Origin of the sequence: uncultured Cyclobacterium sp. (assembly GCF_963977555.1) — a bacterium.
Taxonomy (GTDB): domain Bacteria; phylum Bacteroidota; class Bacteroidia; order Cytophagales; family Cyclobacteriaceae; genus Cyclobacterium.
The window spans coordinates 1-57,671 of sequence record NZ_CAXBPD010000024.1 but is presented as its reverse complement, the minus strand read 5'-3'; the positions used below and the strand labels follow the sequence as shown (position 1 = coordinate 57,671).

General features: G+C 39.1%; 37 protein-coding genes (1 of these 37 running past the window's edge). 21 read left to right on the top strand and 16 right to left on the bottom strand.

What is annotated here, in order from left to right:
• Positions 1 to 405: the 5' portion of a DNA repair protein RecO gene (gene recO, locus AAC073_RS22225; protein WP_339926022.1), read on the bottom strand. Its footprint begins 282 nt before the window's first position; the window shows 405 of its 687 coding nt (coding positions 1-405); the start codon lies at positions 403 to 405; its stop codon lies beyond the left edge, outside the window.
• A gap of 11 nt (positions 406 to 416) precedes the next feature.
• Positions 417 to 995 (bottom strand): thymidine kinase, encoded by a 579-nt coding sequence (locus tag AAC073_RS22220; RefSeq protein ID WP_339926021.1) that lies wholly within the window; start codon positions 993 to 995, stop codon positions 417 to 419.
• Between the two features lie 572 nt (positions 996 to 1,567).
• Here AAC073_RS22220 and AAC073_RS22215 point away from each other — a divergent pair.
• Both AAC073_RS22215 and AAC073_RS22210 read left to right on the top strand, forming a co-directional pair.
• The gene (locus tag AAC073_RS22215) at positions 1,568 to 2,665 is read left to right on the top strand and encodes a hypothetical protein (RefSeq protein ID WP_339926020.1); all 1,098 of its coding nucleotides are present in this window, start codon (positions 1,568 to 1,570) and stop codon (positions 2,663 to 2,665) included.
• A complete protein-coding gene (locus AAC073_RS22210; protein ID WP_339926019.1) occupies positions 2,665 to 3,354 on the top strand; it encodes a hypothetical protein in 690 nt (229 codons plus the stop codon). Before AAC073_RS22215 ends, AAC073_RS22210 begins: the two co-directional genes overlap by 1 nt.
• Positions 3,355 to 3,381: 27 nt before the next feature.
• On the opposite strand, the gene AAC073_RS22205 is transcribed toward AAC073_RS22210, so the two are convergent.
• Both AAC073_RS22205 and AAC073_RS22200 read right to left on the bottom strand, forming a co-directional pair.
• Positions 3,382 to 5,244 carry a hypothetical protein gene (locus AAC073_RS22205; RefSeq protein WP_339926018.1) on the bottom strand — a complete coding sequence of 621 codons (1,863 nt, stop codon included), beginning with the start codon at positions 5,242 to 5,244 and terminating at the stop codon, positions 3,382 to 3,384.
• Between the two features lie 4 nt (positions 5,245 to 5,248).
• Complete coding sequence (locus tag AAC073_RS22200; RefSeq protein WP_339926017.1) at positions 5,249 to 6,346, bottom strand: DUF5009 domain-containing protein; 1,098 nt, start codon at positions 6,344 to 6,346, stop codon at positions 5,249 to 5,251.
• Between the two features lie 75 nt (positions 6,347 to 6,421).
• Here AAC073_RS22200 and AAC073_RS22195 point away from each other — a divergent pair, with 75 nt between their 5' ends.
• From AAC073_RS22195 to AAC073_RS22145, 11 genes are all read left to right on the top strand, one after another.
• Positions 6,422 to 9,034: a family 20 glycosylhydrolase gene (locus AAC073_RS22195; protein WP_339926016.1), complete on the top strand. Its 2,613-nt coding sequence runs from the start codon at positions 6,422 to 6,424 to the stop codon at positions 9,032 to 9,034.
• A 455-nt stretch (positions 9,035 to 9,489) separates the two neighbouring features.
• Positions 9,490 to 10,017: a sigma-70 family RNA polymerase sigma factor gene (locus tag AAC073_RS22190; protein WP_146948178.1), complete on the top strand. Its 528-nt coding sequence runs from the start codon at positions 9,490 to 9,492 to the stop codon at positions 10,015 to 10,017.
• 639 nt (positions 10,018 to 10,656) lie between these two features.
• Positions 10,657 to 12,039, top strand: coding sequence for a hypothetical protein (locus AAC073_RS22185; protein WP_339926015.1), 1,383 nt, complete (start codon positions 10,657 to 10,659; stop codon positions 12,037 to 12,039).
• Between the two features lies 1 nt (position 12,040).
• Positions 12,041 to 13,498 carry a hypothetical protein gene (locus AAC073_RS22180; RefSeq protein WP_339926014.1) on the top strand — a complete coding sequence of 486 codons (1,458 nt, stop codon included), beginning with the start codon at positions 12,041 to 12,043 and terminating at the stop codon, positions 13,496 to 13,498.
• A 154-nt stretch (positions 13,499 to 13,652) separates the two neighbouring features.
• Positions 13,653 to 16,847 (top strand): TonB-dependent receptor, encoded by a 3,195-nt coding sequence (locus AAC073_RS22175; RefSeq protein ID WP_339926013.1) that lies wholly within the window; start codon positions 13,653 to 13,655, stop codon positions 16,845 to 16,847.
• Between the two features lie 17 nt (positions 16,848 to 16,864).
• Positions 16,865 to 18,343, top strand: a complete 1,479-nt coding sequence (locus AAC073_RS22170; protein ID WP_339926012.1) for a RagB/SusD family nutrient uptake outer membrane protein — start codon at positions 16,865 to 16,867, stop codon at positions 18,341 to 18,343.
• Positions 18,344 to 18,436: 93 nt separating this feature from the next.
• Complete coding sequence (locus AAC073_RS22165) at positions 18,437 to 18,850, top strand: sulfatase-like hydrolase/transferase (RefSeq protein WP_339926011.1); 414 nt, start codon at positions 18,437 to 18,439, stop codon at positions 18,848 to 18,850.
• Between the two features lie 124 nt (positions 18,851 to 18,974).
• Positions 18,975 to 20,108, top strand: a complete 1,134-nt coding sequence (locus tag AAC073_RS22160) for a sialidase family protein (RefSeq protein WP_339926010.1) — start codon at positions 18,975 to 18,977, stop codon at positions 20,106 to 20,108.
• A 125-nt stretch (positions 20,109 to 20,233) separates the two neighbouring features.
• Positions 20,234 to 20,494, top strand: a complete 261-nt coding sequence (locus AAC073_RS22155; RefSeq protein WP_339926009.1) for a hypothetical protein — start codon at positions 20,234 to 20,236, stop codon at positions 20,492 to 20,494.
• A gap of 22 nt (positions 20,495 to 20,516) precedes the next feature.
• A complete protein-coding gene (locus AAC073_RS22150; protein WP_339926008.1) occupies positions 20,517 to 21,527 on the top strand; it encodes a hypothetical protein in 1,011 nt (336 codons plus the stop codon).
• Positions 21,528 to 21,568: 41 nt separating this feature from the next.
• Positions 21,569 to 22,756 carry a sialidase family protein gene (locus AAC073_RS22145; protein WP_339926007.1) on the top strand — a complete coding sequence of 396 codons (1,188 nt, stop codon included), beginning with the start codon at positions 21,569 to 21,571 and terminating at the stop codon, positions 22,754 to 22,756.
• A gap of 188 nt (positions 22,757 to 22,944) precedes the next feature.
• Here AAC073_RS22145 and AAC073_RS22140 read toward each other — a convergent pair whose 3' ends face one another.
• Both AAC073_RS22140 and AAC073_RS22135 read right to left on the bottom strand, forming a co-directional pair.
• Positions 22,945 to 23,820 (bottom strand): AraC family transcriptional regulator, encoded by an 876-nt coding sequence (locus tag AAC073_RS22140; RefSeq protein WP_339926006.1) that lies wholly within the window; start codon positions 23,818 to 23,820, stop codon positions 22,945 to 22,947.
• A gap of 90 nt (positions 23,821 to 23,910) precedes the next feature.
• On the bottom strand, positions 23,911 to 24,351 hold the full coding sequence (locus tag AAC073_RS22135; protein ID WP_339926005.1) for a c-type cytochrome: 441 nt from the start codon (positions 24,349 to 24,351) through the stop codon (positions 23,911 to 23,913).
• Between the two features lie 99 nt (positions 24,352 to 24,450).
• Here AAC073_RS22135 and AAC073_RS22130 point away from each other — a divergent pair, with 99 nt between their 5' ends.
• Positions 24,451 to 25,767, top strand: a complete 1,317-nt coding sequence (locus tag AAC073_RS22130; RefSeq protein WP_339926004.1) for an amidohydrolase — start codon at positions 24,451 to 24,453, stop codon at positions 25,765 to 25,767.
• Positions 25,768 to 25,836: 69 nt separating this feature from the next.
• On the opposite strand, the gene AAC073_RS22125 is transcribed toward AAC073_RS22130, so the two are convergent.
• On the bottom strand, positions 25,837 to 27,144 hold the full coding sequence (locus AAC073_RS22125; RefSeq protein ID WP_339926003.1) for a glycoside hydrolase family 2 TIM barrel-domain containing protein: 1,308 nt from the start codon (positions 27,142 to 27,144) through the stop codon (positions 25,837 to 25,839).
• Positions 27,145 to 27,306: 162 nt separating this feature from the next.
• On the opposite strand from AAC073_RS22125, the gene AAC073_RS22120 reads away from it, so the two are divergent.
• The 5 genes from AAC073_RS22120 (at position 27,307) to AAC073_RS22100 (ending at position 38,047) form a co-directional block, all read left to right on the top strand.
• Positions 27,307 to 31,200: a glycosyltransferase gene (locus tag AAC073_RS22120; RefSeq protein ID WP_339926002.1), complete on the top strand. Its 3,894-nt coding sequence runs from the start codon at positions 27,307 to 27,309 to the stop codon at positions 31,198 to 31,200.
• Positions 31,201 to 31,948: 748 nt separating this feature from the next.
• The gene (locus tag AAC073_RS22115; protein WP_339926001.1) at positions 31,949 to 33,376 is read left to right on the top strand and encodes a hypothetical protein; all 1,428 of its coding nucleotides are present in this window, start codon (positions 31,949 to 31,951) and stop codon (positions 33,374 to 33,376) included.
• A gap of 72 nt (positions 33,377 to 33,448) precedes the next feature.
• On the top strand, positions 33,449 to 34,984 hold the full coding sequence (locus AAC073_RS22110; RefSeq protein WP_339926000.1) for a N,N-dimethylformamidase beta subunit family domain-containing protein: 1,536 nt from the start codon (positions 33,449 to 33,451) through the stop codon (positions 34,982 to 34,984).
• A gap of 68 nt (positions 34,985 to 35,052) precedes the next feature.
• Positions 35,053 to 36,537 carry a neutral/alkaline non-lysosomal ceramidase N-terminal domain-containing protein gene (locus AAC073_RS22105; RefSeq protein ID WP_339925999.1) on the top strand — a complete coding sequence of 495 codons (1,485 nt, stop codon included), beginning with the start codon at positions 35,053 to 35,055 and terminating at the stop codon, positions 36,535 to 36,537.
• Positions 36,538 to 36,577: 40 nt separating this feature from the next.
• Entirely contained in the window at positions 36,578 to 38,047 is a 1,470-nt protein-coding gene (locus tag AAC073_RS22100) for a neutral/alkaline non-lysosomal ceramidase N-terminal domain-containing protein (protein WP_339925998.1), read from the top strand.
• 289 nt (positions 38,048 to 38,336) lie between these two features.
• Here AAC073_RS22100 and AAC073_RS22095 read toward each other — a convergent pair whose 3' ends face one another.
• From AAC073_RS22095 to AAC073_RS22055, 9 genes are all read right to left on the bottom strand, one after another.
• Positions 38,337 to 39,578: a hypothetical protein gene (locus tag AAC073_RS22095; RefSeq protein ID WP_339925997.1), complete on the bottom strand. Its 1,242-nt coding sequence runs from the start codon at positions 39,576 to 39,578 to the stop codon at positions 38,337 to 38,339.
• A 349-nt stretch (positions 39,579 to 39,927) separates the two neighbouring features.
• Entirely contained in the window at positions 39,928 to 40,812 is an 885-nt protein-coding gene (locus tag AAC073_RS22090; protein WP_339925996.1) for a TIM barrel protein, read from the bottom strand.
• Between the two features lie 31 nt (positions 40,813 to 40,843).
• Positions 40,844 to 41,884: a PmoA family protein gene (locus AAC073_RS22085; RefSeq protein WP_339925995.1), complete on the bottom strand. Its 1,041-nt coding sequence runs from the start codon at positions 41,882 to 41,884 to the stop codon at positions 40,844 to 40,846.
• 165 nt (positions 41,885 to 42,049) lie between these two features.
• A complete protein-coding gene (locus AAC073_RS22080; RefSeq protein ID WP_339925994.1) occupies positions 42,050 to 43,393 on the bottom strand; it encodes a Gfo/Idh/MocA family oxidoreductase in 1,344 nt (447 codons plus the stop codon).
• Positions 43,394 to 43,502: 109 nt separating this feature from the next.
• Positions 43,503 to 45,524: a RagB/SusD family nutrient uptake outer membrane protein gene (locus AAC073_RS22075; protein ID WP_339925993.1), complete on the bottom strand. Its 2,022-nt coding sequence runs from the start codon at positions 45,522 to 45,524 to the stop codon at positions 43,503 to 43,505.
• 49 nt (positions 45,525 to 45,573) lie between these two features.
• Positions 45,574 to 48,840 carry a SusC/RagA family TonB-linked outer membrane protein gene (locus tag AAC073_RS22070; RefSeq protein ID WP_339925992.1) on the bottom strand — a complete coding sequence of 1,089 codons (3,267 nt, stop codon included), beginning with the start codon at positions 48,838 to 48,840 and terminating at the stop codon, positions 45,574 to 45,576.
• Positions 48,841 to 49,768: 928 nt separating this feature from the next.
• Positions 49,769 to 50,533, bottom strand: coding sequence for a hypothetical protein (locus tag AAC073_RS22065; protein WP_339925991.1), 765 nt, complete (start codon positions 50,531 to 50,533; stop codon positions 49,769 to 49,771).
• A gap of 19 nt (positions 50,534 to 50,552) precedes the next feature.
• Positions 50,553 to 51,221: a hypothetical protein gene (locus AAC073_RS22060; RefSeq protein ID WP_339925990.1), complete on the bottom strand. Its 669-nt coding sequence runs from the start codon at positions 51,219 to 51,221 to the stop codon at positions 50,553 to 50,555.
• Positions 51,218 to 51,748, bottom strand: a complete 531-nt coding sequence (locus AAC073_RS22055) for an RNA polymerase sigma factor (protein ID WP_339925989.1) — start codon at positions 51,746 to 51,748, stop codon at positions 51,218 to 51,220. Before AAC073_RS22055 ends, AAC073_RS22060 begins: the two co-directional genes overlap by 4 nt.
• 898 nt (positions 51,749 to 52,646) lie before the next feature.
• Between AAC073_RS22055 and AAC073_RS22050 the strand changes: the two genes are divergently transcribed.
• Positions 52,647 to 55,778, top strand: coding sequence for a TonB-dependent receptor (locus tag AAC073_RS22050; RefSeq protein WP_339925988.1), 3,132 nt, complete (start codon positions 52,647 to 52,649; stop codon positions 55,776 to 55,778).
• A 27-nt stretch (positions 55,779 to 55,805) separates the two neighbouring features.
• Positions 55,806 to 57,281: a RagB/SusD family nutrient uptake outer membrane protein gene (locus AAC073_RS22045; RefSeq protein WP_339925987.1), complete on the top strand. Its 1,476-nt coding sequence runs from the start codon at positions 55,806 to 55,808 to the stop codon at positions 57,279 to 57,281.
• Positions 57,282 to 57,671 lie beyond the last annotated feature (390 nt).

Here is a 57,671-nt window from a genome sequence, read left to right as displayed (position 1 = left end):
GAATAAAGCTGGTTGGTAATGTTCCCCATCTAAGGTTAGGATTTCCTTTCTGAGATGGTCAAAGAGCAATTCATTCTGATAGTTGTCATAAACTACCTTTCCCATTATTTCTGCCACAAACAGGCTTATTCCGGACCGAATAAAGTCAAAAGGAATCCGCTGAAAACTACTGTCTGATTTTATTTCAGCGATTCTATTGATGTTGGCATTTTCTTTATCGTATACGACAAGATCAACAAGTGTTAAAGGTTGGAAAAGGGCGACTTTAGAGGAAGATTTTGAGCTCCTCACACCGTTTACGACATAGGATTTGAGGCCTAGTTCCCGGGTGAATATTTTGGTGATTATTGATGTTTCCCTGTATTTCGTATATCCAATTACTATACCAGTCGTTTTTTTCAGCATTGGGCCATTACCTAAAGGTCATAAAAACATTTGCGGCATCGGGCCTCATAGCTTTCTTTCTCTCCCAGCAGCACTTTGTTTTTGTCCGCCGAAAGTCTGTAACTAAAAGAAGCAAGATCACCGCATTTCATACAGATAGCATGTACTTTAGTGACATATTCTGCAGTTGCCAATAGTTGAGGCATAGGCTCAAATGGTTTGCCTTCAAAATCCATGTCCAGTCCGGCAATGATTACCCTTGTACCCGCATTTGCTAGTTTTTCTACAACAGGAATAATCTGAGCATCAAAAAATTGAACTTCATCGATCCCTACCACATCACAATTTCCCGCAAGAAGCAAAATGTCTTCTGCGAATTGTACGGGGGTGGAGCGGATAATATTTTCATCATGTGAAACTACATTGTTTTGATCATACCTTTTGTCTATGGCCGGTTTGAAAATCTCGACTTTTTGTTTGGCTATTAAAGCCCTTTTTAAACGTCTGATCAATTCTTCCGTTTTGCCCGAAAACATTGAACCACATATTACCTCTAGTTGACCCTTTGGTCCTTTATTACCGGTTTTTCCTAAAGTTGGTTCAATAAACATAAATTATGGATATGGTAAAAAATCTTGCTAATCGATTTGATCCAATATGGCGTTTGGATCAATACCGATATAAATTTGAGTAATGTTTAAACAGCCAAAATTAATTGATTTATATTTATTAATAAAAATTATAGGAATATTAAGCATCAGAATATGAAATGGACAGCCCAAGTCCCCTTCAATAACGGACGAAATTGCAGGTAAATCGGCTAATCCAAACAGTACTAGAAGGTTTTAGGTTACAGCTGTTTCTGTTTTACATGTATTTTGTTTATTTGCAGCAAAGCTAAGAAGGCAAGATTTTATCAGCGAAATGCTACCATAGCTTAGTGCAAAGCCTTATACCAGATTCATTTTCATTTAAAATTAAGTTTTAAATGAACTCCAATAAGAGTGTACAAGAAAACCCCTAAGTGTTTGGTGCTGAATGGTTTTATAATTTAGTGTAGGTGTCCTTTATTCGTTTTAGAAAGCTGGAAGTGGATTTGGCGTTTACAATTCTTACAGCTTCTTTATTTAAAGAATAAATTACATAACTTTACCTCTGTATAATAGGGAGAAATTCAAGTAATATGACGAAACAAATGATTTTAGATCAGGATTATATTGACAGTTATTCCAGAGATTTTTCTCAAATAATCTGCGACAATCATTATACCCATAAAAAGTACATCAGGGGGCAAGAAATAATTGAGCTAACCCATTCTTATCAACTTAATTTAATGGTTATCAGAGAGCTTTTTGAGGACTGGCAAAAACAAACCGATTCATTCTCTAAAAACCCATATTTTGATTTCCAGGACGATGTGGTAAAAGAAGCCTTGTCCACTTTTATGAATGTGCTTTCCAGAGCCATTAAAATTGAAAAGATAGCCTTTGAGCCTTTATTGGCACGGGCAGTTGGAAAAACCATTCTTCTTGCTGTGGATCCTGTAAATTTCATGGAGTCAGTTTTAGAAAAGGAACATAAAGAAAATGCTTCCTATGTAAAAGAATTGAAAAAGTACATAAAATGGTACCCGGAGTCTTGGATACCTGCGGCAGAAGAATGGGCAGCAGATTCAGGTAGCCTTTTTTGGAAACAAAAATTGTATGAAGGGTTTGAAAAAGAATCAGATGATTCGCCTCAACCTTTAGCCCTGCTTTCGCCTTTGCAAGAAATATTAACCTTAAATTTTGATAGGCTATTCAAAGCCATACCTGAGGAAGCCAAATCTGAAGTTATGGCTGAAGAGGAAAAAGAGGTAGAAGAAGAGCCTAAACATTATATTGTTGAAAAAACTGAAGTAATTGCGGAACCGCAGGAAGTTGAATCCTCAATTCCTATTCAAGAAGAAGAACCCCCAACTGAAAAGCAAGTTGAAACGATAGACCCGTCAATTGTTTGGGCCAAGTTTGATGCTGAGGAAAACCCTTATATGAAAGGAAGTATTTCTCATTTGAAAGAAGGTATGGGGATCAATCAGCGCATAATGTTTACCAAAAGGCTGTTCCAGGGCAATCCCGATTTGATGGATCAAGCCATTTTCGAGTTAGATGCAACGGATAGCTTTTTTGAAGCCATTGATTTACTTAACCGGAGTTTCGTTTTGAGCCTGAACTGGGACATTCACTCTGAGGAAGTGACTGAATTACTTCAGTTGATTTTCAGAAAGTATGACGAAGTGTAATGGAACTAAGGAATCATTATGCCAAATTGCATGATTCAGCGCTGGTCACTATAAATAAACAGGGCTTTTCTAAAGATGCTGATTTAGATAATCCAATGGATCTAAGAAGGGGTTTGACGTTGCTTCTTAGGCCTAATAGACAGGTGAAAGAAGCATTCGAAGCGTTTATCCTAAAGGCTCAACAAGTTCTTCCTGAACAATATTTTTATCAGGCAACTGACCTGCATGTCACCGTTATGCCCATCATCTCATGTTACACGGGATTCTCTATGGAGAAACTTGACCTGGATAATTACGATAGCCTTATTCAAAATGCCTTGGAAGGAATAAGTAAAATCGAACTTAACTTTGAGGGAGTGTTTGCCTCACCGTCTTGTTTAATTATAAAAGGTTATCCCTTAAATGATGATTTAAATCGGTTTAGGCAAAATCTCAGGAATTGTTTTGCTAGCTCGAATGTGGAGCAGTCGTTGGACAAACGCTATAAATTGGTGACAGCACACAGTACCGTGGTAAGGTTTAGGAAGTCCGTAGAAAAAGCGGATACGGTTTTAGCTTTAGTGGAGGCTTTTAGCAATTATAAATTCGGACGACAGCTATTTGACCAAGTCGAATTTGTTTTCAATGATTGGTACCAGCGAAAATCAATCGTTAAGACATTGAACACCTATACACTTCCCTTTAGTTAAATTTAATAGCAGAAGTTATTCAAGCTATTATTTGGGTTGGACCGATACATTGTCCACAAAAAATCTCCCCAAGGGTTCTTTTGTATCCGTTCCAGGTAGTGGAGGTTCAATGTCTTCGTTTGGAGTTTTTCTATTGGGCAGGTCTCTGTATTCCCCAGTTCTAAAGGAAATCCGCTCAACAGATTTTACAGCTTCTGTAAGGGGTAGTGCTTTGCCCACAAGCTTTCCATTCCAATAAAAGTCAAATTGACCATAAATACTTGCATGTATGTCCAATTTCACACTGTTCCATTTATTAAGGGTGACCTCTCCTAAATTAACTTCCTCATTTCCTGATAAATAGGTAAGATTTCCCGATGGGGTCAATTTTAATCGGATAGGTCGGTTACCAAACTGGTCTGTAATGTCCATTTCCAATGTGCCTTTGTTGGCAGCTGGCACCATAAAATCCCAACTGATGGTTACATCTTGGCTGGTCTCAAATACCCTTATCGCTCTTGCATAATCGTAAGGATCTTCATCTGAGAGTTGCAATGCCATTCCATGTTCTCCTGTTAAATTTACCACATTGACAGGAGCCCATTTGGGGGAATATATGTTCCAATTCGGGATAGCTCCATTCTCAACAAGCTGGTTAAAGTCATCTGCAACAGGGCCATTGGCAGTGTAACGAATAGGGGTTGGCACTTTACTTACCCACATGTCTTCTTTATTCATGCTGTAGGTAAGCCACATGTCATCGCCAGGAGGGTTTCCATTGCCTTTTACGATGCCTCTGACATAACAGGGGCCAAAATCTTTCCATCTCCCATAAAATCTTCTGGGTGGGACTTCACCTTGAACCAAAACCATGTCATCAAAAATCACTCCGTCATCTGAACTGATTACAATTAGCGGGTAACGGTATTCGTCTATGTCTACAGGATTATAGATCAGGGCGTATCGATCGTCTTCAGTCTGCTGTCCCCAAACTTTTCCCCCGGCCATAGTAAGGGTTGGTGCCTTTACGAATTTAGAAAAGTGTTTGCCGCCGTCGTCTGATAAAGCAGTTACTGATCTTTTCCAAAAGCCGACTATTTTTCCATCTTTTCGGGAATAATAGGAAAAGGCTTCGCCTCCACGCTCCCCGGAATAAAACCCATCTAAACCATTGTCTTCATCCCGCCACTGCAAGGTGATTAGCGTGTCGGAAAGTAATTCCTCACAAGCAGCTACAAATGCTTTGTCACCAGCTGTTTTGTAAAAGGGAAAAGAGGTATTTGAAGCATTCCAATCAGTATGGCTATTGTACCTGATAAAATAAATGGGCCCATAACTGCCATCCTTTTTTACTTCTCTAACAACCCTTCCAATACCACCTTTTTCAAATGGATCTTCCGTATGTCCATAAAAAGCTATGGTCAGTAATTTGCCATTATTGCTTGTGAAAAACCCCATTCTTTGATGCATCATATAGCCATCGTATCCTTCTGGGATTTTGATCCCAGCAGGGGGTTGATAGGGAGGGAATATAACTTCTGGTTTCGACCAATTTCTACCATCGGTGGAGGTGGTCATTAAAGTCTGTCCAGGAGCAATGTGCTCATCTACCGGGTTACTTAGGTACTGCTGATAAAACTTCCCTTCCCAGTAGGCAAGGTTGGAGGCATGATTGTAGGTCCAACCAAAATCATCAGCCCATTCAGGGTTGGTTCGATTTACCCGTAACGTTTGCCTGCTATCTACACCTATTGCGTACCTCAGTCTGCCCTCATGTTTATCTGGGTCAATACTGTTGCCTCCTATATAACGTACTGGCTCATGGGGACTGCCAGTTTGTCCAATACCTGCGAAAGGTAGGCCAAACAGTAACAATACAAGGCAATAGAAACTAAGGTTACGGGAAAGCATTGGATTATAGTTTAATGAAGATCTTATTCTTAAACAGCAAGTATGCAGGAATGAAATTGAGCATTACAAACAAGATGGCATACAGCATACTTACAAGTTTGACGGGAAGTCCTATGCTAGTAAAAGCAGCTATAAAATACATGTTGAGGGATTGACCACCTATCTCAAGCGTGTAAAAAATTAATGACAACACATCTGCCAAAACATAAACGGTTATGGCATTGGCGCCAAAAATGATTCCAACCGAAGTGCCTTTCTTTTTACCTAGAATATCTACCACAAAATAACTTGCGCCTAGAGCAATAAATCCTGCTCCACCTGTGATCAAAGTAAAAGAACTTGTCCATAGGTGTTTGTTAATAGGGAAAACCTGTGCCCAGAGTAAACCAATTAAAACCAATACTAACCCTATGGACATCAGGTAATTTGATTTTAGATTTTCACCTTTTACAGATAACAAAATTTTACCGGCAAGAAGCCCCAGAATACCTGTAACAATTGCTGGGAGAGTAGTAAAGAAGCCTTCTGGATCCCATGTTACTTCCCACATTCTTCCTGGCAAGAACATTCTGTCAATCCAAGCCGCTAAGTTTCGCCCTGGCTCGAGCATAACCACTCCTTCATCTGGAGTAGGGATCAAGGTCATACATAACCAGTAAAATACAAGGATTCCTCCACCAAGGTAGGCTTGCTTTTTCCAGCCCACATTTAAAAACAAAAATGAACTTGCTAAAAAGACAATTGAAATTCGTTGTAAAACCCCAGCGATCCGCATGTTTGAAAAATCAAAGTCGGGAATAAGATTTAAAAATATTCCGAGGACAAAAAGCTTTAATGCCCTGGTAATAATTTTTTTGTACATTCCCCCCTTGGGTATGCCTTCATCCAGCCTTTTAGAATAGGCAAATGCTACTGAGACGCCTACCATGAAAATAAAAAATGGAAAAATGAAATCTGTCATGGTCATTCCATTCCATTCTGCATGCAGTAAAGGTGGATATACATGGCTCCATGATCCTGGGTAATTCACCAAAATCATGGCGGCAATTGTAAAACCCCGGAGTGCATCCAGAGATATTAATCTAGTAATTGTAGGCTTCATACAATATATTTTTTTATTTAATAGTCAATTTAATACCATGAGGTGTAATAATAAGGCTACTTAAACATGTTAATTATGAATAAAATCACTCGGATCGTTTCCTTATTACTTTTATTAAATTGCTTTTTCGCCTGTCAATCTGCACCAGATTGGAATGGGGCTGTTGATGATATTTATATTGATTGGGGAATAAAAAGTAACTTTACGGCCGAAGAGGGTCAATTTGAAGCTAGTTTTGGAATTGAAAACCGCAGCCAATTGACCCTCGGAGAAAATGGCTGGGCTTTGTTTTTTAGTATGTCCCCAAGGGGTATATTGTCCACTCAAAATGCCAACATTACCCACCTTAACGGAGACTGGTACAAACTGACTCCAGAAGAAGGATTCTCCTTGTCTCCAGGTGAGCGCATTGAGATTCCTTATTTGGGAATCGAGGGGGTCATTAAAGAGTCAGACGCTCCAATGGGTTTGTATTTTGTCTTTTACAGTGAGGATGGAGAATCTGAAGAAATTGTTGCTGTAAATAACCTTGAAGTTAAGCCTTTTATAGAAGACCAACAGCGCTTGAGAGGGACCATGGATGAAGAAGCTCCTTATTCAGCCGAAAGTCAATATGAAAGCAATGCCAATCTAGTGAAATTGAATAAGGAAGACTTATTCCCAATAATACCTACTCCTTATAAAGTGATAGAAGGGGATGGTGAATTTTCAATCGATGAAAAAACGACCATTGGCTTTGCAGATGGACTTTCAAATGAAGCAGAATACCTTGGTGAGAAGCTCAGCTCCCTTACTGGTGTTAAATTTTCAAGTCAAGCCGGTACTACCGACAATCAGGGAATAATATTAAAGCTGGCAAATATTGAGGTCAATGGGAAGAAAGAAGAAGCTTACCAAATGGATATCGACCAAAATGGGGTAACGATTTCAGGGACTGATCCTGCAGGTGTCTTTTATGGTGTGCAAAGTTTATTGGCTCTTTTAGGAAACGATGCCTATTTAAACCCACAATTACCGCTTAGCTTACCTTTCGTTGCTATAGCTGATTCTCCAAGATTTGGTTTCAGAAGTTTGCACATGGATGTAGTAAGAAATTTTCAAACCAAGGAGACCATTAAAAGGACCCTTGACATTATGGCGCATTACAAGCTCAATCATTTTTTATTTTATACGACAGAAGATGAAGGATGGAGATTGGAAATCCCGGGCTTACCTGAACTTACTGAGGTAGGTGGCCAAAGACAACACGCCAAAAGTATGTATGAACCTTCAGTGCATCCAGGATATGGATCTGGCCCTTTTTCTTATATGGAAGGCAAGCATGGAAGTGGGTTCTACACAAAAGAAGAATTCATTGATATACTTGAATACGCCAAAGACAGGCACATAACAGTGATTCCAGTATTGAATTTCCCCGGACATGCCAGGGCAGCCATTAAGTCTATGGAAAAAAGGTACCTGAGATTAATGGAAGAGGGTGATACCGAGGGAGCGGAAGCTTATCGTCTCATTGATCCAGAAGATCAATCTAAATACATGTCTGCCCAATCGTTTAAAGACAATGTAGTGAATGTGGCCAGTGCTTCCACCTACGACTTTTACCTCAAGGTAGTAGACGAACTAACGAAGATGTATGCAGAAGCTGGCTTGGAGCTTAAAAAGATGCATTCTGGTGGAGATGAAGTAGCCGAGGGCGCTTGGACTGCCTCACCTCAGGCCAAAAAACTTATGGAGAAGCTCCCTGAAATCAAAGATCCTAAAAACCTGCAAACTTATTTCTTCAGGACTTTACTGGAAAAATTGGCAGACAGGGACTTAGAAATGCATGTTTGGGAAGAAATGGTGCTGTTGAAAGATGAATCTGGTGTTTATTCACCAAATCCAGAATTCGTTGGGAAGAAAGTAGTTCCTTATATATGGAACAATATGTTTGATTATCCTGATTTGGGCTATCAATTAGCGAACATGGGCTATGATGTAGTACTGTGTAATGTATCCAACTTTTACTTTGACTTGGCGTATAGCAATGATCCAGAAGAACCAGGATTGTATTGGGCTGGATTTGTCAATACCAAGAATGCCTGGGCCTTTGCTCCGTATGATTGGTTCAAAACAACCTATAAGTCTAGTATGGGGCGGATAATAGATCGGGAGGAAGAATTTAAAGACATGGTAAGGATCAATCCAGATGCCAAAGATAACATCATCGGACTGGAAGCGCAGTTATGGACTGAAACTGTGAAAGGTAGGGATATGGCGGAATACTATATGTTTCCTAAAATGCTTGGCTTTGCAGAAAGTGCTTGGGCTGCGGAGCGTGAATGGGAAAAAGAAGCGGATTTGGTTAAAATGGATCAAAGCATTGCTAAGGGCTGGAACCAATTTGCCAATAGAGTGGGGCAGACAGCATTCCCAAGACTTAAATGGTGGAATGGTGGTTATAATTATCGAATTGCTCCTGCTGGTGCCAAAGTTTTGGATGGAAAGTTGTATGCCAATGTTAATTTCCCTGGCTTACAAATAAGGTATACCACTGATGGTACTGAGCCTACAATGACAGCTAAAGAATATACTGGGCCGGTAGAGATCAGCGGAGAAATTGTTCTCAAGGTATTTGATGACACAGGCAAGGGTAGCCGGGCCATAAAAGTTTCACCAAAGAATTGGGAGCTAAGAGAGAATAAGTAAAAGCTTAAAAAATCAGGTATAATTAATTAATGTAAGGTTTTTATAACCTGACTCATGCAATGTAGTAGACACAGGACAAAATTCTGTGTTTATTACATTTCCCAATAGTCTTAACCAAGCTAATAAAATGGAGCAACATATAATTAGTTCTGAGAAAAGGGGGGTATTTAAAATGAAAACTTGAAAGGTTAAATTTTAACACAATTTTAATTTTTTGGTAATATTTCAAGGGTTTTGATAAACTATTCATTAAATTTTCTTTAATTTTTCCATAAGACATTCATTTACAATTATTAGTGATTTAATTGTTTTCGCAAAATGAAGATTTAAATACGTGATTTGCGCAGAATTTTCCGATTTATTCCTTGATATTCATAAATAATTAGGCGGTCGTAAAGAATTATATATTCTATATGGTCACCAAATAATTTATCAAAACAATAAATAAATGGAATATGGAGCAACCTGACAAAAAAGTAATGGATGGTTTTCGAAATGGCGACAAAAAAGCTTTTGAAGAAATTTACCAATATTACAGAATCCCCGTGATTCGCTTTAGTGTTTCCATAATTAAGGATGAACAGGAAGCGGAAAATATTTATCATGAAGTATTCATGAAAATTCTCAAAAGGAGAAAAAACATCAAACCTGAATTGAATTTTAATTCTTATGTTTTCACTTCTGTAAAAAATGAGATTTTCGACTACTTAAAAGCCTTAAATAAAAATAAGACTTTGAAAGAACAGTTTTGGGAAAGAATTCATCAGCAGGAAGATGATTGTGGACAAGTGAAAGAGGAACAACTGACCAAAATGGAAAGTATTATTGGCAATCTTTCGCCGAAAAGGAGACAAATTCTTGAAATGAATTATTTTGAGAAAAAATCTTACAATGAAATTGCAGATTTATTGATGATTTCTAAGAATACTGTAAAAAATCAATTGGTTAAGGCAAAGTTCATCCTTCGTAGAGAGATGGAATAAAGGGCTGAAATATTTTTTTAAACTTTATTGGAAACCCTAAAGGCATTTTTATAAATTTATTTTTTATCCGTAAACGTGTTGAGCATAAGTCATTTAGAGTTCTTGAAATTTTCAGGCCTACTAGTTAATTAATGGACACTGACTAATTTTAACGAGAAAATCTTTCGTATTAAAGATTATTGTCTGTTCCGATTGGAATTAAAGGTGAGGTGATGCCCTATTGTGTAAAAAACAGCACTTTCCTCAAAACTTAGCGCATTATTTTTACCTCCTTTAATCTGTATTATTGGAAGATTTATACTTATAACATCTTCAGCATGAGAATTAATGGTAAACTTGCAATGAGTGTTGTGAATTACATTTTTAAGTAGTATCCCTGAAGCAGCACAGCCTTTTCATTCCCATAAATCAGTACTTTTTGGATGGTTTTCAACATGAATTTTGTCATCTAAAAGGGATCTTTTAAGTCATAAAAATAAAAATTGGCAATATTGTATCGGTATTGCATGTAAAAGTATATGGATTCGATTGTTTCAGGTAATATATTTAGTATTTGCATGTTTATTCAATATTTATGTCATTTAAAGTATGAGCCGTTTTAATAATATATTTCTCCTGTTTGGGTTGTTAATCTTCTTTATGACCGGATATGGATTTGATAGCCATTCACAAAGTGAATACATTGGTAACAACAGGGAGCTATTTGTAGATGATTTTTTGATTGATCGTTTGGATGGAGCCACGTTAGAGATGCATGCTCCAAAGGATGAAGGAATAGCATTTACCTTGGACAATCCCTGGGAAGGTAAGTTTTCACTGTATTCTACCATCATTAAAGACGATTCCATATACAGGGTCTACTATCGTGGATTGCCGGACGTAAAAGAAGGCAATGATAGGGAACTGACCTGTTATGCAGAATCCAAAGATGGAATAAACTGGTACAAACCGAGTCTCGGAATTCATGAAATCAATGGGTCGAAAGACAACAATGTGATTTTAATTGATAAAGATTTGACGCATAATTTTAGTCCTTTTTTGGACACCAATCCAAATGCAAAAGAGAAGTACAAAGCCTTGGCTGGAAAAAAGGCAACAGGATTATATGCCCTTACCTCAGAAGATGGCATACATTGGGTCAAAGCTAAAAATCAACCGGTTTTAAATGAAGGGAACCTGGATTCCCAAAATGTAAGCTTTTGGTCTGCTAGTGAAAACAAGTATTTGGTATATTTTCGAACATCAGATTCTGGTTTTAGATCAGTAAGCAGGGCTAGCTCCCTCGACTTTACTAATTGGGACGAAGGAGTAGAGATGAAATATGGGGCAGCTCCATTGGAACATTTGTATACCCAACAGACCAGTCCGTATTTCAGGGCTCCCCAAATATACCTAGCGATAGGAGGTAGGTTCATGCCGAACAAACAAGTGGTCACTGATGAGCAAGCTGCACAAATGGGTATTGACCCAAATTATTACAAGGCTTGTTCGGATGCTTTTTTAATGTCCTCTAGAGGAGGTGCTGTTTACAATCGCTATTTTATGGAATCCTTTATACGGCCTGCTATGGGTTTAAGCAATTGGGTTTCCCGTACCAATTACCCTGCATTGAATGTGGTGCAGACCAGTGAATATGAAATGTCTATCTATGTCAACCAGGATTACGCCCAATCTACGGCTCATATGAGAAGGTATTCCATGAGATTGGATGGTTTCTCTTCATTAACTGCTGGATATGGTGGTGGTGAAATGATTACTAAGCCATTTGTATTCGATGGCAAAGCATTGGAACTGAATTTTTCCACCTCTGCTGCAGGAGAGGTCTTCGTGGAGTTATTGGATGAAAAAGGAAACAAAATCCCGGGTTTTTCCAAAGAAGAATGCCAAACAATTATTGGAAATGAACTGGCAAGAAATGTTTACTGGAACAAAAATACTGATGTTTCCAAGCTTTCTGGAAAAGCTGTCAGGATGAAAATATACTTAAAAGATGCAAACATTTATTCATTTAGATTTCATTAAAATGCAAGGATTCAAAAAATACTCATTACTCTTTCTCATGATTTTAATTCAAGGAGTAGTATTTGCTCAGGCTCCAAATATTGGGAGCAATAGAGAACTTTTTGTAGATGAATACCTAATAGGAGATCTAGATGGTGCCATGCTCAAAATGCATGAGCCAGTAGATGAGGGAGCTGTTATTAAATTTGAAAAGCCCTGGGAAGGTGCATTTTCTGCTTATTTCACTGTCATCAAGGACGGTGACACCTACAGGGCATATTACAGGGGGGTTCCGGAGGCAGGAAGTGATGGCAATGATGGAGAAGTCACCTGTTATGCTGAGTCAAATGATGGGATTAATTGGACCAAACCAGACCTGAATCAGTATACCGTTAAAGGCTCCAAAAAGAACAATGTAATATTGGCAAATGCTGCACCGGTTACCCATAATTTTAGCCCCTTTTTGGACCGTAACCCGGAAGCAAAAAATAGGGAAAGGTACAAAGCGCTGGGAGGAACTAAAGACAGTGGATTGGTAGCTTATGTATCCAGTGATGGTAAAGTGTGGCAGAAATTACAAGAACAAGCAGTATTTACCAAAGGAGTGTTTGACTCCCAAAATGTGGTGTTTTGGTCCAAAAGTGAAGAGAAATATGTTTGTTATTTCAGAACCTGGACGGGTGATGGTTACAGCGGTTTTCGTTCCGTAGGAAGAACCACCTCCAAGGACTTTGTCAATTGGTCCGAACCTGTTCAAATGAGTTTTGGGAACAAACCATATGAACACCTGTATACCCAGCAAACAAGCCCATATTATCGTGCGCCTCAAATATATTTGGCCATAGGAGCGAGGTTTATGCCCAACAGGAAAGTGGTTAATGATGAAGAGGCTAAAAAGCTAGGAGTGAACCCAAAGTACTACAATGATTGCTCTGATGCCGTATTGATGTCTTCAAGGGGTGGAGGTGCTTACCAAAGGCAATTTATGGAGTCCTTTATTAAACCCGGAATAGGTTTGCAAAATTGGGTTTCTAGATCAAATTACCCCGCATTAAATATTGTGCAAACTGGAGACACAGAAATGTCTATCTATGTTAATCAGGATTACGCCCAGCCAACTGCACATTTGAGAAGGTATTCCATGAGATTGGATGGGTTTGCCTCTTTAAATGCAGGATATGATGGAGGCGAAATGACGACAAAACCGTTTGTGTTTGAAGGGGCTGTTCTTGAGTTGAATTATTCGACCTCTGCTGCGGGTGAGATTTTGGTTGAGTTACTAGATGAAGATGGGAATAAGTTGCCTGGTTATTCTTTGGAGGAGTGTCAGCCCATTATAGGCAATGAAATCTCTAGAACTGTTTATTGGAATAAATCCAACGATTTGTCCAAATTGGCTGGAAAGGCAGTTAAAATGAGGATATATTTGAAGGATGCTGATGTCTTTTCTTATAAGTTTAATCATAATTCTAATAACTAAAATCACCTTATTTTTAAAATTAAAACCAAACATAAAACCAGTAATAGACTTTGTAATATTGTATTAATAATGTAAAAGAAAGTATAAGTAAACGGTTAATTCATATAATATCTTTGGTATGTGCATGTTTGTGCAATATTTAAATCATTATTATATGAAAAAATCTATACAAGAATTACGGCTATTTGGGCTAATGATCCTTTTTGTGATCATGGCCGGATCGGAGGGTTATTCACAAGTGGTAAGAGAAGTATCTGGGACCATCACAGATGCATCAGGAGAGTCTCTGCCAGGTGTGAATATCTTGGTTAAAGGCACCTCTATAGGTACAGTTTCGGATATTGATGGTGCTTACCGAATATCTGTTCCACAAGAGCGAAATATACTGATGTTTTCATTTATTGGATTTACCAGTAAGGAGATGAGTATTGGAAACAACAGTACCATTAATGTACAACTTTCCTCTGCTCTGTCTGACATGGATGAAGTGGTAGTCATTGGTTTTGGAGAGCAGTCTCGAGAACTCTTAACCACCTCCGTATCCAAAATGGATGAGCGGGTTTTAGAAAACATACCTTACTCCAATGCTGCATCAGCCATGCAGGGAACATTGGCAGGAGTTAGGGTACAAACAACGTCTGGGCAACCAGGAGCAGCACCAAGAGTAATTGTAAGGGGAGGAACCTCGATTAATAATCCCAATGGAGCAGCCCCTTTATATGTAGTGGATGGAGTGATCAGACCTGATATCAACAATATCGCGCCAGGTGATATCGAAACTTTCCAAGTGCTAAAGGATGCCGCCTCTACCTCCATTTATGGAGCAAGAGGATCAAATGGTGTAGTGGTAATTACCACCAAGTCTGCTAAAGCTGGTTTTGTTTCAGCTACCTATTCAGGAAGTTATTCATTGTCTCAGCCAGGAAGCTTATATGACCTCGCTTCTGCACGTGATTATTTAACCTTTGCCAGGAGAGCAATGCTTGTTCAAGACATTTTCCCTGATGCTTCTTTCAGAAACACCAACCCGGTAGGATTTGGAACAGGAAATGACTTGACCAATAATACTGCTTATACTACCCAGTATTTAACCTCGGATAACGAATACAAGCTGAATGAAGGGTGGGAAAGCATGGCAGACCCCCTAGATCCTTCCAAAACGCTAATCTTTAAGGACACAGATTGGCAGGATGTATTGTTCAGGACAGCTGCAATCCAAAATCACCACGTATCGGTTTCTGGTGGTACAGAAAAAGCGAAAGTGACAGCGAGTCTTGGGTATTTGGACAACCAGGGAATAGCAATTACCACAGGGTATAAACGCTATACCATGAATGTGAATGGAGATTTTAAAGTAAGTGACAAATTCAGCTTTTATGGAATTGTCAACTATGCAAATTCAAAAGACAATCAGGTAAACAGTATCACCAATATTTTTGCCAGGGCAATCACTTTACCACCAACAACCAAATACAGATTTGAAGATGGTACTTTGGCGCCAGGACAGGCACTGAGCGAAGGAAATCCTGAATATGTACTGAGGAATAGGGTGGCAGAAAACAGGTCGGAAAACTTGACTTTTTCCGTTGGCTCCAGATGGCAAATAACGCCGGAGTTAAGCTTCGACCCCCAATTATCCATTTATAATACAACTGATGATTCGTATAACTTTCAACCTGCTGTTTTAAATGGACCCAATAATCTAGTGGACAACAGATCTGCGAGTGCTTCGATTTCTAAGTGGAGACAAACACAAGTGGATGCAGTTTTTCACTATTCTAAAACAATAGGTGACGCCCACAATGTGAATGCAACAGCGGGTTATGCCTACTTTGGAAGAAATATTTCCTCTCTTAGCGCTTCGGGACAAGGAGCTTCAACAGATCTTATTCCTACTTTAAATGCTTCTGCAGAGCCGACTAGCGTAAGCAGCTCCTTATCGGATCAGGTTATCCATGGTTATTTCGGTAGGGTAAATTACGATTTTAACTACAAGTATTTAGTTTCCATAAATGCAAGGTACGATGGCGCATCTAATTTAGGTGCAAATTATAAATGGGGATTCTTCCCAGGAGTAGCTTTGGGTTGGAACATGCACAATGAAGATTTCTGGGAAGCATTGCCGCAGGATGTTTTTAGTAAACTAAAAATTCGTACCAGTTACGGTATCAATGGTAATATTGGGAACCTTGGTGATTTTTCCGCTCAAGGAGCCTATGGAGTAGGAGCAAGGTATGGGGGTTACGCAGCCATTCAAAACACCTTGATACCCAATCCTGAGTTGAAGTGGGAACGGTCCAAAACTTTGAATTTTGGAGCAGATCTTACCCTGTTTGACCGATTAGGGATTGTTCTTGACGTATATAGAAGAGTTACAGACAACCTGATTACCAATTTGGCCCTGCCACCATCTACTGGTTTTGGAAGCACCTTGACCAACTTGGGTAGCTTGGAGAATAAAGGAGTAGAATTGGAAGTAAATTTCAATGTATTGCCATCTGCTTCCGATTTCCAATGGAACCTGGCAGCCAATTTTGCCACCCTGCAAAACAAAATATTAAAACTCCCTGAAAATGGAGCGGAAAGAAATCGTGTAGGTGGATATTATGTTTGGGATGCGGGACTGGGTGACTATTCCTGGCAAGGAGGCCTTCAGGAAGGCGGTAGTCTTGGAGAGTATTATTCTCACATAGAACTGGGTGTTTATCCAACTGATCAGGATGCAGAAGGTGCACCAAGTGATACTTATAAAAGATATCCGGATACCTCATTTGGTGGGGATTATATATGGGACGATTTAGATAACAATGGGGTAATAGACGAGAAGGATAAGAAATATGTAGGAACTGAATTTCCAACCTTAACGGGAGGATTCACCAATACTTTTTCTTATAAAAATTTAATGCTTTCCCTTCGTATGGATTATACTGTCGGGCATACCATTTACAACTATGCACGTGCATTTATGGAAGGCCAATGGAAGTTGAACATGAACCTTACCCAAAATTTGGTTGACAACGGCTGGCAGGAACAAGGCGATGTGGCTACATTACCGCGATATGATTGGGAAAGTACCAGGGCCCAAATAAACGTTCATCCAAATCGCACAGGTCAAGGGTATTATGAACCCGGCGACTACCTGGCCATAAGAGAACTAAGTTTAAGCTATAATTTACCAAAAAGCGTATTAACGCCCATTAATTTGGAAAATGTAAGGCTTAGCCTGACGGGTAATAACCTGTATTATTTCACAAAATACCAGGGGCTTAACCCAGAATTTGGTGGTCAGGATTACGGACGATATCCAATTCCTAGAAACTTTATTTTTGGTCTAAATATTACCTTTTAATTTTAAATAAAGGAATCATGAAAAACTTAAATATAGCTTTAATTATAAGCCTATTTCTATTTGGATCCTGTTCTGATCTGCTGGATGTTTCACCTACTAGTGTGATTACCACCGAGTCTTTCTGGAAGACAGAAGGGGATGCAGAAGGTGCCTTAATAGGAATGTATGTCAACCTCAGAAGCATTTCTACCTCTACCTTGTATTATCTTGGTGAAGCAAGAGCTGATGTTGTAGCCCTTGGAACTGTAGGCGATGGCGGATGGGCTAAGTATTATACAAACCGCTTGCAGCCAGATGATGCAGGGCCAAGTTGGCAGAGTTTGTATACCCTGGTAAATAGTGCCAACCTGATCCTTAAGTATGTGCCAGGAATTGATTTTGCATCTGAAGACAGGAAAAACACCATCTTGGCGGAGGCATATGCCATGAGAGCGTTTACCTATTTTGTAATGACGAGAACCTGGGGCGATGTACCCTTACGTATGGATCCAACGGAAAGTGAAAATCCTGAGTTGACCCAAATTGAAAGAACCGCACAAAGCGAAATATTCCAATTTATTAAAGGAGATATTGATAAAGCAATACAGCTGTTTCCTGACAACAGTTACGCAGAAAACAGAATGTTCTGGTCCAAACCAGCTACCAACGCGCTTAAAGGAGAGGTTTACCTTTGGACCGCCAAACAAATGGGAGGAGGTAACGCTGATCTTCAAACAGCATTGGACGCATTGGTGGGTATTCAAACCACCGATGTGGACTTATTGGATAATTTTGCTGATGTCTTTGATTATGAAAATAAGGGTAATAAAGAAGTACTTATGGCGGTAAGATTCGCCGAACTCGAGTCTGCAGGTAATAATTATTTCAACGCCATGTATCTCATCGGGAGTGCTATCCCAGCCAATATATCCGCGGAGGCAAGGGAAACAATAGGAGCCATAGGTGGCGGGAGCAATAATATAGCAGTTCCTACAGCATACGTTAAATCCTTATTTACCAATGAAGATCAAAGGAAGGAGGCTTCCTTTTATGAAATATACACTATCGGGGAGAATGAGGCTTTGACTTATTACACAACAATAGTAACAAAGGGAAGTGGTACAGTAATAGGGGGTAGTAGAAATTTTATTGACGACATTATTTTATACAGGTATGCTGATGTTTTATTGATGATAGCTGAAGCCAAGAATGCTTTGGGAGAAGATCCTTCATTGGAGATTAATCAAGTCAGAATGCGTGCCTACGGTGATCAATACAGTGATTATGCCTTTACAACTGGTACAGTAGAAGAAAATGATGAGATCATTCTTGAGGAAAGGCTAAGAGAATTGGCGTTTGAAGGAAAAAGATGGTGGGATTTAGTGCGCTTTGAAAAAGCCATCCAAATGCTTCCTACCTTAAGTGAGAGGGATAATCCAGAACAAAAAATCCTGTGGCCTATCTCTACAAGTATTTTGAGTTTAGAAAACAAAATCACTCAAAATCCTGGATATTAAAAATAGGGGGTAAAGAAGTTACCAATAGGCTTGCATTAATATAGCCTATTGGTAAATTCCTTATCTTAAGGAAGATATAAATTCAGAAAGAAAATGATTATTAACCACTTGAAAATAGGGTTGGTGTTGCTTGTGTTTGGAGCTACCTCTGGGTGCAATTCAAAAAAAACGGCAAGTTCAAGACCAAATATCCTATTGATCGTTTCTGAGGACAATAGTTCAGATTTGGGTTGTTATGGTAATTCTCTTGTTCACACCCCAATAATAGACAAGCTTTCTGAAAATGGCGTAAAATTCCTTAATGCCTATACCACTTATTCAGTCTGCAGTCCCTCAAGAAGTAGTATTTTCACAGGCTTATACCCACATCAAAACGGGCAGATCGGATGGGCTACCCACTATTATGCACTTTATTCCGGGATAAAAGTTTTACCCAACTACCTTAAAGGAACGGGTTATAAAACAGGAATCATGGGTAAAGTTCACGTTAATCCTATCAACAGCTAAGCTAAGGCAATACACCTTTGAAATGGATTCTATAAATACCCTTTATCCTGATCATAGTTACCGAAAGGTTGAGGGGTTTAAATGGGATTATTTGGATTACCTCAACAATTAACCGTTAGTTATTATGAAAACCTTATGGGCGAGTTCCTTTATTTTCCTTTTGCCGGTCTTTTGGCTGAGTTTCTTCCCTCAGAAATCCTCAGTTAAAGCGGTCAAAAATCTTAAGGTGGAGATACTTCATCGCTATATTGCCATTGATAATGTGTGCGCATGGCCTAATCTTACAAAGCTTGTGGACGGGAGTATTCATGCAAGTATCTTTAACCAGCCCAGTCATGCAAGGAGAGAAGGCAGTGTGGAGGTCTGGTCTACATTGGACGGAGGGAGATTTTGGAATAAAACAGGTGTAGCTGCACAAAATGAGGCAAGTACCAACCGCATGAATGTAGCCGCTGGTAGAAACCAGATAGGTGATTTGGTAGTAGTGGCTTCTGGGTGGGAATTAAAAGATTCAGGACCTACGGAAGGCAGCAAAGAGCTTGTTGGCGTGCTCCGTGCCTGGGTGTCGTTATCAGCGGACGGTGGGAAAACATGGGAAATTTATAAAAATGGTTTTCCGATTGCAGAAAACGGAATGACTCAATTTATTCCTTTTGGGGATGTTTTAGAAGCGGCTGATGGAAGCCTGAGGGTACTTGCCTATGCGCAATCACTAGATAAAAGCATCAATAAAGTATCCTTTTTTAGGAGTGATGATCAGGGGAAATCCTGGATTTGGCTGTCTCATTTAAGTGAAGGAAAAGGGAGTACATTATTCTCTGGGGGACACAATGAAACAGCATTTTTTCAAACGGGTCCCAAAAACTGGATAGCAGCTGCCAGAAGATGGAAAGCAGGAGCTGCCATGGATTTGTTTAGGAGTGAAGACGATGGAAAAACCTGGGTATTGAAGCGTCAATTGACAGATGAACAGCAGCATCCTGGTCATATAACAGCCTTAGCAAACGGAGACCTATTGCTCACTTATGGAAATAGGAAAGAAAGTCAATTTGGTGTGGCTGCTAAGTTTAGCAAGGATAAAGGTAATACATGGTCTGAGGAATATATACTAGTAGATGACCTTAATAGCAGGGATTGCGGTTATCCATCAAGTGTGCAGTTGGAAGATGGAAGCATTTTGACAGCCTTTTATGCTGACGGGACTGAATCGCATCAAAGGTATCATATGGGTACCATAATTTGGAAAAAACCTGATTAGCCATGAAACCCTTTTCTTGTTTCATCCCAGGTCATTTCATGGTTACTGGCATTACTCAAGGAGCGAAGGGGACTTACGCTAATATAGTCTGTATGCATCCTAAGGCTGTAATAAAGTGGTACCGAATGATGGATGAAGAATCTGAACGAGCTCAGCTCATTGAAAAGCAGCTTTTGGTGTTTTTTGAGAGAGAAATATTGCCGTTGATATTGGAAGAAGGATATTGTGATGTGGCCTTAGATAAATTTTTAGCTGGTATTGGGGATTGGTCAATGACTGGAACTCGATTAAGGTGGCCTTATTCAGGTATTGATCCTGAAAGAATAATAAATAAACGAAGAAAATTAAATAAATATGTTCCTGAATTTTTCAAGGAATTAGATTAAATAAAATAACCTACAAACCATTATGAAAGCTAGCTTTTTACTTTTAATAGTTATTTTCCTTCAGTTGACCCCTGGTTTTTCTAACGAATCCTTACAAGATTCTTTAGAGGTAGAGAAAATCTGGGACAGGGCACCACACAACGCCTTTCCGGATATGATCAGGTTTAAGGGTGAGTTTTACATTGCCCTTAGGGAAGGAAACAATCATATGCCTGACAAGAGCGGGGCCATCAGAATATTAAAGTCAAAAGATGGAGAAGATTGGCAAAGTGTAATATTATTGGAAGAAGATGACCGGGACGTTAGAGAGGCTCGATTGTCTATCACCCCTGAAGGCCGTATAATGGTTTTGACAGCTGTAGGTGTTTATGAAGGTGGGTATAAAATTTTGTATCCCATGGTTTCTTTTTCTGATACCAAAGGAGGGAATTTTTCTCCGCTACAAAAAGCCACCATGGACATGGAACCTTCCCTAGATTGGATATGGAGCCTGACCTGGCACAAAGGTGTAGGATACGGCGTAGTATATCAGAATAAAGTGGGAGGCTGGGAAGCACACTTGCTGAAAACAACAGATGGGATAAATTTCAAACATATTTCACAGCTACCGATAGATGGTAACCCCAATGAATCGACAATTAGGTTTGATAAGGAAGGGGAAATGTATGTTTTGGTTAGAAGGGAAGCAGGTGATAAAATGGGGGTATTGGCTAAAAGTAGGCCCCCATATAAAGACTGGAAAACAGAAAAATTAACCAAGCAGCTGGGAGGCCCTAATTTCTTTTTCCTGGATAATAGTACACTTGTGATGGGAACCAGAGATTACCGTAAAACTGGTGCCAAAACAGTCATTTATGTCACTGATCTCGAGGGGGATATTAATAATACTATTGAACTTCCAAGTGGAGGAGATACGAGTTACCCTGGGATGGTCATTTACAAAAAGAAGCTATGGTTTGTTTATTATTCCAGCCATGAAGAAAAAACCAGCATTTACCTGACAAAAATCCCGATCAAAGACCTTTACAAATAATACCTGAATAAAAAAAAAGAGTAAACAAATTAATAATACCTATGAAAAAACACTTATTTATAATTGCTGTCTTGATTTTAAATAGTTTTGCAGTCTATGCCAGCAACGCTTCAGACAGCACAAGAGCAGCCGAACCGGCCACTAAAGTCAAAGATTTTATCATTTACCAGGACAATAGCTATTATGCTACCTTCCCTTCTGTTGTTAAGAAAAGCAATGGAGAATACCTTGTAGCATTTAGAAGAGCACCTGATAGAATAGTTAACTTTAAAGAAAAGGGAAATAGCCATGTGGACCCAAATAGTTATTTGGTAAGTGTGTCTTCCAAGGATGGGGAAAATTGGACCAAAGAGCCTGAATTGATTTATTCGCATGCATTTGGAGGATCGCAGGATCCTTGCTTATTGCAACTAAAAGATGGAACCCTACTATGTGCCAGTTATGGCTGGGCATTCCTGGAGGATGATGGTTTAGAAAACATTAAAAAGCCTCATTTTGCCAATAGTAAAGGTACTGTATTTCTAGGAGGTTACCTGGTGAAATCACTCGATGGGGGAGATACTTGGAAAGGCCCAATTTACCCGCCATCTATTGCTCCGGAAGTAAACTTTACCCCTATGGGAAATAAGGTGCCTGCCTATAATAGAGGTGCCTTGTATGAGGGAAAAAGTGGAAGGATATTTTGGGTTGTTGCAGCAAGTGATACTGAGAAAAGGGGTAAAACCTCTAATTACCTTTTGGTTTCAGATGACAAAGGGAACACCTGGGAGCATCTAAGTACTGTTGCTGTAGATGATGAGGTGATCTTTAATGAAGCTTCAGCTTATGAAACACCGAAAGGGGACATCATTGCTTTTATACGTACAGCTAAATTTGATGATCAGGCAGTAATCGCAAGGTCCAAAGATGGAGGCAAAACATTTAACCAGTGGGAATCTATGGGATTTCAGGGGCATCCACTTCAGGCATTGAGATTACCTGATGATAGGGTGTTTTTGGTTTATGGATACCGCCACAAGCCTTATGGTATCAGAGCAAGGATTTTAAATCCTGAATGTACCGATTTTGCTACTGCTGAGGAGATTATTATCAGAGAAGATGGAGGAAGCACAGATATTGGCTATCCATGGGCTGTCAATATGGGAGATGATAAAGTATTGGTTACTTATTACTTCAATACAGACAATAAGAACAGACACATAGCAGGAACAATTCTTAAAATAAATTAAAGTAGAATTGGTAGCATTGAACTGACAGATTCAATTTAAATTCATATACGAACAAGTCATTCCTTAAAAAATAAAATCTGTAGTTCCGGCGGCTGAGCGGAGCCGAAGCCATAGGGTGACGTTACTCGTCATACCTACTACTTCGGCTCCGCTCAGGAACCGGTTACAGGTTTGACATTTCAAACCCTTTAAGCAACCTCCTGAATATTGACCGTTTTTCTAAAATCTGACGGGGTCATTTTTTTAAGCTTTTTAAATTGCCGGTTAAAATTGGCCAAATTGTTAAACCCACATGCAAAGGCCACCTCTACAATGTTAATATCCTCATTGGACAACAACTTGCAGGCATGCCCAATTCTGACTGTGTTTAGGTATTCTACAAAGGTGATTCGGTACTGCTCTTTGAAAAAATTGCAAAATGTAGTTACTCCCATATTTGCCATAGAAGCTATTTCCGAAAGTGTTATTTCCTGATCAAAATTGGTCAAAATATGGTTTTTAATTTTTGTAAGTCTATCAGATCCCTCAGGCTCGCAGTCGATATAGCCAGGGCTTGCTAACAATTGATACTCCTTGTTTCGTGAAAGGATGTCAAATATGGCGAGAAGACTTGAGAGACGCTGAATTCCATTCATATCGACCATTTCTGTCATTAATGCAGTTATTTTTTCCTTGGTTTTGCCAGTAAACGCCATTCCCCTACTAGCAAGGCCTAGGACATTTTTGATGTTTTCCATTTCTGGAATCTGTAAAAAATCAGCGCCTAAAAAATCTGCTTGAAACTGAATCACTATGGCCTCTGCTTCATGATCAGCTTCACCATTTGTATAAAGTGGATCGTTTACCCAAACATGTGGAAGATAAGGGCCCATGCAAACCAAATCTCCTGGTTCGAAGTACCCAATATGGTCCCCAACCATTCTTCTGCCAGTACTTTTTAAAACCAGAACCAATTCGTATTCTGGATGATAATGCCAGGGACATGGGAAATAGGCCCCTTTTTCCTTAAAGACTATAAACGATTTGTCAAATTCTTGCGGTAGCCTTACTTCTATGGTTTTCATAGCTATTTTGTTTAACCCTATTAATTTAAGAAAAATAGGGGTAAATGTAAACTGCAGTGTGGCCAAAGGTGAAATAAATGTATTAGGGGATCATGTGGGTGAGTCCAGGGAAAGGATATAATAAACCATGGTTTGTGCATCTTCCATGCTTATGTTCGGATGAGCAGCCATTACAGGATTTCCCCAAGACCCAAATCCTCCGGAAATAATTTTTCTAGCAAGCAAATCCCTATAAGCAGGTTGAATAGGATAGCGCTTGGCAATGTCAGTGAAGGCTGGTCCTTTCGACTTTTTATCTATCCGATGACAATCATAACAACCTGCATAGGCTATAAGTACCTCTCCTTTTGACAAAACAGCTTCAGGTACTTCCTCATCTTTTCCTGGAATCCTTCTAATATAATTTTGTTGGCGTAACTCTCCTTCAGACAGCAGGCCTTCCTCCTTCTCATTGGAACCACAGGAAACCATAAATAGGCTACCTATAAAAAGCCATAAATGCATCCATCTATAAAGGAAAACTTGAACCATCAACAAATTTAATATAAAAAGATAAACTTGTCCTTAAATTTTTTATCAAAAATTCACAAGCCATGGCAATCTACTGCCTGTTTATTTATAAATTTGGATATGAGGAGATTATTTAGGTTTACGTTTAGTTTGGCATGCTTTGCCAGTCTCGGACTTGCAGGTGCTGCACTTGCACAGAGCAAATTAGAAAAACAGGTCAATGAAAGTGCCAAGGAAATAGAGCGCCAAGTTATTGAGTGGAGAAGGGATTTTCATGAGCATCCTGAGTTGGGTAATGAAGAAACCAAAACGGCAGGAAAAGTGGCTGCTCACTTAAGGTCACTTGGGATTGAAGTGACGGAAGGAATTGCAGTAACAGGCGTTGTAGGTGTTTTGAAGGGGGGGGAACCCGGGCCTACAGTAGCTTTAAGAGCAGATATGGACGCATTACCTGTTACAGAGCGTACAGATGTACCTTTTAAATCTCAGGTAATGACCACCTACAATGGACAAGAAAGTGGTGTGATGCATGCCTGTGGGCATGATTCTCATATGGCCATTCTTATGGGAGTTGCAGAAGTGCTCGCTGGAATGCAAAAGGACTTAAAAGGGACAGTTAAATTTATTTTTCAACCTTCAGAGGAGGGCTTAGAAGACAAGTCCATTGATACCTGGGGTGCCAAGCAGATGGTGGAAGAAGGTGTAATGAATGATGTTGATGTGATTTTTGGTCTTCATATCAACTCTCAAACACCTGCGGGAGTTATCAAGTACAAGCCTGGGCCAGCTATGGCAGCAGTTGACGAACTTGAAATTACGGTTAAAGGAAAGCAAGCACATGGCGCATATCCATGGTCTTCCATTGATCCGATAGTCACCGCTTCTCAGATCGTTATGGGATTGCAAACGGTGGTGAGTAGAAATGTCAAGATCATTGAAATTCCTGCAATCGTTACCATAGGAGCTATTCATGGTGGCGTTAGACACAATATTATCCCAGAGCAGGTGGACATGATCGGTACGATTCGTACCTATAGCCAACCCCAGCAAGAATTGATTCACCGTAGAATCAGGGAGATTGGGGAGAATATCGCCAAAAGTGCAGGAGCAGAAGCAGATGTAAGCATAAAAAAAATGTATCCGGTGACCTATAATGATGAAGCCTTGACAGCCAAAATGCAACCTACCTTGGAAAAAGTGGCAGGTAAAGATAACCTGTGGGTGCACGATCCAGTAACAGGTGCAGAGGATTTTAGCTTTTTTCAGCTAGAAAAACCGGGGCTGTTCTTTTTCTTAGGAGCTATGCCTGTTGATGGAGATCCTGAAGAAGCCCCATCTCACCATACGCCAGATTTTTATCTGGATGAAAGTGGATTTGTGTTGGGCGTTCGGGCATTGTCTCAATTAACGATTGATTATATGGAGATGAAGAAGTAAATGAAGGAGGGTATATTTTAAGAAATAAAACCCAATATGAAATAAGAATTTTTAATGGGGAATAGATCATTATTCCCCATTTACTACATAGAAAGGGATATTGTGTGAAGTGAAATTTCCCTTGTCATCGGAAACATAAACAAAAATCCGATAGGGCCCTTCATTTTTTGGTGCCTTAAATGTGATTGATTCTGAATCATCCTTTATCATTAAGTAGTCCATATTGTGTTGGTAATCATCGATTTTATAAAATTTGGATTCTTCAGGCCTTATTTCCCATTTATATTTCAGATTTTCATTTTCTTTTCGTGCTACAAAAGTTTTCGCAGAATAAATAGAATCTGCTCTTAGGTAAGTATTTACTTCGGAAATTTTATTGCCAATAACCATTTGTGTAAGGTTGGGAGCGGGGTTATTAAAAGTTTCTCCTGACCAGGAGCTTTTTAAAAAGTTGACCGAACCTGCTTCTAGTCCTTTTTCAGAAAAATGACTGAACCAAGTTGGCGTTATTTCAAATTTATTACCCCAATAAAATGCGTAACTGCCTAAAAAGGCATTAGAGTCTTGGTTCATTAGTTCCCAATTCTTTTTTAAGTAAGAAAGTTTTTCATTAGCACTCAGCTCCAGTGGTGCTCCCCATTCTGTATCGTTCACCTCCCAATGACCAGGAGGCCCCCATTCGGTTAATAAATAAGCCTTTCCCCAACCCTTTTCTGTGTAATTTTTATCTTTTTTATAAAAGTCCTCAATCAAACCAAAACCATTATAACCCAAAACATCTATATGAGTCATTAAATATTTGATTCGGCCAATGGTTTGTATATTTATTGCTGTCATTACTGGATGATCTGGATCCTCTTCCTTGACCATTTTAGCAATCCTGTTAATAATATAATAAATCAGGTAGCGATTCCCTCCTTTTAAGGTGACTTCATTACCTACTCCCCACATCAAAAGAGCTGGATGTTCTTTAAATTCTTCGATGGAGGGTCTCAGTTCCTCAATTTTTTTATCCACTTCAATCAAATTCCAATAGTTAAAATCTTCCCCCCAATATGGCCTTCCTATTTCCAAACCTAATGTCACCGTTAACCCGTAGGTTTGGGCCTCATCCAGTAATTCTTTCGCATTGTGTAAACTCCATGTCCTTATTGAATTACCGCCATACAATGATACTTTTTCAAGATGTTCTGTGCCACTAGCGCCCTTAATATGATAAGGAAGGCCATTTCTATATAATTGAGCATGACCATTTTTATATTTAATCTCTACTTTTGGTACTTTAACTTTATTTTTTGATTTATCACAAGAATTAAAAAATAAAGAAAGTAAAATGAGGTAAAAGAGGCTTTTACTTATTAAGATTTTTCGTTTCATAATTTTTTCAATAAACAACAATACTTTCATAAGAATTTGTATTTACTTATTTATGAAAGTGGACACAAGCAAAGCTATGCAAAATAATTTACAAATATAAAAAATTGTTTTTTAAATTATTTATAATGTATTTTGTGAAATTACGACCTTGGATTTATAATCATGAAACACAATACATTTATTAAAAAGGCTCTAAATGGTTTTTCCATTTTGACGCTTTTCATATTCTTGGGAGGCTTTTATCTCTATGTAGGTGTCGGTCATCCAGTGTTGTATATTTTTCTTACAATCACGCTTTTATTTAAAATAGTCAAAATATTATTTGAATGGTACCATTTTTTCAGTCTATACCATAAAGAGAAAAAATTAAATAAACCAATTGCTGAAAATGCCTATACGGTAGACATGCTTACCACGGCTTGTCCTGGAGAACCTTTTGGAATGATTTCAGCAACACTAAATGCAATGGTGGCTGTAAAATATCCCCATGAAAATTATTTATGCGATGAAGGGAATGATCCAAAGCTAATTGAATTATGCAAAAAATTGGGAGTAAGACATGTCACAAGACAAACCCATGAAAATGCCAAGGCTGGAAATATAAATAATGCCTTGAAAATTGCAACAGGTGATATTTGCGTTATTATGGATCCCGATCATGAACCTTTTCCCGATTTCTTAGACCACGTGCTTGCTCCTTTCGATGATCCCAATGTAGGATATGTTCAAGTTGTACAAGCCTATAAAAATCAATCTGATTCCTTAATTGCTCAAGCTGCAGCTGAGCAGACTTATCTTTTTTATGGCCCCTACATGGAAGCAATGGGTAAGTATGGTACCGCACAGGCCATTGGTGCCAATTGCACCTTTAGAAGGAAGGCCTTAGACTCAATTGGGGGACATGCCCCAGGATTAACTGAAGACATGCATACTTCAATGCTTCTGCATGCAAAAGGATGGAAATCAGTTTATGTTCCCAAGATACTCTCTTTAGGTTTGGTGCCAAGTAGTCTGGCTGCCTATTACCAGCAACAATTAAAATGGAGCAGGGGAACTTTCGATTTGTTGGTGAATACTGTTCCTAATTTGTTCTCAAAGTTTACCTCTCGTCAAAAGCTTCACTATTTGTTACTCCCCGTTTATTTTCTTTTTGGTCTAATTGGAGTAATTGATATCGGGGTACCCATTTATTCCTTGATGACTGGTGAATATCCTTGGATTTTAAACCCGGTAATTTTCTTCGCTTTCTTCACTCCATTTTTATTGGCCACCTTATCCCAAAGATTTTATGCGCAAAAGTGGCTACATCGTCCAAATGAAAAAGGTATTCATCTATTGGGAGGTGTTTTAAGGGTAGGTACATGGTGGGTTTATACGATAGGATTTGTTTATACCTTGCTTAATATTAAAGTACCTTATATACCTACACCGAAGGAACATTCGTCTAAAGGTGATTTTATTCTTGGATTTCCCAATTTGATTATTTCTGCCCTGTCCATTGGATCTGCAATCTATGGACTTAATTCAGATTGGCAGCCCTATAGCTTTATGATGGCAGGTTTTGCCATTCTCAATGGGATAGTCTTTTTTTTAGCTTTCACAATGGGTCAGTCCATTCTGGTGGAAAACCTAAGGCGCAGTTGGTTTATATTAAAGAACCTTTTTTTTCTCAAAAAAGCTGAACTTACATATGTCAAATTAAGCAGATATGGAGTTCCAGTTGCTGTACTTTTTCCTATAATCCTATCAGTGTTTTTTATAATCAGTGCCTCAAATTTTAAAATCGATAATTTTTTTACTAAAAAGATCGAAACTTCTCTGGATAAAAATAGAGGGGGATTCTATTTTGGTATTTATTTGGACTCATTTTTATCAGAGGATGACACACCATTACTTGCCACTTCACAGAATCAGGCAGGTAAGGACTGGTCAATAATATCGACTTATTTGGCTTGGTCTGATAAGGAGCTTCCCGTAGATCATTGGAAATCAATAGTAAATATGGGGGCGATTCCTATGATCACTTGGGAGCCTTGGTCCAATTTATTTCCACAATACCATCAGATTAATGAATTAAAAAACAACAAAAAAATATTTAAATACATTATTGAAGGATATTTTGACGAATACATTGCTTCTACTGCCTTGGCAATTCGAGATTTGGATTCTCCAGTTTTTCTTCGTTTTGCTCACGAGGTCGATAACCCTATGTATTCATGGTCCAAATCAGGGAATAACACCGCAGAAGAGTTTAAAGAGGCATGGCGATACATTCATTATAAATTTGAAACCCATGGTGTGCAAAATGTTAGTTGGGTATTTACGCCATGGGATCCAGAATCAATCGCTGAATATTTCCCATATGGGCAAGACAGCTCGGTTACCGAATATGTGGATTGGATTGGTTTGACTACCTTAAATTATGGTGCTGCATCTGTTGATGGTAAACCATTGAAATTCCAAGATATATACCTACCCTATCAACAAAAAATAAAAACCTTGTCTCTGGACCTGCCCATAATGCTTGCTGAATTTGGTTCAACAAGCTATTCTGAAGATGGATCAAAGTGGGTAAATGAATCACTTCAGGTAATAAAATCACAATTCCCTGAAATTAATTCGGTAGTTATGTTTTTCAGTGATCAAGATAAAAATTGGATTACAGACTGGAGGCCCTTTGATAACGATAAATTTATAGACTGGAAGTATGATTTATCCACTGTATCTGCTGCTTTGGACTTATTTGACTTAGTAAAATTGCCCAAATCATTTTCAAAAGATTTGGTTCAAGAGCCTAGTAAAAGTAAAAATGTTGTAGGTAAACAAGGTGAATTTTCAATGCTGGTGGATGGAGCCCCTTTTTATATGAAGGGGATTTGTTATAACACTGGGCATGATTGGGAAGAAGGGTTCATTCCCCTGTCAAGAAGTCAGGTTGCCAGGGACTTTATAAAAATTAAAGCAGCAGGAGCAAATACCATTAGAAGATATGAGCCAAGTATTTACGACTGGAATATTTTTAAAGAGGCAGAAGATAAAGAGTTGAAAATTATGTATGGCTTTTGGTTTGATCCTAAAGTAGATTACTTAAATGATAAGAATAGACTTAATGCTTATGAAGACAAAGTCCTGAGAAATGTCAGAAGCAATAAAGATGAGAAAGCCATCATTGCTTGGAACATAGGCAATGAAACATGGGGGCTATTAAAAAAATATTACGGTCAGCCTTATTTAACCTTGGTAAGAAAGAATTATGTAAAGTTCCTGGAAAACCTTGCCCAAAAAATTCATGAAATTGATCCAAGTAGACCGGTTTTTTCTTCCGAAGAACATGATAATATTCGTTTATTAGGTGCATTACATGATTATAAACAATACGCTCCTTCCATAGATGTAATAGGCGTTAACTCTTATTATGAAACTAATATCAGCAGCCTGGATGAAATTTTTTCTAATGCAGATCCAAATAGGCCCTATGCCATAACAGAGTTTGGTCCAAAAGGATATTGGAACAAGGAATTGGGCGATTTCTGGAACGATAGTTTATTGATAGAATTGTCATCAATGACGAAAGCTAAACACTATAAAAAGCAATGGGAATCCTACATAGAACCCCATAAAGGGTCAAATGTAGGAGGTTTTGCCTTTAGCTGGCAGGATAGATTTGAAGGGACGGCCACTTGGTTTGGTATTACAGATTTCAAAGGTCAACCTAAGCCAGCTTATTATTTTCTGGCAAGCGCATGGAATGGAACCGCTATTTCAGATGATACCTTTCCTGATATTAATATTGTAGGTCATTGGCAAGGTGCAAAGCCCAAAGAAAAAGTATGGCTTACAGCTGCTAACTTGAATGATTACAAAGGCACCTTGAATTATAAATGGCAAATTTATGAAGTGGGAACATGGAAAAAATCAAATCCTGTTACAACCGAATTGGAAAATGGAAAATTCGTTGAAATTGAATTTCCTGAGAAAAAATCGAGAATTTATGTTCATGCCTATGATTCTTTGGGTAATGTTATCACTGCCTCCCGACCCTTAATTATTAAGTAGATTAGCTTAATATTATTAATTGTCCAGAATCAGCCCATAAGCCAAGTCCGAGTGTTTATGGGCTGGATAAACGGCTACTTTTTTTGAGGAAATTATCGATAATGTTGTTATAGCAATAATGTTAATGACAGGTGGCTACCAATTTTCTTCCATTTAAAATTCGCCCTCAGCCTTAAGTTTAACCCATTGTTGATTAAAACAAAAACGAGATCAGGGAAAATGGTTGAGTTTTTTTAAAACAGAATTAGGTAATAAAATGCGTAAAGCCTGTCCCCTGTTTATGGGAAGTTTTTTAATCGCAAGGAAAATAGGCTGTTTGGAGGTTTTAGCATAGCAGCGCTGTGGTGAAATTGAAAACAGTAATTTGGTGGCTGATTTTATTTAGAGCAGTGGATAAGCACGTAATAGACTGTCTATTGCGAATTTTGGCTTAGAATACTGACTATCCCCAAATCATCGCATTAAAATAATATTGAACCCAACAAAATAATAAGATTAACTTTTTTCTCAAATTTTGGCTATTATGTGTAATAAAGATGGAAGTGCCAATTCGATTCTTCAGGGTTATTTACTTCAACCATTGTTGGATTAGGCTGTAGCTTTTTTGGTATAAAGCTTTATAAAAAAATCAGGTATTTCATTAAGAAAAACACCAATAACGACCACATTAATTATGACTAAGAGAAGGGTTAGCACATTACATTTAAGACGAGAGCTTTTTGCTGGCCTACCAGTAATTTGTTTTTTTATGATCCTCCTATTTTTAGGTGCGGGGAAACTAATTGCCCAAGGAACAAATACAGATAAGGTGTTTAAAGCAGGAGCAGCCCTGAGTGTGATCACCCCAAAAATTGGCACCTCAATAAATGGTAATTTTCAGGAGGATTTTACGCAAAATATTCATGATGATACCCATGCCAGAGGCTTGGTTTTGGACGATGGAAACACCAAAATTGCCATTGTCACTTTGGACCTTTGCATGGTCTACAGGGAAACTTTAGACAAGGCCAAAAAGAGAGCTGCTGGATATACTGACATCCCTGAAGAAAACATGTTGATTTCAGCGATCCATACCCATTCTGGAGGTACAGCCTGTGCTGTGTTTGGCAGTACTCCTGACCCTGACTATTTGGTCTTTTTGGAAGAGCGCGCAGCTGATGCAATCATCAGGGCCAATAACAACCTCGAGCCGGCGAGAATTGGCTGGGGCGTAGGGCATGAACCGAGTGAAGTATTTAACCGTCGATGGAAAATGAAAGATGGCGTTACTTTTACCAATCCTTTTGGTGGTGAGGATAAAGTAAGAATGAACCCTGGGTTTGAAAACCCTGACCTCGTAGGGCCTGCAGGGCCAATTGATCCAGAAGTTCCTATTGTATCTGTTCAATCAATGAGTGGTGTGCCCATTGCTTTACTCGCTAATTATTCCTTGCATTATGTGGGTGGTACTAAAAGTGGAGAAATATCAGCGGATTACTTTGGAATGTTTGCCAATCGCATTGGGCAAATGATCGGGGCAGAGCAAAATAACCCTGGCTTTGTGGGAATCATGACTAATGGTACAAGTGGGGATATCAATAATATTAATTTTGGCGGAACTGCTCCTAAGAAAATGCAACCTTATGAAAAAATGGAAATGGTTGCCAATACTGTAGCCGCAGAAGCTTTCAAAGTTTATCAAGACATTACCTACCATGATTGGGTACCGTTGGCAAGTGTACAAACCGAAGTTTCACTTGGTGTTAGGAAACCTGATGCAGCTGATTTAAAACGAGCAAAAAAGATTTTAGCAGAGGTTGAAGGAGATAAATTACTTGATAGGGATGAGCTGTATGCAAGAGAAACCGTCTTTCTCAATGATTTCCCAGATAAAAAAGACCTTATCCTTCAAGCCTTTCAAATTGGTGATTTGGCGATTACAGCCGTTCCTTGTGAAATTTTTGTTGAAATAGGTCTGGAAATAAAAGCGAAAAGCCCTTTTGACCAAACATTTACTGTTTCTCTGGCCAATGGGTACAATGGTTATTTACCAACGCCACAGCACCACGAGTGGGGTGGTTATGAAACCTGGAGAGCAAGGTCCAGTTACCTGGAAGTTAACGCTTCAAATGTTGTTACCTCAAATTTATTAAGCCTCTTGGATCAATTAAAATCATCTTCTTTAACCACCAGATAAGGTATCGAGGAAATGACATCGGAAAAAATCGACCCTTTTAATATTGAGGAATATTACCATTAATCACTAACAATGGCTAAGAACAATAAACTCACCCGCAGAGATGCAATCAAGTTAAGTGCTGGAAGCGGAATCGCATTAGCTTTGGGTACCACTAAAGGTTTTTCTGGAACTGGTGTGAAACGGAAAAATTTAATACAAGAGGAAAACCAAAAGCAAGGAACTACTTCTTGGCAGTTGACCAGAGTAAGGCCTGACGAAAAACAATACCGGTCTGCCTTGATCGAGGGCTATTGTTCCAAGCAAAGTTTAAAGGCAGGGGAATCTTTGGATATCATGGTGTCTGTAGATCCTGAAGAGGATTACCAGATCGATTTTTACCGGACAGGTTATTACAATGGAACAGGAGGACGATGGATGAAGAAAACCGGGCCGTTAAAAGGAAAACGGCAGAGAACACCTGCACCCGGTGACATGAATATCCATGAATGTAAATGGGAGGTCTCTAACAGTTTAACCATTCCTGAAGATTGGTTGAGTGGGGTGTACTTGGGTAAATTGCGCACTTTGCCCAAAAGTCCGAGAGAACCTTATTGGGAAAGCTATATAATTTTTATCGTCAAGGATGAACGTGAGACAGACCTACTGTTTCAATGCTCGGACAATACCTGGCAGGCCTACAACAAATGGCCGAATAACTACTCCATTTATACCCATCCAAAAGGAACCCAAGGCCCATGGGCAAAGGTAAGCTTTGATAGACCCTATGCCCGACAGGGACAGTATGAAGCCATAGTAAACGATCCGCTATCTTTCGGTTCTGGAGAGTTTATTTCTTTTGAAATGCCTTTTTCTTTTTTTCTTGAAGAGCACGGATATGATGTAAGTTATTGTTCCAATGTTGATTTATTAACCCCCGATAGGGGATTAAAAGCCAAGGCATTCTTAAGCATTGGACATGATGAATATTGGGACATCCGACAATTTAGGAGTGTGGAGACACTAAAAGCTGAAGGAGTGAATTTGTTGTTTTTCTCTGGGAATTCCATTTGTTGGGTTACTCCCTTTACGGCAAGTGAAGCAGGGCAGCCTAACCGTAGGATATTTAGAGGAGGGCCTTATGGCGCCAACAATGACTATGCATTGTTGAGAGAAAAATTAAATGGACCCTTTCCTGAAAGAGGGCCAGATGAAGGTTTGCTAATGGGAGTGAGGAATACAGAGCCTATCAATGGTGGAGGTGACTGGACGGTTACAAAACCTAACCATTGGATTTTTAATGGAACAGGAATGAAAGAAGGAGATAGCATCCCAGGACTTATTGGTTGGGAGTACCATGCCAATGCCGCTGACATTGAAGGGCTGGAGGTAATTGCTGAAGGATTGGCATGGCAGGGTGGAGACAATCCTTGTCCTTATCAGTCGATTATTTATCCAGGACCAAAAGGGAATTTTATTTTCAATGCGGCTACCATCTTCTGGGGGATGGGACTGAGTAGCCCTCCTGGCCACACTTTGCCTTGGTCTCATTACAGTAGACCGCACGGACCTGATCCCAGAGTACAAAAGATGACCCATAATTTGTTGGAAGAAGCCATTAAGGTTTAACCTTTAACCGATTATTATTAGCTGGTGAATGAGCCTTAATCATTTGGATTAAATTTAGCCCTAAAATCATGAGATTAAATACAGTCATTTCTAGCAAAGGTCTTGCTCAAAGACCCCTATTCCTAGTTCTTGGAGTTGCACTATCAATATTAACAATCGGACGTGCAGTAAAGGCACAGCAATCTAGCCTTGAATCTGGAATGATGGAAATTGAAATCACACCATCTGAAGCGGGGTATCCTCATTATAGAGGGCCGAGTACTGGGGCACACGACCCCTTATTTGCTAAAGCAGTAATTTTTCAGCAGGGAGAAGAAAAAGTGGCATTGGTAGTAGGAGATCTTTTATGGATTGAAAGGGATCTGTCTGTGAAAGCCCGAAGGCGAATAGAAGCAATTACGGGCATACCCTTTCAAAATATCATTATTGCAGGTACACATTCTCATACCTCTCCTGCCTATCATCCAAATATTAGGGAGCTAACCGGAACTTTAAGGCCTCCCTTTGATACGCAACAAGATACAGGAAAAGCCGATGCTTATCCAAAGGAACTGGAGGATGGTATCGTTAATGCGGTGATTAAAGCGTATGAGCAAAGGGAAGAAGTAGTACTGGAAGTGTTTGGAGAAGAAGTAAATGACCTGGCATATAACAGACGGTTTATTATGAAAAATGGAAAGCTGATTACCAACCCCGGTAGACGCAATCCATCCATTAGGGAAGTGGAAGGTCCTACCGATCCAGAATTGGCTGTTGTGATGATACAAAGGAAGAAAGACAAACACCCAATTGGGACGGTTTCCAATTTTTCATTACATGCCGATACCTTTGGTGGAACGGCTTTCAGTGCCGATTACCCAGGGTTTTTAGCCAATAATTTACAAAAGCATTTTCACAAAGATTTTGTATCACTCTTTGCCACTGGAGCTTGTGGCAATATCAATCATGTAGATGTTTCGGGGACCAAAGAGGAAGGGAAAAGTTCTTCTGATATAGGCGAAATCCTTTCTTCTGCAATACTACAAATGCCCAGTAAATTTCAAAAAGTCATTCAGCCAGATCTAAAGGCAATAGCTAAAGTCATTTATGTTCCTATTCAACATTTCACTCCAGAGGAATTAGAATGGGCCATTAAGGAAACTGATGCTCCAGCCCTTTATGAAGAAACTGACTTCCTGGAAAGGAGGAGGCGATTAAAAATCAGGTCTCTTGAGAGAATTAGAAGAACAGAAGCAGTACCTCCAACAATAGGTGATCAACCGTGGAGAATCCCATTAGAGGTGCAGGTGTTTCAAGTAAGCGAAGACCTGGCCATCGTAGGGCTTCCGGGAGAAGTTTTTGTGGATTTAGGACTGGCGATAAAAGAAAATTCCCCCTATAAAAACACCATTGTAGTCGAACTAACGCATAGTCATATAGCATACGTTCCCACAAAAGAGGCATTTACTCGTGGAGGCTACGAAACTGTAAATTCAAGGCTAGCTCCTGGAGGGGGAGAAATGCTGGCAGATACTGCTATAGCATTGCTGCAAGAAATTCACCAGAAACAATAATAATTCAGTATGCTGAAAGTCTATATAACAAGTGTTCTCTATGAACGATAAAAAGAAAGTAACATTAAACAGGCGAAAGTTTATTGGTACGGTGGCTACAGGAACATTGGGTTTGCTGTCCGCTCCAGTTTTAGCAATAAATGAAGGGATTGAAGGAGGTTTGATTGATCCAAATGAGGGTAAATGTTTCTCCAAAGTTGGGGAGTACCAGTGGCAAATAGGAATTGCAAAGGCCTTGATCACACCTTTAAATGACGTTTGGCTGGCTGGCTATGGTAGAAAACGTGTGGCTTACGGCAAAATTCATGATTTATGGGCAAAAGTTATCGCCTTAAAAGATGTGGCTGGTAAAAGAGTAGTGATGGTGACTACCGATCACATGGGCATGTCAAAAACCATTTATGAACGCGTTTTCCAGAAGGTAGCGAAGCAATTTCAGTTGGACCGCTCCCAATTTATGTTGACTTTTTCTCACAACCATTGTGCACCTTGTTTAGAAGATGACCTGGTAGATTATTATCCCAGTGATGTTAAACAGAAAGAAGCGGTAAAAGAATATACTTTATGGATGGAGGATCAGTTGATAGCCGCCATTGATGAAGCGCTTAATAACTGGCAGGACTGTGAAATATTTGCTGGTGGAGGCAATTGTACTTTTGCTGTCAACAGGAGGGACAATAAAGAAGCAGAGGTACCGGATTTGATGGCCAAAGGCATTCCTTTAAAAGGAGCGGTGGATCATGAGGTGCCTGTTCTGGTTGCTAAAGGGCCCGGAGGGCATAATTTGGCCTTGCTTTTCGGATATGCCTGTCATCCCACCACATTGGATTTCAATACTTGGTGTGGAGATTATCCTGGATTTGCCCAGATAGCTTTAGAAAATAAATTTACAGGAACGGCGGCCATGTTTTTCAATGCTTGTGGCGGAGATCAAAATCCATTACCGAGAAGAGAATTGGCACTATGTGAGAAATACGGTGAAATGCTTTCGACTGCTGTGGAGGAAGCCCTAGATAATCCATTGGTTAAAGTTTCTTCCCGTTTAAGTACTGCTTTTAATTTTGTGGACCTGGCTTTTGAAGAAATGGTGACCTTGGAAAAATTACAACCCATAGCCAATGGACGAAGCCCACTTCAAGCCAGATGGGCAAGGCGGATGATTGGTAAAATTAAAAAAGGAGAAACCTTTGCTACCAGCTACCCTTACCCAACTCAAGCCTGGAAAATGGGAGATGAGCTTTTGCTTTTAGGAATAGGAGGGGAAGCAGTGGTAGATTATTCGTTGAGGTTTAAAAAGGAATTTGCTCAAAAAACCTGGATTTGCGGCTATGCCAATTATATGGCCGCTTATATTCCTTCCCGTCGTGTTTGGGAAGAAGGAGGCTATGAAGGTGGATCACATCTGGACGAATACGGTCATCCAGCCTGGAGATGGCGAGGAGATGTTGAAGACCGTATTGCTGAAAGTGTGCATAAGGTGGTGCAGCATACGAAGTCTATGGAATCGTAAAGAGGATATAATTTTTAATTTAGTCATATCAGCAATTTACCGGCGGCTGAGCGGAGCCGAAGCCATAGGGTAACGTATCCGAAATACCTACTCCTTCCTCCGCTCAGGATCCGGTTTTGATCTGGGTTTCAGGACTTGGGTAAAATTTAAATCGTTAAAGCAAGACCGTCACTGGGAACCCTTTTAGGTAGGACTGAGCGGGGGGAGGGTTTGGCAATCTCACGTTATAGCTGATTTCACAAGCTTTTTAAAATTAGATTTTGCTAAAGTGAAAGAATTTCCAGAAAATTCACTCCTCCTTCAAACGAATCACAAACATTTGCCTAGTTCCATTCTTGTCAATTCCAGGAACCAGGATAGCATCATTGGTTCGGTTCCAGCGTGGAGCAGGGTCTATGCGAATATCCCCACTGTATAGTCCTTTGTCTATTCCTTCACTTCGGGCAAAGGCACCATCACTTCGGCGGAATACAGCATAGTAATTTTTATTGTCTTTACTGTATCCATTGACGAATAGGTCTCCATTGGGAGAAAGGGAAATGTCACCCTCTGGTTTTAGAAACATTTCCGGAGTTCCCAACCTGTCTATAATTTCTTTGGTATCTACATTGTATCGAATTTGTTCGTCAGGGCTTCTCCCATCATTGTACTTGATGCCGATCAATACGTTGCCAAGATCCCATTCCGGATGGCCCCCTATATGGGTTTCATGTAGTTGAAGTCCGGTACCATCTGCATGAATGGAGGCAGGAACATTGATTCTTTCCTTGCCTTGGCCACTCCATCCGGCCCTGATAAAAAAATAAATGCGATTGGCATCGCGATTCCAGAGTGTATGATTGATAAACAAGCCACTGTGTTCAAGTCCAGGATTGCTTTCTTTTAATTTATCCTCCATTTGACGGTAGGACACCAACAGTTTTTTATTTCCGGTTTTTACATCCACGAGAAATATCCCATCATTCGCAGGAGCCAATTGATCTTTTGACCAATCCAAGGCTCCGGGGTAGCCCGTAACCAGTCTAAGTCTCGCCAAACGGCCATAGTTCAACCCAAGCCAGGCAGATCCATCTGCAGCGATGCCACCATTCCCGATAGGGCTGTCTTCATAACGGTATTCTTTAACTCGTTTTCTTTTATTGATATCATACAGCACTGTAAATACTTTTCCGGTAGTAAGGTCGCGGTCATTAAAGAAAAACTGAGTTTCGGGAGCTAAAGGGTTCCAATAAAACATAGTGCCCTGCTGAGGATTCCATGCGTGAGATTTGTCCAGCCGGATTAGCTTGTTTTTATTCTGGGTATCGATAAGAAAAACCGTTGCCGATTCTTCAGGTTTTGGCATTCGATCTATCGCATCTATCTCAAGTCCTAAAATATACCTTCCCGATTCATTCCAAGGGATGGTTTGGCATTGGCCTATGTAGCCAAAGAAGTGGTGCTTTTTACCAGAGGTTAATTGTTCAATGCTTAGATTGAAAGCGTCTGCCTGTGTAAAGCCTGTAATAAAAGTTGCCAGGTAGATAAACATAAAAAAAGAATATAAAAGGCCTTTTTTAGAAAAAAAACTTCCTTTTATATTCTTTAATCTTTGAGTAAAATAAGGCATGATCTAGATGGGTTTGTCATTAAAAGGCTATAAAATATACTTGATAAATATAAGCATTTATAGCAATTTTCTGCCCAGACCCAGACGCACTTTATTTATTTTAACCCGGATTATGTAATAGGATTCGTAAGTTGCAATGGCAAGAAAATCAGACTGTTTGGAGATTTTAGCATAGCACCGCTATGGTGAAATTGAAAACAGCAACGAAGTGGCTGATTTTAAAGCGATTTCAGTACGTAATAGAATGTCTATTGCATATTTCGGGTTTAATTTACTTTGCATTGGCCAACATGGTATTGAAGATATCAAGTTGCTCTCTCATGGCCGCAACCCTGTCAGCAGGTGTCGTACGTGCTTCCAATAGAATCCAACCTTTGTAATTGATATCTGTAAACAAGTTCAACAACTCTTGGTAAGGATAATCTCCAACATTTAATTCACGAATATGAACGGTATCTCCGAACCATTTTTTCACTGAATTGAAGTTGGCCTCCAATCCCGGAGCCATTAAATCCTGGTCATTACAATTCCAGCAAACCTTGACACTTTTTTCAGTTACCTGATCAAATATGGCTTTCATATTTGGCAATTGTTGTGTCAGTTTTCCATGCACTTCCACACGCACCAATTGTCCCAGATCACTGGCAAATTTACCCACCTCGTTAAAAGATTTTGCGATCTGTGCGATGGTTTGTTCCTTGGCTACCTCCGCAGGAAGTCCATTTGGCTTTACTTTAATTCCAGTGGCACCTATATCCTTGCAAAGTTGAAGGTATTTCTTGGTCCCTTCTATGTTGTCTCTAACCTGAGCTTGGTCAGTATAGTGATAAGCATAGTTGGAGCCATAGCCTAAGCAGGTAACTGGGCTGTCTTTGAAGCGTTTTTTTACTTCTTTTCTTTCGTTGGTAGAAAGACTTGCCTCTACACCATGTGCATGTTCAGTTCTTAATTCTATACCTAGTAAACCTGCTTTTTCACAGTTTGTCAAAAGGGTAGGGAGGTCCCAGTCTTTTCCCCATTGATAGGTTACTAAGCCAAGGTTCATTTTGGGTTTTTTAGCGAAAGCTGCCGCAGTAGCAGGGTCCAATAATGAAAGCCCTATTCCTGCAGCAATACTCTTTTGGAGAAAATTCCGCCTTGATTGATTGTTGTCCATTGAAATGCTTGTTTTTAAAGGAGTTAACCGGTTATTTTTTAGCGTATTCGTCGGCTAAGGCATTGATTTCATCTTCGCTAAGGTGCGCTGATGCGACCACTACTCTGTATTTGAAAGTAGCTGTTTCGCCTTTTTTCAAGCTGTAGTTCAATTCGTCTTTGCCACCAGAAAGCGCTTTTTGTCCTAATGTATTCGCAGCAAATAAACCGTAATCTCTCGCATGCCAATAAGTTGGATAGCCTGGGTTTTTTGGATGATCAATAATTATCAATGAAACTTTTTCGCCTTTAACTTCACTTGCCAACTCCATCCAACGGGCTCTGGTTCCCCATACATCCCCTCCTGTAATACCTTTTGCGCTTTTGTAATCTCCTTTTACGTAAGTATTGTCCATTTTATCCACTTTGGTTTCAACACCATGTGAATCCATTAATGTGGTCGGTTTCTCTGTAGGCAATTCCAGTTCACGGGCAACACGAATAGCAAACATGCCTTCTTTGTTGTCTGTGAATTTCACCTCGTCAATCAAAGCCGTTAATTCGGTTGTGCGGTCTATGATGCGAATGTCCTTTCCTGCTTTAAAAGTGAAAGAAGTTTTCTCTTCCAACATGCTTGTATTGTCTGGGGCTTTCCAGAGCGACTTCGTAACGAGTAAAGCTTTTCCTTTACCACTCTTTGTTTTTTCAACAGATTGGTGGAAAATTGAGCCAAACCCATCCTTTTTAGCAGCAGGGATTGCATCTGAATTGTTCCAAAAATCGAGTCCGTTGACATCACCATAATTCAACCAGATACCTACATGATGCGGGTGGTCAGTTCTGTCTCCTGCTTTATTGATCATTGGATAACTTCTGGTCAGCATGTTTCCATCTGGAGAGATTACCGGCCAAAGCACAGGTTTCATTACGTTGTCTGGATAGATATAGGAAGTGAAAAGTTCACCATCCACGATTACATCTATCTTTTTTTCGGAGTCTTTCACTTCGATTTTAATAGGTTCTTTGTCTTTCTGACCGAAGAGGAGAAAATTGCTGCTCATTGCCATTATTATTACTAATGCGATGTATTTCATTTGAACTCTTAGTTTATACCTGAAATAAAATTTTAATTCCCTTTACTAGAAAAACCTGTCAGGGAAATTTTTTCCTGGCAGGTTTTTCTAAAATGGTTCTCAACAAATAGATTGCTGATTGCTTAAACCTTGATTTTGCAATAGAATAGCTATTGCACATTATGTTTAAACCTGATCTGGAACTTCGAAACCTGGACGGTAATTACGTGTAAGCATTGCATCTGCTTCTGGGTCATTTACGAATTTCTCAGATTTCGGATTGAATGTCAGTACTCGTTCCAATTGATAGGCTATATTCCCCAAGTGAGCCAAACCTGAAGAAAGGTGTGCTGTTTCTACAGGGCCATTTAGAATAGAAGCATCGTGTTTACGAACTGCTTCGATGAAATTAGCGAAGTGGCCATCTGTTCCTCCAGCTCCACGATCCATTCCTGATCCTGATTCTCCACCGTCACTTCCTGACTTACCGGGTGTTCTATCTTGTCCTAAGAAAGAAGCATATTTGTCATAGCCGTCAACAACAATATAGCCTTTGTCTCCATAGAAAATATTCCCTACGCTAGCCCCACCTTCGGTGTTGGTACACCAGGGTCTTACTTCAAACTGAATGATTTTGTTTTCATCAGGATAGTTGTAAACAGAAGTCAATACTTCTGGTACAGTTTTGGCGTCATCCCAAAGGAATTTACCTCCCATGGAAGTGATTTTAGTAGGAAGTCCAACATCTAATCCCCACATACAAAGATCGGTTTCATGGATTCCTTGGTTTCCTACATCCCCGTTGCCATAATCAAAATTCCAGTGCCAGTTATAGTGCACAAGGTTTTCCGTAAAAGGGCTTTTAGGAGCCGGTCCTGTCCACAAATCATAATCTAAGCCCTCTGGTACAGGGGAGAATCCTTTGTCTCCAATACTTGGTCTCCATCTGAATACAATTCCTCTGGCCATGTAAACATTGCCAATATAACCATCACGAATAAGTTGGATAGCTTCCTGAACCGCCGGAGAACTTCGAAGCTGTACACCATGCTGAACAATGCGATCGTATTTTTTAGCTGCCTCTACCATTTTCCTACCTTCGGAAATATTATGGGAACCTGGCTTCTCAACATAGACATCTTTACCTGCTTGGCAAGCCCAGATAGTAGTCAAAGCATGCCAGTGATTTGGCGAAGCAATACTGATAACATCAATATCCTTATCGTCCATTACCCTACGTAAATCTTGTTCCAAGACTACATCTGCTTTGTATTTTTCTTTAAAGGTTTTTTGACGATCTTTAAGAATATTCATGTCAGGGTCACAAAATGTCTTAATTTGAACATTTTTTTGCGACATAAAGCCTTGGATATGGCTTTTACCTCTACCATTTAAACCTAAAACTGCTGCATTGATCCTGTCATTGGCTCCAAATACACTTGAAGGAACAATGGTAGGAATAATAAGGGCAGCCGAACCAGCTACTGCTGATTTCTTAATAAAGGATCTTCTTGATGATTCCTTATCCATATTCAAATTTGGTTTATTATTGAAGTTATAATTAATTCGACCCATTAAATTAAGAAATTCCCCTGACGAAGTAATGACATCAGGGGAATTAATTTATAAATGGTAAATATTATTCACTAAGGGCTTCCATAGGGTCCACATTAGGAACACCTGCAGGTTGTACCACATGAACTAAGGGTTCAATATTGTCTTCAGAACCGTTATAACCCGTAGTTTGATTTAATGTGGCTTCCACATTACCTACAAGGTAAGGTTGATAAACAGGCCAATAAACATGCATAGGATCCATGGTATACTTGGTGGTATTATAGGTAGCCCAAGGTACCTCGTCTCTAAAGAAATTGTTTTTCTCCATCATTCTGTCATAATAGAAACTACTCGCTGAAATAGATTTCTCTATATCATTGCCAGATATGGAATAAGTTTTTCCATTATAAGCCATTTTGCCTGTTTTAGCGAAAATTACAGAAATACGAACCAATTCATCATGACGGTATTCTTCGCCGAATAATTCTCTATTTCTTTCATCCAATACAGCACCAATACCATCTGTTTGGATATCGGCAATTGTATACAGGTCTATGGCATTGGCTCTTTGACGAATGGTGTTGATGTCTTCAGCAACACCGGCAAAGTTGTCTTGCCAGTAACGAGCTTCTGCTCTCACCAAATAGGCTTCAGCAATTCGCATGATGTACATGTCCATCTTACCACCATCTTGTCTGTCAGGTCTGGATTCCTGGTTAACGGAATAAAACTTGTACCTTGGGTAACCGAACCAACATCTAATGGTATCTTGGCAAGTTAAATTGCCATTGTCATCATACAGACGAAGAGGCTTTAAATAATATTCACTTCCATCTTCCAATAAGGAAGGGTTGTCATATAAAACATCCTCCATTTCAAACCAGTTAAGGTCCTTGTGACGGTAATCTTGTTCATCAAATTTACCTTTGAAATTCCATATTTCGTATTGTGAATAATTGGTAGGTCGGGCAAATCCCTGACCTCTACCCCATTTTTTCATCATCCTACCTCTTTCGTCGCTAGTAGACTGCTGTACATCAGTACCAGTTCTGGTAGTACCAGGCTCCCATACACCAAGGTTTGTACTTACAAAGTTTGGTCCCCAAGCCCTGATCCTTGCAGACCTACCCTGTGTACCCAAAACAAATGGCTCATTGACAACCAACCAAATCCCTTCCGGATTACTGGTTTTTTGTGCCCCCCTGTCCATGTGTAAGTAATTAACGGCATCAGCAGGCGCATATCCACTACGTCCGGGCAATGGATTTCCAGTATTAGGATTGTCCGTATTTGCTACTTCCACTTCTACTACGTCGTTTGGAATCATGTCGTCAGTGAAAAGTTGAGATTCTCCTCCGTTGATTACATCATCCATTAATTGTTCAGCATCAGCAAAACGAAGGTTTAGCATGTAATACTTCGCCAATAAAACACGTACAGCGTCTTTTGGTGCCTGACCTACTGCCAATTGGCTCTTTGGTTTTACATGTTGTTCTGCATATTCCAAATCCACAATCATCTGATCCCATATACCCTGCATATTAAAGGCTTTAAAATCTCTTCTTGCTTCAGCTACAACGTTAAGTGGAAAGGCTACATTACCGAAATCCATGGTCAATTGCATGTAGAAGAAAGCCCTAAGGAAATAAGCGGAACCCAATAAATGGTTTCTTTCTTCATTATTAGACCCATTTTCCCATTCAGGAATATCTATATAATCGATTACGGTATTCGCTTTCTTGATATGATCATAATTGTCAGCATAAAAAGACCTTGCCCGACCAGCATCATTGTTTCTACTATTGGTAGGGGTAGCATATACCCGCAAGTCAACAAATGCATCCGGTTTATCTGTAGCAGATACTACAGAGGCGTCACTCATATTGCTATTGAACATCAATTCCCGGGTATCCCCATTCCATTGACTAAAAACACCTCTATAGGCTGCATCTAAAGCGGTTTGTAACCCGGAAGCATCTACAAATGTGTTTTCAGGACTTAGGAAAGACAGTGGTTTTTCATCCAAGAAATCTTCGTTACAGGAGAACGAAAATATCAAGAATACGGGAAGTATTATCCCTTTAAATATATTTATCTTTTTCATTTCTTTCTTTTTTTAATTTGTGTTCCTAAAACTGTAATGGTATTTAGTTTTAGAAAGTTACATCCAAACTAAATGAATAAGTTCTTGGCATTTCTCTGGCAGATTCAGGATCGCCTAATTCCTTAATCCAAGGAGTAAATACTGCAACATTTTCAATGTTCACTGCTAGTCTTACCCTGTTTGCTTTGACCTTTTCTAAAATATTTTGAGGCAAACTATAACCCACTGAAATATTTTGAAGCCTAACATAAGACTGGCTTAACCAAGCATTGCCACCACCCAAATTGATTGAATTAATTCTGGCAAAATCATTTTGCCCGTTAAGGGGGGTCCAATATGGGATGTCATACCAGTTTTTGTTTTTGATATACTGCTGGGAATTGTTGAAAGGTTCAGAAGTACCGCCCTTGTACCCCAATCTGGCTAAGAATATTACACCTAAATCAAAGTTCTTGTATTCTACATCATTTCTTAATGTGATGTACCAAGGGTTATTGGTTAGTCCTAGGAAGACCTTGTCATCAATGTCGATGTCACCATCTCCATCCTGATCAACAAACCTGAAATCACCCGGAAATAGGCCATATTCCGCAGCTTCGGCTTCTTCTCCCAATTGGTATACGCCATCTAGCTCCCAATCCCAAATAATGTCCTTGTTTTCACCTATAAACCATCCATTTTGCAAATCATCCGGCTCTCTCATTTCTGTGTTACCTTCACTGTCAGTCATGGAAATCGGTTCATTACCTAATGTAGTGATTTTATTTACGCGATAAGTAACATTAAAAGCAGTGGTCCAAGCAACGTTAGCAGTAGAGACATTAATAGAATTTAAACCCAAATCAAAGCCTCGATTCTGTAAATTTCCCACGTTGGTTTTAACGGATTCAAATCCGGTAAGCTCAGGTAGCTTTTGATCCAATAGCAAGTCTCTTGTTTCTGACTGATACACATCCAAAGAACCGCTTAGCCTATCGCTGAAAAGACCAAAATCCAAACCTACATTAAAAGAACCGGTTCGTTCCCATGATAACATAGGGTTAGCTATTCTAGTGATTTCTGTATAAGGTGTAGGTATATACCCACCATCATAGTTCAAAAATACACCATTACTTAACTGGGCATAAGCATTGTAATCCTGCAATCCACTACTGTTTCCATTAACCCCATAACTCAATCTTAACTTTAAGTAATTAAGTGTTGATTTGTTTTGCATAAAGTCTTCATTGCTAATGGTCCAAGCTCCAGAAACGGAAGGGAAATTACCATAGATGTTTTGCAAACCAAATCTAGAGTAACCATCTCTTCTGATGGAAGCTGAGAAATTGTATTTGTCACTGTAGGCATAATTTACCCTACCCATTAAACCTGTTCTTGAATTTACTTCGTCATAGGAAGACATAGTAGGATTTAAGCCAAGTTGTAAGGCATGATACCCAAGTGCTGCAGTAGGAGAAAAGTTATTGGTCATTGCTCTGGTTTCCCATCTTTGATTCCTTTCCGCATTGTATAATCCAGTGAAGTTAATTCTATGCTCTCCAAATTCCTTGTTCCAGTTCAGGGTGGTGTTGGATTGCCAAGAAAAGTAATCATTGTATCTTCTTTCAGCAGCATCTACAGCCCTTTGAGGATTTCCTTTTTCATCCAAGTCAAATCTTTTGTAAACATCAAATCGTGGAGTGTAATCCGTTCTTAGCGTAAAGTTTCCCGGTAAGTTAACTGAAGCATATAAAGTAGGATTGATCATAAACCTGGAATAGCTTCTGGTGTTCCAAGATGGATCCTGATAGGGGTTAGATAGATTTGATCCTGCCGCCTGATCATTTAGATTTTCTCTGGTTCTTGGCATGCCATTCTTCCAAGGTTGGTCGTATGGGGAAAATACCCTGAAACTTCCATTGCTAACTGCTTCTTGTCCTTCATTTTGGTAAGTGAAGGAGGTATTTGCACCAATGGTGAAAAACTCCGCTAAATTCACATCCAAATTTAAACGAGAAGTGATGGTTTCAAATGACTCTCCAATTTGAACAGACTCCCTGTTACTGTATCCCAAAGAGTAATAATAGGATACCCTTTCATTTCTTCCTGATACACTAACGTCATAATCCTGTCTTACACCTGTATGAAATAAGAAATCCTGCCAGTCATAAGAAACGCCGTTTTGGTAATTCTCAATTTCATTTTCCCAAAAACCAAAGTTATTAATCCTAGCCAAATCGATTTTAGCAGGGTCAGTTTCACCTGGTATACCATTGGCAGCCAACCAATCGTCTTGGTATTGCGGATCTATGCTATTATAATCCCTGAATCTGGTCCATGGCTCAGTAATGGTGTTTGTAATGGTCTCATTCATGTCTGTCAACCAATTCAATACATCTTCACCACCTTGGTGAGTCTGTTGCCTCCTAGCACCTGTTATTAATCCAACTCTTGAACTGAAAGTGATTTGAGGTTTGCCATATTCACCTCTTTTGGTGGTAAATATTACTACACCATTGGTCGCTTGAGAACCATAAACGGCAGCAGCACTCGCATCCTTCAAAACATCCACACTTTCTATGGTGTTTGGGTTGATTTCTGCAAGGTCACCTCTAAATATTACACCATCTAGTACAATAAGTGGACGGTTGGCAGCCCTTTCTTCTTCTCTATCACCATCACCATCCAAATCAGCTTTGATAGAAGCATCGCCACGAACATTAAATTCAGGTACATTCTTAGCGCTCGTGGAGTAACCTACACTCAAACCTGGTACTGTTGTTCTTAAGATTTCAGAAACAGAGGTAGGTTTGTATTTCATTACCTCTTCAGCCTGCACATTGATTACAGCTCCTGTAAGGTCTTTCTTCTTTTGGGTACCATAACCAATTACAACGACTTCATCCAAAGCCTGTGTGCTCATGGTAAGTGCTACATCAATTGTAGATTGATTGCCCACTTCTATTGTTTGGCTCTCAAAGCCAATAAAAGAAATAACGACAGATGAATTGTCAGGAACGGTGAGCGTGTATTTACCATCCAGGTCGGTTGCCGTTCCTATTGAGGTTCCTGGTACAGATATTGTCGCACCTGGAATAGGCTGACCATTGTTATCAGTAACAGTTCCTGATATCGTAACATCAAACAAATCTGCAGTTACCGACTTCCTTACACTCTTATTGGAGGCAGTCGCTATTGAATTTTGTTCGATATTTTTTATGTTCTTGTCTAAACTTGTTTGTTGAGCCAATAGACTCCCTGAAAACAAGCACAAGACTAAAGTCGCTAGAGATGATATCGGTTTCATCACTAGTCGATTGAGTAATTTTCTTTTCATAATGGATTATTGTTAATTGTTTTTGATTTGAAAGGATTCCTTTCTTTAAATCTAGGTTTTGGGTTGTTAATTTTTAACGCATAGGCAATTATTTTAGTGATGAACGGTTATTAATTTATTTAAAGTTTCAATTTAATATTTTGTATAATTATGTTTTTAGTGTGATATAAGATATTTTATACTGTTTTTTGCTAATTTTATTAAATTAAGAAGGGTATTAGGGTGATTTTTGCTTCTTTTTGATTTTCTTTTCTATAATGCATATTAAAAATTTTTTCCTCCTAAAAAAAATATATACCTAATTTTTCTTAAAGTCTACAAAACCGTTAATTTAGTACTTATTTGATTAAAAAGGCGCTGCTTTAAAAGAGAATTATTCTCATTTTTTTATTTTTCATTTAGAATAGATGGGTTGATGTTATCGATATCACTTTTCGATACTATAATGGTTATTTTTCAAGAGAGGGGGCGTTATGATTTCAGGGTGTTCTGTATAGATGTAATTTTCGGCTCCAAAGGGCTGTCAAAAATAACTTTAGGTAGTAGAGTAGGTTGGCATTTTTTCTGGAATATTAGTAATAAATAATCTAAATATTGAAGACCATTAAACTTCCAACCATTTGCATGTACCCTGAGCTAGGGTGTTTTCACCCAAGAAGGGTTAAATTTAGGAGACAAGTTGTACTAACTTTTTTTTGTGGGTCTAAGTTGGGGGAAGGGTGTGGCAGTCCAATTTAGATTCCTTCGACTTCCTCTACCCAAAGCCCCAGCAAAGTCTATCGATAACGTTTTTATTTAAGTAATTGATGTTCAATAATTTGAAAATACACATCGTCATTTCAATTTCTGCATTTCGAAAATGTTTGGTTTCGAAATGACGGTTTTAGGAGTAAGTATTTATGCTTAAACTTTAGGGCCTTGGTTTTTCTTACCAAAATCGTACTCCTATTGTTGGGTAAAATGTATTCAGGTTATTTGTTCCAACTAGCCCTACCTGAATAGAAATGACCTGGCTGACTTGTCTCCGGTAAAAAGCTTTAACAGTTGTTTTGTCAAAAAGCTGACTTTTTTCATCATTCAAAAGGTAGCCAATGCCTATCATGTTTTTATTGTTGGATTTGGGATTGAAAAGTTCCCAGCTGAATTCAGCATTTAAAAACCAATTGTGATTGACCGATACCTTGTTTTCAATCTTTCCTGGAAAAAAAACAGAATTGGTAATCGAAGCCCCTATATCAAATTTTCTCCAAGAAATTTTACTCCTAAACCCTATCTCAGGTGTGAAATAGCCTCCCGTATAATCAAGCCCAACTGGAAAAGTCAATTCTAGCCGATCTACATAAGGGACATATTTTTTTTCAATGTTGAGAATGACTCTGTCCACACTTGTCTGTGGAAATGCTTCGGCTAGCCTGTAGGTAATGGTTTTAAACTCTGGGAATTCAGTTGCTTTTTTAAGAATGGGCTTAAATTTTAATGTTAAGTCCTCTGGGTTGTGCTCATCAGAATTGAACAGTAATAGGAGTTTTCCTTGATTTGGAAGTTCAAATGCTAAAGAGTCAGTAATTGGCCAGTCTTCGTCTATCCAGTCTTGGGTGTTTTTAGGCAATTGGTTTTCTACTTCCTGAGCAAGGATTTCAAAATGGATTGCGCATAGCAATGCCAATAAAGACAATTGAATTGATCTTTTCATAACTATAGAATTTAGAATATTAGTTTTTTGATTTATTAAATTTTACTTGAATAGTGGCCGTCGGGTAAATGGCCTCTTCTATATGTATTTTTTCTTTTCTACCAAAAGGAGAGCCTCCTGATTTGGGTTTTGCTACTTCCCAAGTAATTTTCACTTCATGGTAAGTATTTTTGTTGGCTACCATAGGAGGCTGAATAGTTATTTTATTTATAGTGAACGTTGTTTTGAATTGGACCGGGGGCAATGGCATTCCACCAGCTGTAATCGATTCTATTTTCTTGCGATTAATTGGTGGGGAAATGTTCACCTTAGTAGAAGGTAGTTCATTTGTTGCTATTTTTTCAGGGATCCTTTCCCTTGAAATTAATACTTCAGGTGCTAAATAATTATCAGGAGCATTAAACTTTGGTTTTTCTGTTATTAAAGGTGTTTTATCGTCACCCTGAAAGGATAGGAAGAAGCCAATTCCTGAAAATAACAGGGATATGGCTACAGCCGCTGCACCTAAATAATACCAGATTAGCACCTTTTTTGGTTGATCATCGAGCCTTTGTTCAATTTGCTCCCAAATCTCGGTATTGGGTTCCAGGACAGGAAGCTTTTTAATGTTTTCACCAAGTTGCTTCTCGAAGGTTTTTTTTTCTAAAATTTTATTCCATAGCTCTGGGTTTGGGTTGTGTGTTTTCATGCCTTTAAGAGCTTAGTGATTCGACTTTTTAATAACGTTTTGGCATAGTGCAACTGAGATTTTGAGGTGCTCACTGAAATATTAAGAAGTTTTGCAGCTTCCTTATGCGAATAGCCTTCCACGGCAGTGAGTAGAAAAACAGCCTTGGCCCCATTGGGAAGACTCAAAATTGCCTGATCCAGTAGTTCTGTATCAAACCAGGAGTCGAATGCCTCAGTGGTGTCCACTTCATGGTTTTCTACTGGTTCGAAATAGATTTTCTTTCTACTACGATTTATAGCCTTTCTAACGGCTATGGTCTTCATCCAAGAGATCAGGGCTTCAGGATTTTTAAGTTTTCTAATGTTCTGAAAAACGGCTACATATACATCTTGTAAGATGTCATGGGCTTCTTCTTCATCACTGAGTATTCTAAAGCAAGTTGAGTACAACATTCCTTTCGTCATTTCAAAAAGCTGAAATTGTGCATTTCGGTCATTTTGATTGATCCTTTTTATTAGTGTTGCGTCTGGCTTAGGTATACTCATTTTTCGTCTGTGTATATAAAAGAGTCAGAATAGATTCAAAAGGTTGGAAGGGTTATAATTTTTTTTCATAATACCGGATTCTACTACATAAGAAAAGTAACGTTAGGTAGTGTTGGGGTTTTGTCAGCAATGTTGAAAATAAAAAGGTGTATTTAATTTTTGATTTTTATGATTAAAAAATTGATTTGGCAACTTGTTTATGGTCATCGAATAGAAAATACCCCTATTGGTAATCGTAGATTTCTTTGAAAGCATAATATAATAGGTTTTACCGGCCTTCAAAGGTTATGGTTTTTGGTGAAGGGTGGAAGGCGTTAAGAAAATGAGTTAACTCCCACAAGGAGATCCACTCATTTTTAGCCTTGAATCCTGCTTCAAAAATCAAATGATGGCTACGTAAAAGAGATCTATTCTCTGAAGGATATCCCATCATTTGAAATAAAATTTGATAGCCTTGATTTTTTTGGTTCGTTTTTTCATCAAGGAAAAAATGAACAGAGGGAACAAGGTAATGATGCCAGTATGCCCTTAAATTATTTGTTTTTAAGTAAAAAATCACACAGAACCCCTTTAAATATTTAATTTGATTTTTCCGAAAATGAATTACCTAAAATAGTCCATTCATCACTTTAATACTTTGAAAAGTTATTTTTTATACTCCTTGAATGGTAAAATTTAATTTAATCTATAATTAAGTAAAACAGATAAAATTTATTTGTTAATAAAATAATATTTAATAAATTTAAGGTAACGTAACCGAAAAGATGATTAATGTTTAAATTTCCTTCTATGTAGTATATAATTCTAAATATGGAATTTATTCAAATAATAATTTTTGGGTTTCATAACCAAAATGATCTTTATATAAGTATAATTTAACCACTTAAATCAATCTGCTTTGAAAAAAAGATACAATGGAAAAATGGGGAGGGAAATATTCCTTCCCGTTCTTAGTGAGGTCAACCACCTTTTTTATTTAGGGGTACTAACAATGATCTTAATTTTGGGTTCAGGGATTTCCTCAACGACCCATGCACAACAACGTACTGTTTCAGGAACAGTTACTGATGCTGATAGGAATGAAACACTTCCTGGTGTGAATATATTGGTCAAAAATAGCAATGTTGGAACGGTCACAGATATAGATGGGGCCTTTAGTCTAAATGTACCAGCAAATGGTGCTGTTTTAGTATTCTCTTTCGTAGGCTTTGAAAGGCAAGAGGTAGCGGTAAACAATCGACAGACCTTTGCTATCAACCTTGTTCCAGAGCAATCAGACCTGGATGAAGTTGTGGTAATTGGTTATGGAACAAGAAAGAAAACTTCTGTTACCTCATCTATTTCTAAATTAGAAAACCAAAACCTTGATCAATTGCCGGTTGGAAGGCTTGAGAATGTTCTCGCAGGTAGAATGGCTGGCGTTAATGTTACCAATACCAGTAACCGGCCGGGTGACGCGCCTGACATAAGGGTTCGTGGACTTGGTTCCATAAGTGCGGGAAATGACCCTTTGGTAGTTATCGATGGCTTTCCGGGAGGAAGCTTAGGTCAATTGAACATGAATGATGTGGAATCCATTGAGGTGCTAAAGGATGCTTCATCTACTGCGATTTATGGTTCAAGAGGTGCAGGTGGAGTGATATTGGTTACAACTAAAAGAGGGTCGTCCCAAAAACCTGAATTAAAAATCAATTCTTATTTCGGCATGTCCAATGCCATTGTTCATGACGACTGGTTGACAGGAGACGAATGGCATAGCTATTTGACCAAATACCAGAACAGGGAATTTGCCTGGGCTGGGGGAGATACTTCCATTCCTATTTGGGGAGATCCACGGAGGCCATTGACTTACCAGGTCAATCCACTGACCAAAGAACTTCCTCAAACCATTTGGCAGGATGAGGTGATAAAAGCAGCTACCATCCAAAACCACAATATTTCCCTTTCTGGAGGTACGGAAAATACTAAGTATTACTTGTCAGGTACTTATATGGATGAAGAAGGGGTGTTAAAAACTTCTGGCTATAAGAAATACAGTTTTAGGGCCAATGTGGATGTAAAAATCAATGAAATGATAAGTTTAGGAATGGAATTGAGCCCATCCTATTCTAAAACAAGGTATGCAGGGTCTAATATGGTTTCCCTGGTAAAATATCCACCATTTGTAAGCCCTGATTATATTGATGGAAAGTATCCACGGACCTATGATTATATCCCAACTGGTCACTCTGGACAAGCTAGTCCCTATGTTTACCTTTATGGAACAGAGAATAATTCCAATGTTTTCACCAACATAGGTAGAGCCTTTATTAATTTAGACCTGATGGATGGACTTAGCTTCAAAACATCTGTAGGTACGAATATTTCCTTTGTCAACAATGATTATTGGAGCGGTGGAATTGGAGATACACGTGTAAATACCAATGGTAATGTCTCTGATTCAAGAAGTATAAACCTAGTGAATGAGAATGTATTGAATTATACCAAAACGTTTAATGAAGTTCACAATGTTGGGGGTTTGCTAGGTGCTTCTTATCAAAATTCCACTTCCAGATCACTGGCCATGTATGCCATACCCAATTCATTTAATAACGATAAGGTAAAAACCCTAAACAATGCCATTATCAACCCCGCCAATACTACCCAATCAAAATCTGAATGGGGCCTGGTTTCTTATTTTGCTAGGGTAAACTACGCTTACAATGATAAATACCTTTTAGAGGGCTCTTTCAGACGTGATGGGAGTTCTAGGTTTGGGCCGGAAAATAAATGGGGGAATTTCCCTTCCCTTTCAGCTGCATGGAGACTTTCGGAAGAAGAGTTCATAAAAAACATCCCGAATATTTCAGATTTTAAATTGAGGGCCAGTTATGGTGTTACAGGGAATTTTAACATCGGAAATTTTCAGTACTTAGGTTCTGTGGGTTCAGTAAGTTATTCACCCAATAATTTATTGGTGAATGGGATTGTTCAAAACTCCATGGCAAACCCAAGGCTCTCCTGGGAGAAAACCAAGGGCTATGATTTTGGATTTGAGATTAGCTTTTTTCAAAACAGGTTTAGCTTAAATGTGGATTATTATGACAACTTAACCACAGGTATGTTGTACAATGTAAATACTCCGGCAATAACTGGTTTTAGTAGTATCATAAACAATGTAGGTGAAGTAAGAAACAGTGGACTGGATGTAGAGATCGATACGAGAAATCTGGTAGGAGAGTTCAAATGGAATTCTTCCTTTAACCTTTCAATGAATAAAAATGAAGTGACAGATCTGGGCGAAGTGGATGAACGAATCAATACCTATTGGTCCATGGATTTTCTATTGAGAGAAGGAGAACCAATGTTTTCTTATTATGGGTACCAGTCTATAGGCGTTTTTCAAAATGAAGAACAAATTTCTCAAACCCCTAGTCTTGCTGGTACCAAACCAGGCAACCCAATATTTGAAGACACCAACAAGGATGGTAAGATAGATCCTGAAGACAAAGTGGTCTTAGGAAGTTTCCAGCCTAAAATGCTATTGGGTTTTTCAAATGAGTTTTACTGGAAACAATTTGATTTGAGTGTTTTTATGCAAGCTTCTTTAGGCGCTAAAATGTTCAATGCCGAAAATCAATATTACGAAGGGAATACACTTGGTGCAATGAGAAGATCATTGGTAGAAGACCAATGGTGGTCTGAAGAGGAACCTGGAAATGGTACTAATCCAGCGGCAGCTTTGAGTCAATTATTCGGTTACAATACCAACAATGACTTTTACTTGGAGGATGCTTCCTATTTAAATGTAAGAAGCATAAACTTAGGTTATACCTTCCCAAATTTCTCCGCGGGAGCAGGAATTAAAAGTTTGAGGCTATATGCTTCTGTTAATAATTTATTGGTAATCACCAATAAAAATAATCATGCCTACAATCCCGAGGGAACGACAAGAGGAGAAGTTTCAGGCATAAGCAGTACGCCTGGGGTAAATCTTGGTTCAGAACCCCTAAATAGGACTTTTGTTCTGGGACTTAACATTGGCTTTTGATTGGTACAGGCACGAAAAAATAGAAAAATGAAAACTTACAAATTAAATATACTAAGCGCATTAGCGATTTTGCTAAGCTTTACTTCCTGTCATGATGATCTGCTCAACCCGATTCCAGAATCATTATTGACCAATGTCAACGCTTTTGAAAATTCGAATGACCTGGACTTGGCCGTTTTGGGCATTTACAATCGGTTACAATCAAGGTTTCCGACGGACTATGAGTTGATGGAAATTCCATCGGACAATATGTATGGCTACTATTTTGCCACCTCACCAGGTATGGCAGAAATAGGTTTGCTTGATGTTAGCCCTGAAAATCCAAGATTGAATGTCTTTTGGAAGGATACCTATAATGGTATTTTTAGAGCAAATACTGTTTTGGCAAATATTGATGTGCCTGCAGATTACAGTGCTGAATTAAAAGACCAACATACTGGTGAAGCCAAGTTCATGAGGGCATATTTTTACTTTGATCTGGTAAGGATTTTTGGCGGTGTGCCAGCTGTGACAAGTATTATCGAGGTGGCAGCGTCCAGACAGGTTCCTAGAGCTACTGAAGCTGAGATTTATGCACTAATCAATAGTGACCTAAATGAGGCAATTTCTAAACTCCCTTTTACTTCCGAACAAGGAAGGGTATCTAAAGCAGCAGCCATTGCACTATTAGCTAAAGTGAAAGTTTATGAGGAAAAATGGGCGGAGGCTAAAACCTTATTGGAAAGGTTGTTCGCAGATTACGATTATGAATTGTTGCCTGATTTTAAAGACCTCTTTCGCATAGAAACCGAGGTAAATGCTGAATCCATTTTTTCCTTACCTTATTTGGAAGGCACCAATGGACATACCCTAACTTATGCTTTGGCACCTACTGCAGGGGTTATGGGAGTTATCAACAATGGTAGCAGGGTTGGAAGACCAACATGGAATCTGCATAAGGCCTATGATCCTGAGGATTCCAGGTTTAGTGTAACCATCACAGAATGGCAGCGTACCTTCTCTTCTGCTCCTGAGGATGAACCTTTTTGGTTCCCTTATTTCAACAAGTTTATCATTCCCATCGATAATATCAGTAGTTCAGGATTGGATTTGCCTGTTTTGAGATTGGCCGACATGGTATTGCTTTATTCCGAAGCGCTTTACCAATTAGGGGATCAAGAAACTGCCCTGGTGCAGTTGAATAGCATCAGAGAAAGGGCATTTGGAGATTCGGACCATAATTACACCTTGGATGAAATTGCTAGCCCGGAATTGTTCATGGACAAACTGTTATTGGAAAGAAGACTTGAATTGGCAGTTGAAAACAACAGGTGGTTTGACCTGGTGCGTACGGGTAGATTTACTACAGCTTTAACTCAACTTGAAAGTGAGTACAACCCTTCAACAGAACAGGCGGTGATCCAAAATTTAAATGCTCAAGATTATATGAAATATTTTCCAATACCCTATGAGCAAATCCAATTGGCAGCGCCAGGAGTAATGGAACAAAATGAGGGTTATTGATGCCTGGGTTCAAATTAAGATCGTATCAAAAGCGAATAATGGTCACTGCGAACCCTTTTAGGTTGGCTAAGGCGGAGGGAAAGGGTGTGGCAGTCCCACTCAAGGTTGGCAACTGAGCCTATTGAGGGATGTCGAAGGATCCACTCAAAGCATTTCTTAAGCATGATGATTTTCCATGAAATTGGGTCGAACTCAGGTTTATAAATAATATTTTGCAGCTTAATGGCGTGATGATTTTGTCAGTATTGTTGCTAATAAATAGGCAACAATACCGCCAAAATCAGAGATTTTCAATTTCTTATACCCCGGGTTAAAAACCCGGGGCTACAGAAATGTCGCCCCGTATTCTAAGATTAAAGCAAGTAGAATAGTACAATTTTTAATTTTTAG

What these genes read in the sequence shown, in the direction of transcription:
- AAC073_RS22220 (WP_339926021.1), bottom strand. Translation starts at nt 995, where the DNA reads ATGTTTATTGAACCAACTTTAGGAAAAACCGGTAATAAAGGACCAAAG.
- AAC073_RS22215 (WP_339926020.1), top strand. Translation starts at nt 1,568, where the DNA reads ATGACGAAACAAATGATTTTAGATCAGGATTATATTGACAGTTATTCC.
- AAC073_RS22210 (WP_339926019.1), top strand. Translation starts at nt 2,665, where the DNA reads ATGGAACTAAGGAATCATTATGCCAAATTGCATGATTCAGCGCTGGTC.
- AAC073_RS22205 (WP_339926018.1), bottom strand. Translation starts at nt 5,244, where the DNA reads ATGCTTTCCCGTAACCTTAGTTTCTATTGCCTTGTATTGTTACTGTTT.
- AAC073_RS22200 (WP_339926017.1), bottom strand. Translation starts at nt 6,346, where the DNA reads ATGAAGCCTACAATTACTAGATTAATATCTCTGGATGCACTCCGGGGT.
- AAC073_RS22195 (WP_339926016.1), top strand. Translation starts at nt 6,422, where the DNA reads ATGAATAAAATCACTCGGATCGTTTCCTTATTACTTTTATTAAATTGC.
- AAC073_RS22190 (WP_146948178.1), top strand. Translation starts at nt 9,490, where the DNA reads ATGGAGCAACCTGACAAAAAAGTAATGGATGGTTTTCGAAATGGCGAC.
- AAC073_RS22185 (WP_339926015.1), top strand. Translation starts at nt 10,657, where the DNA reads ATGACCGGATATGGATTTGATAGCCATTCACAAAGTGAATACATTGGT.
- AAC073_RS22180 (WP_339926014.1), top strand. Translation starts at nt 12,041, where the DNA reads ATGCAAGGATTCAAAAAATACTCATTACTCTTTCTCATGATTTTAATT.
- AAC073_RS22175 (WP_339926013.1), top strand. Translation starts at nt 13,653, where the DNA reads ATGAAAAAATCTATACAAGAATTACGGCTATTTGGGCTAATGATCCTT.
- AAC073_RS22170 (WP_339926012.1), top strand. Translation starts at nt 16,865, where the DNA reads ATGAAAAACTTAAATATAGCTTTAATTATAAGCCTATTTCTATTTGGA.
- AAC073_RS22165 (WP_339926011.1), top strand. Translation starts at nt 18,437, where the DNA reads ATGATTATTAACCACTTGAAAATAGGGTTGGTGTTGCTTGTGTTTGGA.
- AAC073_RS22160 (WP_339926010.1), top strand. Translation starts at nt 18,975, where the DNA reads ATGAAAACCTTATGGGCGAGTTCCTTTATTTTCCTTTTGCCGGTCTTT.
- AAC073_RS22155 (WP_339926009.1), top strand. Translation starts at nt 20,234, where the DNA reads ATGATGGATGAAGAATCTGAACGAGCTCAGCTCATTGAAAAGCAGCTT.
- AAC073_RS22150 (WP_339926008.1), top strand. Translation starts at nt 20,517, where the DNA reads ATGAAAGCTAGCTTTTTACTTTTAATAGTTATTTTCCTTCAGTTGACC.
- AAC073_RS22145 (WP_339926007.1), top strand. Translation starts at nt 21,569, where the DNA reads ATGAAAAAACACTTATTTATAATTGCTGTCTTGATTTTAAATAGTTTT.
- AAC073_RS22140 (WP_339926006.1), bottom strand. Translation starts at nt 23,820, where the DNA reads ATGAAAACCATAGAAGTAAGGCTACCGCAAGAATTTGACAAATCGTTT.
- AAC073_RS22135 (WP_339926005.1), bottom strand. Translation starts at nt 24,351, where the DNA reads ATGGTTCAAGTTTTCCTTTATAGATGGATGCATTTATGGCTTTTTATA.
- AAC073_RS22130 (WP_339926004.1), top strand. Translation starts at nt 24,451, where the DNA reads ATGAGGAGATTATTTAGGTTTACGTTTAGTTTGGCATGCTTTGCCAGT.
- AAC073_RS22125 (WP_339926003.1), bottom strand. Translation starts at nt 27,144, where the DNA reads ATGAAACGAAAAATCTTAATAAGTAAAAGCCTCTTTTACCTCATTTTA.
- AAC073_RS22120 (WP_339926002.1), top strand. Translation starts at nt 27,307, where the DNA reads ATGAAACACAATACATTTATTAAAAAGGCTCTAAATGGTTTTTCCATT.
- AAC073_RS22115 (WP_339926001.1), top strand. Translation starts at nt 31,949, where the DNA reads ATGATCCTCCTATTTTTAGGTGCGGGGAAACTAATTGCCCAAGGAACA.
- AAC073_RS22110 (WP_339926000.1), top strand. Translation starts at nt 33,449, where the DNA reads ATGGCTAAGAACAATAAACTCACCCGCAGAGATGCAATCAAGTTAAGT.
- AAC073_RS22105 (WP_339925999.1), top strand. Translation starts at nt 35,053, where the DNA reads ATGAGATTAAATACAGTCATTTCTAGCAAAGGTCTTGCTCAAAGACCC.
- AAC073_RS22100 (WP_339925998.1), top strand. Translation starts at nt 36,578, where the DNA reads ATGAACGATAAAAAGAAAGTAACATTAAACAGGCGAAAGTTTATTGGT.
- AAC073_RS22095 (WP_339925997.1), bottom strand. Translation starts at nt 39,578, where the DNA reads ATGTTTATCTACCTGGCAACTTTTATTACAGGCTTTACACAGGCAGAC.
- AAC073_RS22090 (WP_339925996.1), bottom strand. Translation starts at nt 40,812, where the DNA reads ATGGACAACAATCAATCAAGGCGGAATTTTCTCCAAAAGAGTATTGCT.
- AAC073_RS22085 (WP_339925995.1), bottom strand. Translation starts at nt 41,884, where the DNA reads ATGAAATACATCGCATTAGTAATAATAATGGCAATGAGCAGCAATTTT.
- AAC073_RS22080 (WP_339925994.1), bottom strand. Translation starts at nt 43,393, where the DNA reads ATGGATAAGGAATCATCAAGAAGATCCTTTATTAAGAAATCAGCAGTA.
- AAC073_RS22075 (WP_339925993.1), bottom strand. Translation starts at nt 45,524, where the DNA reads ATGAAAAAGATAAATATATTTAAAGGGATAATACTTCCCGTATTCTTG.
- AAC073_RS22070 (WP_339925992.1), bottom strand. Translation starts at nt 48,840, where the DNA reads ATGAAAAGAAAATTACTCAATCGACTAGTGATGAAACCGATATCATCT.
- AAC073_RS22065 (WP_339925991.1), bottom strand. Translation starts at nt 50,533, where the DNA reads ATGAAAAGATCAATTCAATTGTCTTTATTGGCATTGCTATGCGCAATC.
- AAC073_RS22060 (WP_339925990.1), bottom strand. Translation starts at nt 51,221, where the DNA reads ATGAAAACACACAACCCAAACCCAGAGCTATGGAATAAAATTTTAGAA.
- AAC073_RS22055 (WP_339925989.1), bottom strand. Translation starts at nt 51,748, where the DNA reads ATGAGTATACCTAAGCCAGACGCAACACTAATAAAAAGGATCAATCAA.
- AAC073_RS22045 (WP_339925987.1), top strand. Translation starts at nt 55,806, where the DNA reads ATGAAAACTTACAAATTAAATATACTAAGCGCATTAGCGATTTTGCTA.